This is a genomic window from Rhodanobacter sp. A1T4 (assembly GCF_014207185.1).
Lineage (GTDB): Bacteria > Pseudomonadota > Gammaproteobacteria > Xanthomonadales > Rhodanobacteraceae > Rhodanobacter.
Genome location: NZ_JACHCP010000006.1, coordinates 230079 through 286848, shown reverse-complemented (window position 1 = coordinate 286848; position 56770 = coordinate 230079). Strand labels below are relative to the sequence as shown.

The 56770-nt window shown below is 58.9% G+C and carries 53 protein-coding genes (2 of these 53 only partly in view); 26 read left to right on the top strand and 27 right to left on the bottom strand.

All coding sequences use genetic code 11. The annotated features are described in order from the left end of the window. The 3 genes in view from HDE80_RS14130 to HDE80_RS14120 are tightly spaced (at most 51 nt apart) and all read right to left on the bottom strand, a layout consistent with a single transcriptional unit that may run on beyond the window. A protein-coding gene (locus tag HDE80_RS14130; protein WP_255483760.1) for a DHA2 family efflux MFS transporter permease subunit crosses the window boundary here: on the bottom strand, positions 1-1366 show its 5' portion. Its footprint begins 116 nt before the window's first position; only the first 1366 of its 1482 coding nucleotides appear in the window; the start codon lies at positions 1364-1366; its stop codon lies off the left edge, out of view. 51 nt (positions 1367-1417) lie between these two features. Then, complete coding sequence (locus tag HDE80_RS14125; RefSeq protein WP_184671897.1) at positions 1418-1627, bottom strand: hypothetical protein; 210 nt, start codon at positions 1625-1627, stop codon at positions 1418-1420. A gap of 9 nt (positions 1628-1636) precedes the next feature. Next, positions 1637-2020: a YciI family protein gene (locus tag HDE80_RS14120; protein ID WP_184671895.1), complete on the bottom strand. Its 384-nt coding sequence runs from the start codon at positions 2018-2020 to the stop codon at positions 1637-1639. 368 nt (positions 2021-2388) lie between these two features. On the opposite strand from HDE80_RS14120, the gene HDE80_RS14115 reads away from it, so the two are divergent. From HDE80_RS14115 to HDE80_RS14100, 4 genes are all read left to right on the top strand, one after another. Continuing rightward, positions 2389-3222: an AraC family transcriptional regulator gene (locus HDE80_RS14115; protein WP_184671894.1), complete on the top strand. Its 834-nt coding sequence runs from the start codon at positions 2389-2391 to the stop codon at positions 3220-3222. A gap of 20 nt (positions 3223-3242) precedes the next feature. Continuing rightward, positions 3243-4316 (top strand): hypothetical protein, encoded by a 1074-nt coding sequence (locus HDE80_RS14110; RefSeq protein WP_184671892.1) that lies wholly within the window; start codon positions 3243-3245, stop codon positions 4314-4316. A gap of 251 nt (positions 4317-4567) precedes the next feature. Then, positions 4568-4918, top strand: coding sequence for a hypothetical protein (locus HDE80_RS14105; RefSeq protein ID WP_184671890.1), 351 nt, complete (start codon positions 4568-4570; stop codon positions 4916-4918). A 62-nt stretch (positions 4919-4980) separates the two neighbouring features. Next, a complete protein-coding gene (locus HDE80_RS14100; protein ID WP_184671888.1) occupies positions 4981-5520 on the top strand; it encodes a Spy/CpxP family protein refolding chaperone in 540 nt (179 codons plus the stop codon). A 99-nt stretch (positions 5521-5619) separates the two neighbouring features. Here the strand turns inward: HDE80_RS14100 and HDE80_RS14095 are convergent, their stop codons facing one another. Together HDE80_RS14095 and HDE80_RS14090 are read right to left on the bottom strand one after the other, a co-directional pair. Continuing rightward, positions 5620-7440, bottom strand: a complete 1821-nt coding sequence (locus tag HDE80_RS14095; protein WP_184671886.1) for a serine hydrolase — start codon at positions 7438-7440, stop codon at positions 5620-5622. A 372-nt stretch (positions 7441-7812) separates the two neighbouring features. Beyond that, positions 7813-9696, bottom strand: a complete 1884-nt coding sequence (locus HDE80_RS14090) for a M61 family peptidase (protein ID WP_345776453.1) — start codon at positions 9694-9696, stop codon at positions 7813-7815. 345 nt (positions 9697-10041) lie between these two features. Here HDE80_RS14090 and HDE80_RS14085 point away from each other — a divergent pair, with 345 nt between their 5' ends. Next, complete coding sequence (locus tag HDE80_RS14085) at positions 10042-10680, top strand: PAS domain-containing protein (RefSeq protein WP_184671882.1); 639 nt, start codon at positions 10042-10044, stop codon at positions 10678-10680. Between the two features lie 183 nt (positions 10681-10863). Here HDE80_RS14085 and HDE80_RS14080 read toward each other — a convergent pair whose 3' ends face one another. After that, complete coding sequence (locus HDE80_RS14080) at positions 10864-11697, bottom strand: oxidoreductase (protein WP_184671880.1); 834 nt, start codon at positions 11695-11697, stop codon at positions 10864-10866. Between the two features lie 110 nt (positions 11698-11807). On the opposite strand from HDE80_RS14080, the gene HDE80_RS14075 reads away from it, so the two are divergent. Next, a complete protein-coding gene (locus tag HDE80_RS14075) occupies positions 11808-12761 on the top strand; it encodes an AraC family transcriptional regulator (RefSeq protein WP_184671878.1) in 954 nt (317 codons plus the stop codon). Between the two features lie 230 nt (positions 12762-12991). Here the strand turns inward: HDE80_RS14075 and HDE80_RS14070 are convergent, their stop codons facing one another. Then, positions 12992-14056: an NAD(P)-dependent alcohol dehydrogenase gene (locus HDE80_RS14070; RefSeq protein WP_184671876.1), complete on the bottom strand. Its 1065-nt coding sequence runs from the start codon at positions 14054-14056 to the stop codon at positions 12992-12994. A gap of 101 nt (positions 14057-14157) precedes the next feature. Here HDE80_RS14070 and HDE80_RS14065 point away from each other — a divergent pair, with 101 nt between their 5' ends. Together HDE80_RS14065 and HDE80_RS14060 are read left to right on the top strand one after the other, a co-directional pair. Beyond that, positions 14158-15150, top strand: coding sequence for a LysR family transcriptional regulator (locus HDE80_RS14065; protein ID WP_184671874.1), 993 nt, complete (start codon positions 14158-14160; stop codon positions 15148-15150). A gap of 122 nt (positions 15151-15272) precedes the next feature. Next, positions 15273-16115, top strand: a complete 843-nt coding sequence (locus HDE80_RS14060; RefSeq protein WP_184671872.1) for an SAM-dependent methyltransferase — start codon at positions 15273-15275, stop codon at positions 16113-16115. Positions 16116-16136: 21 nt separating this feature from the next. Here the strand turns inward: HDE80_RS14060 and HDE80_RS14055 are convergent, their stop codons facing one another. Continuing rightward, a complete protein-coding gene (locus tag HDE80_RS14055; protein WP_184671870.1) occupies positions 16137-17051 on the bottom strand; it encodes a LysR family transcriptional regulator in 915 nt (304 codons plus the stop codon). A 106-nt stretch (positions 17052-17157) separates the two neighbouring features. Between HDE80_RS14055 and HDE80_RS14050 the strand changes: the two genes are divergently transcribed. After that, a complete protein-coding gene (locus HDE80_RS14050) occupies positions 17158-18039 on the top strand; it encodes an aldo/keto reductase family oxidoreductase (RefSeq protein WP_184671869.1) in 882 nt (293 codons plus the stop codon). Between the two features lie 97 nt (positions 18040-18136). Here HDE80_RS14050 and HDE80_RS14045 read toward each other — a convergent pair whose 3' ends face one another. The 3 genes from HDE80_RS14045 to HDE80_RS14035 form a co-directional block, all read right to left on the bottom strand. Continuing rightward, positions 18137-20086 (bottom strand): M61 family metallopeptidase, encoded by a 1950-nt coding sequence (locus HDE80_RS14045; protein WP_184671868.1) that lies wholly within the window; start codon positions 20084-20086, stop codon positions 18137-18139. A gap of 148 nt (positions 20087-20234) precedes the next feature. After that, a complete protein-coding gene (locus tag HDE80_RS14040) occupies positions 20235-21023 on the bottom strand; it encodes a LytTR family DNA-binding domain-containing protein (RefSeq protein WP_184671867.1) in 789 nt (262 codons plus the stop codon). Beyond that, on the bottom strand, positions 21020-22132 hold the full coding sequence (locus tag HDE80_RS14035; protein WP_184671866.1) for a histidine kinase: 1113 nt from the start codon (positions 22130-22132) through the stop codon (positions 21020-21022). Before HDE80_RS14035 ends, HDE80_RS14040 begins: the two co-directional genes overlap by 4 nt. A gap of 208 nt (positions 22133-22340) precedes the next feature. Here HDE80_RS14035 and HDE80_RS14030 point away from each other — a divergent pair, with 208 nt between their 5' ends. After that, positions 22341-22721 (top strand): hypothetical protein, encoded by a 381-nt coding sequence (locus HDE80_RS14030; protein ID WP_184671865.1) that lies wholly within the window; start codon positions 22341-22343, stop codon positions 22719-22721. A 150-nt stretch (positions 22722-22871) separates the two neighbouring features. On the opposite strand, the gene HDE80_RS14025 is transcribed toward HDE80_RS14030, so the two are convergent. Further along, complete coding sequence (locus tag HDE80_RS14025) at positions 22872-23330, bottom strand: MarR family transcriptional regulator (RefSeq protein ID WP_184671864.1); 459 nt, start codon at positions 23328-23330, stop codon at positions 22872-22874. A 62-nt stretch (positions 23331-23392) separates the two neighbouring features. Here HDE80_RS14025 and HDE80_RS14020 point away from each other — a divergent pair, with 62 nt between their 5' ends. Beyond that, the gene (locus HDE80_RS14020; protein WP_184671863.1) at positions 23393-23947 is read left to right on the top strand and encodes an NAD(P)H-dependent oxidoreductase; all 555 of its coding nucleotides are present in this window, start codon (positions 23393-23395) and stop codon (positions 23945-23947) included. Positions 23948-23983: 36 nt separating this feature from the next. Here the strand turns inward: HDE80_RS14020 and HDE80_RS14015 are convergent, their stop codons facing one another. Then, positions 23984-25117, bottom strand: a complete 1134-nt coding sequence (locus HDE80_RS14015; RefSeq protein WP_255483800.1) for an epoxide hydrolase family protein — start codon at positions 25115-25117, stop codon at positions 23984-23986. 267 nt (positions 25118-25384) lie between these two features. On the opposite strand from HDE80_RS14015, the gene HDE80_RS14010 reads away from it, so the two are divergent. Then, the gene (locus tag HDE80_RS14010) at positions 25385-25909 is read left to right on the top strand and encodes a CGNR zinc finger domain-containing protein (RefSeq protein ID WP_184601172.1); all 525 of its coding nucleotides are present in this window, start codon (positions 25385-25387) and stop codon (positions 25907-25909) included. 156 nt (positions 25910-26065) lie between these two features. Beyond that, on the top strand, positions 26066-26617 hold the full coding sequence (locus HDE80_RS14005; RefSeq protein WP_184672178.1) for a peroxiredoxin: 552 nt from the start codon (positions 26066-26068) through the stop codon (positions 26615-26617). Between the two features lie 141 nt (positions 26618-26758). Here HDE80_RS14005 and HDE80_RS14000 read toward each other — a convergent pair whose 3' ends face one another. Next, on the bottom strand, positions 26759-27670 hold the full coding sequence (locus HDE80_RS14000) for a type II CAAX endopeptidase family protein (protein WP_184671860.1): 912 nt from the start codon (positions 27668-27670) through the stop codon (positions 26759-26761). Between the two features lie 177 nt (positions 27671-27847). On the opposite strand from HDE80_RS14000, the gene HDE80_RS13995 reads away from it, so the two are divergent. Further along, entirely contained in the window at positions 27848-28153 is a 306-nt protein-coding gene (locus tag HDE80_RS13995; RefSeq protein ID WP_184671859.1) for a hypothetical protein, read from the top strand. Positions 28154-28163: 10 nt separating this feature from the next. Next, positions 28164-30257, top strand: coding sequence for an EAL domain-containing protein (locus tag HDE80_RS13990; RefSeq protein WP_184671857.1), 2094 nt, complete (start codon positions 28164-28166; stop codon positions 30255-30257). 275 nt (positions 30258-30532) lie between these two features. On the opposite strand, the gene HDE80_RS13985 is transcribed toward HDE80_RS13990, so the two are convergent. Then, positions 30533-30967 (bottom strand): hypothetical protein, encoded by a 435-nt coding sequence (locus tag HDE80_RS13985; protein WP_184671855.1) that lies wholly within the window; start codon positions 30965-30967, stop codon positions 30533-30535. Positions 30968-31145: 178 nt separating this feature from the next. Between HDE80_RS13985 and HDE80_RS13980 the strand changes: the two genes are divergently transcribed. Then, entirely contained in the window at positions 31146-31301 is a 156-nt protein-coding gene (locus tag HDE80_RS13980; protein WP_184671853.1) for a helix-turn-helix transcriptional regulator, read from the top strand. 201 nt (positions 31302-31502) lie between these two features. Here the strand turns inward: HDE80_RS13980 and HDE80_RS13975 are convergent, their stop codons facing one another. Beyond that, a complete protein-coding gene (locus HDE80_RS13975; RefSeq protein WP_184601177.1) occupies positions 31503-31877 on the bottom strand; it encodes a helix-turn-helix domain-containing protein in 375 nt (124 codons plus the stop codon). Between the two features lie 100 nt (positions 31878-31977). Between HDE80_RS13975 and HDE80_RS13970 the strand changes: the two genes are divergently transcribed. Further along, complete coding sequence (locus HDE80_RS13970) at positions 31978-33117, top strand: NADH:flavin oxidoreductase (RefSeq protein WP_184671851.1); 1140 nt, start codon at positions 31978-31980, stop codon at positions 33115-33117. A gap of 49 nt (positions 33118-33166) precedes the next feature. Here the strand turns inward: HDE80_RS13970 and HDE80_RS13965 are convergent, their stop codons facing one another. Further along, positions 33167-33316 (bottom strand): hypothetical protein, encoded by a 150-nt coding sequence (locus HDE80_RS13965; RefSeq protein WP_184601179.1) that lies wholly within the window; start codon positions 33314-33316, stop codon positions 33167-33169. Positions 33317-33598: 282 nt separating this feature from the next. Beyond that, a complete protein-coding gene (locus tag HDE80_RS13960; RefSeq protein ID WP_184671849.1) occupies positions 33599-34051 on the bottom strand; it encodes an Rrf2 family transcriptional regulator in 453 nt (150 codons plus the stop codon). A gap of 109 nt (positions 34052-34160) precedes the next feature. Here HDE80_RS13960 and HDE80_RS13955 point away from each other — a divergent pair, with 109 nt between their 5' ends. From HDE80_RS13955 to HDE80_RS13945, 3 genes are all read left to right on the top strand, one after another. Beyond that, positions 34161-35051, top strand: a complete 891-nt coding sequence (locus HDE80_RS13955; RefSeq protein WP_184671847.1) for an NAD(P)/FAD-dependent oxidoreductase — start codon at positions 34161-34163, stop codon at positions 35049-35051. A 66-nt stretch (positions 35052-35117) separates the two neighbouring features. Then, positions 35118-35324, top strand: a complete 207-nt coding sequence (locus tag HDE80_RS13950; protein ID WP_184671845.1) for a hypothetical protein — start codon at positions 35118-35120, stop codon at positions 35322-35324. A 130-nt stretch (positions 35325-35454) separates the two neighbouring features. Next, entirely contained in the window at positions 35455-35844 is a 390-nt protein-coding gene (locus tag HDE80_RS13945) for a ribonuclease domain-containing protein (protein ID WP_184671843.1), read from the top strand. Between the two features lie 182 nt (positions 35845-36026). On the opposite strand, the gene HDE80_RS13940 is transcribed toward HDE80_RS13945, so the two are convergent. Together HDE80_RS13940 and HDE80_RS13935 are read right to left on the bottom strand one after the other, a co-directional pair. Continuing rightward, the gene (locus HDE80_RS13940; protein ID WP_184671841.1) at positions 36027-36458 is read right to left on the bottom strand and encodes a hypothetical protein; all 432 of its coding nucleotides are present in this window, start codon (positions 36456-36458) and stop codon (positions 36027-36029) included. Between the two features lie 207 nt (positions 36459-36665). Beyond that, positions 36666-37643: a hypothetical protein gene (locus HDE80_RS13935; protein ID WP_184671840.1), complete on the bottom strand. Its 978-nt coding sequence runs from the start codon at positions 37641-37643 to the stop codon at positions 36666-36668. A gap of 168 nt (positions 37644-37811) precedes the next feature. Here HDE80_RS13935 and HDE80_RS13930 point away from each other — a divergent pair, with 168 nt between their 5' ends. Continuing rightward, a complete protein-coding gene (locus tag HDE80_RS13930; protein ID WP_184671838.1) occupies positions 37812-38348 on the top strand; it encodes an ECF-type sigma factor in 537 nt (178 codons plus the stop codon). Between the two features lie 68 nt (positions 38349-38416). Beyond that, positions 38417-41227, top strand: a complete 2811-nt coding sequence (locus tag HDE80_RS13925) for a serine/threonine-protein kinase (RefSeq protein ID WP_184671836.1) — start codon at positions 38417-38419, stop codon at positions 41225-41227. A gap of 131 nt (positions 41228-41358) precedes the next feature. Here HDE80_RS13925 and HDE80_RS13920 read toward each other — a convergent pair whose 3' ends face one another. The 4 genes from HDE80_RS13920 to HDE80_RS13905 form a co-directional block, all read right to left on the bottom strand. Further along, the gene (locus tag HDE80_RS13920; RefSeq protein ID WP_184671834.1) at positions 41359-44151 is read right to left on the bottom strand and encodes a TIM-barrel domain-containing protein; all 2793 of its coding nucleotides are present in this window, start codon (positions 44149-44151) and stop codon (positions 41359-41361) included. 978 nt (positions 44152-45129) lie between these two features. Then, positions 45130-45567, bottom strand: a complete 438-nt coding sequence (locus tag HDE80_RS13915) for a MarR family transcriptional regulator (protein ID WP_184601188.1) — start codon at positions 45565-45567, stop codon at positions 45130-45132. Beyond that, the gene (locus HDE80_RS13910; protein ID WP_184671833.1) at positions 45567-47009 is read right to left on the bottom strand and encodes an MFS transporter; all 1443 of its coding nucleotides are present in this window, start codon (positions 47007-47009) and stop codon (positions 45567-45569) included. Before HDE80_RS13910 ends, HDE80_RS13915 begins: the two co-directional genes overlap by 1 nt. A gap of 249 nt (positions 47010-47258) precedes the next feature. Next, positions 47259-47657, bottom strand: coding sequence for a VOC family protein (locus HDE80_RS13905; RefSeq protein WP_184671831.1), 399 nt, complete (start codon positions 47655-47657; stop codon positions 47259-47261). A 109-nt stretch (positions 47658-47766) separates the two neighbouring features. Here HDE80_RS13905 and HDE80_RS13900 point away from each other — a divergent pair, with 109 nt between their 5' ends. Further along, the gene (locus HDE80_RS13900; protein WP_184671829.1) at positions 47767-48378 is read left to right on the top strand and encodes a TetR/AcrR family transcriptional regulator; all 612 of its coding nucleotides are present in this window, start codon (positions 47767-47769) and stop codon (positions 48376-48378) included. A 488-nt stretch (positions 48379-48866) separates the two neighbouring features. On the opposite strand, the gene HDE80_RS13895 is transcribed toward HDE80_RS13900, so the two are convergent. Together HDE80_RS13895 and HDE80_RS13890 are read right to left on the bottom strand one after the other, a co-directional pair. After that, on the bottom strand, positions 48867-50897 hold the full coding sequence (locus HDE80_RS13895; protein WP_184671828.1) for an SPFH domain-containing protein: 2031 nt from the start codon (positions 50895-50897) through the stop codon (positions 48867-48869). Positions 50898-51673: 776 nt separating this feature from the next. Then, positions 51674-52492, bottom strand: coding sequence for an SDR family oxidoreductase (locus tag HDE80_RS13890; RefSeq protein ID WP_184671826.1), 819 nt, complete (start codon positions 52490-52492; stop codon positions 51674-51676). A 120-nt stretch (positions 52493-52612) separates the two neighbouring features. On the opposite strand from HDE80_RS13890, the gene HDE80_RS13885 reads away from it, so the two are divergent. The 3 genes from HDE80_RS13885 (at position 52613) to HDE80_RS13875 (ending at position 56321) form a co-directional block, all read left to right on the top strand. Further along, complete coding sequence (locus HDE80_RS13885) at positions 52613-53566, top strand: GlxA family transcriptional regulator (RefSeq protein WP_184671824.1); 954 nt, start codon at positions 52613-52615, stop codon at positions 53564-53566. Positions 53567-54327: 761 nt separating this feature from the next. Then, positions 54328-55428: a hypothetical protein gene (locus HDE80_RS13880; protein WP_221437574.1), complete on the top strand. Its 1101-nt coding sequence runs from the start codon at positions 54328-54330 to the stop codon at positions 55426-55428. 425 nt (positions 55429-55853) lie between these two features. After that, on the top strand, positions 55854-56321 hold the full coding sequence (locus HDE80_RS13875; RefSeq protein WP_184671822.1) for a hypothetical protein: 468 nt from the start codon (positions 55854-55856) through the stop codon (positions 56319-56321). Positions 56322-56441: 120 nt separating this feature from the next. On the opposite strand, the gene HDE80_RS13870 is transcribed toward HDE80_RS13875, so the two are convergent. Next, positions 56442-56770, bottom strand: partial view of an NAD(P)-binding domain-containing protein gene (locus tag HDE80_RS13870; RefSeq protein WP_184671820.1) — the 3' portion only. 298 nt of this gene lie beyond the right edge of the window; only the last 329 of its 627 coding nucleotides appear in the window; the start codon falls outside the window, past its right edge — the gene reads right to left on this strand; the stop codon is at positions 56442-56444.

Genomic DNA, 56770 nt, shown 5'->3' with positions numbered 1-56770 from the left:
GATAGCCGCCGTCCAGTGCGGCGAGCTGTTCGTGGCCACTCGCCAGCAAGCTCTCGCTACGTGAAGCCGCGAGGCTGGCAAGAATGGCCAGACCCAACGCGCCGCCCATCATGAAAGATGTGTTGACCACTCCCGAGGCAAGCCCGGATTCGGCCGGAGACACATCGCTCATGGCCGCCAGCAGCACGGGATTGAGCGCGATACCTGCACCCAGACCAAGCAGCACCATGCCGGGCAGAATATCGATCAGGAAATGGCCATCCACCGGCGCACGTGCGAACAGCAACAAGCCAGCCGCTGCCAGCAGCAGTCCAAACGCCAGCGGACGACGGATACCGAAGCGCATCACCAGCTTCGCCGAAACGCCCAGCGAGAACACAGCCATGATCAGGTTTGCCGGCAGAAAGGCCAACCCCACTTCCATCGGGTTATAGCCAAGCACCAGCTGCATATACAGCGCCGAGAGAAAGAACCAGGCAAACATGGCCGCCGCCCACAGCACACCAACAATATTGGACACCGCAATATTGCGCAGCTTGAACAATCGCAGTGGCAGTAGCGGTCTGCGCACACGCGTTTCGATCAACAGGAACAGCGCCAGCAAAACGATCGCCACAAGCAGTTGCCCGAGCGTGCGATGCGACAGCCACCCCAATTCGTTGCCATTGACGATCGCGTATACGGCAAGCATCAGTGCCGTGGTCACGATCACGGCGCCGAGCACATCCAGGTGTCGTGACGTCACCTCACTCAACCCAGCCGGCAACAAGCGAAGGGAGAGAACGATCACGCCGATACCGATCGGTAGATTGACCAGAAACACCCAATGCCAACTCAGGCTGCTGGTCAGCACACCGCCCAGCATCGCACCGAGACTGCCGCCACCCGCACAGACGAAGCCGTAGATGCCCATCGCCTTGGCGCGATCAGCCGCTTCAGTAAACAGATCCATGATCAGCGACAACGCCACCGCCGTCACCACGGCACCGCCGAGTCCTTGCACACAACGCGCCACAATCAAGGCAGTTTGCGTGCTGGATAGACCGCAGGCCAGCGATGCCAGCGTGAACGCCACAATGCCGATCAGGAACAGGCGCCGATGCCCGTAGAGATCACCCAGTCGACCGCCGAGCAGCAAAAAGCCGCCATAGGTCAACATGTACGCATTCACCACCCAGGCCAGCGACGTCGCGGAGTACTTCAAATCCGTCTTGATCGATGGCAATGCAACATTCACGATCGTCGTATCGAGCACGATCATCAATACGCCCAGGCACAGGACCATCAAGGCCAGCCAGCGCCGGTCATGATGCACCTGTTGGTCTGACGGCATTGCAGCCGGGCTGTCGATCGCTGTTGTACGCATGCATGGATCTCGCAAATGGTGGGTTTTCGAAGCCTGACGTGATTATCTTACCTATGCATCCGGCATCTTCATGCAGTTGACCATCCACGCCTTGCCGTAACGATCCGTCAACATGCCGAATCGATAGGACAGGACGGTTTCCTGGATGGGCATCTGCACCTCGCCATCTTCGGCCAGGGCATAGAAGATGCGTTTGGCTTCGGCAGGCGTATCGACCGGAAGATACACAAAGGCCCTTTTGGATGCGCTGTGGGGGGCCATCGGCACCCGTCAGGATGCTGCTGCTTCAGCTGTCACTCCGGGATCGCGATGCATTACAAGCTGCCGCACTTCGCAAGTGATGTCCCACTCGTCGCCATGGACCTTCAGGAATCGCGTGGCCCAATAGATGGCTTCTTCCATCGACTTCGTCTCCATCATCGCATAGCCGCCGATCACCTCCTTGGTCTCGGTGAAAGGACCGTCGACCATACTGATTTTCCCGTGGGAAAGTCGTACCCGTGTTCCTTCCGACGTCGGCCTGAGCCCCGCCGTGTCGAGCATGACCCCGGCCCGGGTCACTTCTTCCATGAGCTTGCCCATATCGCTCATCAACTGCTCGCTCGGCTGCAGTCCGTTGTTCTCGTTGATCCTGATCAATGAAAGGAATCGCATGGTCTTGCTCCTCTAGTGGCTGATTCGGGCCGGGCGCTGGACGATTGCGCATCCTGTAAACCCTCGCGGCTACCCATGCAACGAACGGGAGATGGCCAGATCGACATGTCCTGAAAACTTATCGCCGCTATTGTCGACGGCATGGCGTCTACCGAGCTGGATTAAGCGGGTCATTTCGCTCCAATTCCGCTAAAAGGCCGCTATCGAAGCGACCTTATTTTCTGCAGAACCGTGCTCTTTCATGTGACGCAAAAAATTCGCCACACAACCTGCGTGGCACATGGCACAGCACCCGCAAGAACGATCAAGCCGGCAACCACGGGGACGGTTACGCTGACACGGTCGAAACTTGCCTGTATGGATTCACTATGGTCGCCGCCGAAAAAGCGCTCTGGTATATCGAAAGTCACTTCAGCGAGGATCCCTCGCTAGGCGAGATCGCGAGTGTGGCAGGGGTGTCGCCATTTCATCTGGCGCGTTTGTTCCAGTCGATGACGGGCTGGTCGGTGGTGCGCTACATGCGTGCGCGGCGGCTGACGGAGGCAGCGCGACTTTTGGCGGCCGGTGCACCGGATATTCTCGATGTGGCTTTGGGCACTGGCTACAGCTCACATGAAGCGTTCACCCGCGCATTCGGCGAACAATTCAACCTGAGTCCGATGGAGTTGCGCGAACGCGGCACGGTGACAGGACTGGCACTGGTGGAACCATTGCGCACGGTCGATGGCCCGTTGATCGCGCTGGATGAGCCGCGCCTGATGAGTGATGGCACACGCTTTATCGCTGGCCTGGGCTGCCGTTACACAACGGATACCACGCAGGGCATTCCAGCGCAGTGGCAGCGGCTTTGGCTGAACCACGCAGCCAACTTGCCGACTATGCGTACGGCGTTCGGTGTGTTCTGCAACAGCGACGACGAGGGCAGCTACGAATACATCGCCGGCTTCGATGTACCCGGTTTCGCCGGGCTCGATCCTGCGCTCAGCACACTGCGTCTGCCGGCGCGCGATTACGTGGTAGCCACCCATCACGGCCATATCTCGGCGATCCGTCGCACCTGGCAGACCTTCGTCGGCCATTGGCTGCCGCGCTCCGGCCTGCAGGTGGCCGATGCGCCTGATTTTGAAAAGTACAGCCCTGATTTCGACAACACCACCGGCATCGGCGATGTCGAGATCTGGTTGCCACTGAACGTCAAATGATCCTGACGACGAGAAACATCATGACGGCACGTTCCTTCTTTTTGATCCTGACCGGTGCACTGTTGTGCGCGAGCGCCACGGTACGCGCCGCTACTGTCGGCGAGATGCACCGCATCGCTCACACACCCTCGGCAGCAATCCGCGATGCCAAGCACAGCGACGCCCTGCGGGTGACGGTGTGGTATCCCGCCATGGCGAACGCGGTCGAGATGCCGCTGACTGTGGGGTCTCCATCGCAGCCGTTGTTCGATGCTGGTACGGCCGCAACCGATGCGCCGTTCGCACCAGGGCGCCATTCGGTGATCCTGCTGTCACATGGCTTCGGCGGCAGCGCGCGCATGGTCGCTTGGCTCGGCACAGCGCTGGCGCGCACCGGCGACATGGTGATCGCGGTGGATCATCCGGGCAATAACGGTCGCGATCCGATGACCATGGCTGGCGGCGTGCTGGTCTGGGATCGCGCGGTAGATCTGCGCGCGGCGCTCATGGCCATGCAGAGCGACCCGGTCATCGGCCAGCATATGGATGTCCATCGGCTGGGCGTAGCCGGCTTTTCGATGGGTGGATTCACCGCGCTGCTGACCGCGGGCGGGCGAGCCGACATCCAGCATTTTCTGCAGTTCTGTCATACGCATCCGACCGATAACACCTGCGCACCGCAGGCCGAGGCACCCGACCAGACCATGGCCACACGCGAACACGCGCTGACCCTGGAACCGATGGCGTCACTGGTCAAACGCGACAGCGATGATTACGCGATACCAGGCATAAAAGCGGTATTCGTGATGGCACCTGGCGGTATCGAGGCGATCGACCCGGCCACCCTGCGCAATATGAAAGTACCCGTCAGCATCCTGCTCGGCGACGTTGACCCCGTGGCGCCGCCGGTCAGCAACGGCAACCTCGCCGCCACCCTGATTCCGCACGCGACCCTGAAGACCCTGCACGATGTCGGTCACTATGATTTTCTGGCCAACTGCACCGACACCGGCAGGCAACAGGTGCCATCTTGCACCCACCTGCGCGTACCGCAACAGACCACCCACGCCATGGCCATCATGCAAGCCGAGGCGTTCTTTGCGAAAAATCTGTGACATGGTGGCCCGGTTGCGAGTAATCCCCGGGCAATGAGGGTTTTGTGACCTTTCTCATGTGTTTCCAGTCAGTTGCACAGGTGAAGCGCTTGATCACATGCTTTGTCATAGAATCGGTGGGCGGTGATTCCAATGACATGCCAGACAGTGTTGTCATCGATCCTTGTCGCCGTGGCGATTCCTATCCGCGCACGCATCGGATGCTGGCCTGATGCCCGCGACACACGCAACATAGTGAGGAGCATACGTTCATGACTCACACCGTTCGAACCTCTTTATATCGTTATATCGCTGTCGCATTTGTTGCCGTGGCGATAACCGTATCGGCCGTACCCGCCCAAGCACAACGCTACGGGCATGGTGGCTATCACGGCCGACCGCAGTACAACAATCGCTACGACAATCGCGGCTATCGCGGTCGTGGCGGCGGCAATGGCGGCCTTATCGCCGGCGCCCTGTTGGGCGTAGTCGCTGGGGCAGTGATTGTGAATTCAGCGCAGCGGCCACCGCCGGATGTGGTGTATTCGTCACCACCGCCACCGCCACCGCCGGGCGTTGTCTATTACGACAACAACTACCCGCCACCACAGAACGGCTACTAATCAGCGCGACGCGCCCATCTCGGGCCGCTGTCGATCACGCCACGTGAATCGGAGCATCAACTATGAAACAAGCCATTCGTAACGTCGCCGTGCCTGCCCTGTTGTCGCTCGCCATCTTCACCGCATCCGCTTTTGCGCAACAGGCACCGGCATCGGCAAGCAGCTCGTCCATGTCAAGTTCCTCATCGATGACGAAAAGCCATGCGCAAAAGCGTGCCGACGTCGTTGAACAGCGCATCACCGATCTGCATGCAAAGTTGAATATCACCGATCAGCAGTCCAAGCAGTGGGACGCTTTCACGCAAACGATGCGTGACAACGCGAACAAGACCGATGGGGCCTTCCGCGATCGTGCGCAAAAGCTTTCATCGATGGACGCCGACGACGCCATGAAATCGTATGCCGCCCTGGCACAGCAACATGCAGAAAACATGCAGAAGCTGTCCTCGGCATTCAGCGATTTGTACGCTGTACTGTCGCCGGAACAAAAGCAGGTAGCCGATGCCATGTACCGCAATGAACAGGCCAAGAAGAAGGCCGCTCACGGACCGCACAAGCACAGCAAGTCCGGCGCACCGGCGAGTGCGTCTTCTGCAGGTTAAACCATCGTCGTAGCTACGTTGATCATAAGGCCGCTCTCGAAGCGGCCTTATTTTTGGAAGTGTGTTTCCGATTCATTGTTTGAGCGAGGGCACTGCTGGCTATCGCTTTCCTTGGCTTATCGCCGGGATGATGTGTTCAGGGATGTAGTTCGAAATGAATTTCCACCATGTCTTGCCGTTGTTGTAATTACTGCTGGCGAAACCGACAACAAGATCGAGATCCGGGATGACTGCCACGATCTGACCACCGTTCCCGGTGGCCACATACTCCCGATAGCGTTTTCCCTCGACGTTTGTCATCAATAGATGCCAGCCATAACCATAACCATGCACGTCCGTCGGTGCCGGATGTTCCGAGCCACGAAGCGGCGCTTCGCTACCGGTATCAAATACCGAATGCTCTTGGGTAGCTTCGTACACCCACTCCGGGCTGATCAGTTGCCGATCTCGCCATCTACCCTTCGAAAGGTACAGCTGGCCAATTTTCAGTAGATCGCGCGGACGTAGATATTGACCTCCCCCGCCATAACCTTGGTCTGTCGGCGTCAAATCCCAGTGGTATGTCAGAAAATCGAGCGGCTTTGCGAGGTATTCATCAAATAGCGCCGGTAGCCAGATGCCCGTTGCCCTGGATGCGGACGCACCGGCAAGATGGATATCCACCGAGCAGTAGACCGCACGGCGTCCGCCAGGAGTACTGATCATCGGAAGGCCAACGATATACCGCGTCCAGTCCGGCTGGGTTTTCTGAGCCGTGACAACATCTTCATTGCCTGGAGCCTTAGGGTTCTCGTCATCGCAGTTGTAACCGGATGTCATTGTGATGAGATTCTCGATCGTCATCATTTTTTTGCGAGGATCCGGATTCCGATCAGGGTCGTCGTTTGAAAAAATGTCATAGACCTTCGTGTTCGTTGTGAACGAGGGATCTATTCTTTGAGCAATACCTACCAATGTCGCGGTCAATGTCTTACCAGCTGAGCGAATGTCGTGCGTGTCTTCGCGGTTGTAACCGTAAAAATACTCATCCAGAACAAGCTTTCCATGCCGCGCCACGAGAACAGCTTGTATCGCTGGTGATGACGCACTGGTTGCGCGTTGGGCTGCGAGCGATCTCACGAAGGTTTCAAGAAGCGCGGCATCCAATCCAACGCTTGATGCGCTGCCTACCGTCCAGCCATCGCCATCGTCTATGGGCTGTCGGTAGCGATACAACGCCTCTGTGCGCGTTGGATAAAGATTCGATACTTGGCTCGCCGACGTGCGCACAAAGCGAAATAGGGTCCCGTAATCCGGGACTGCCATCGTAATGGCGTGATGAACTTCGTCCAGGCTGCCGGTGAGACGATAGCCCGAATCTCCCGCATCACTGAGTTCGACGCGTGCGCCTGATAAATCGACCTTGAAACGGCGCCCGATACCTATATTCCTCTGGTAATCACGAATGAAGGCCATGGACGAACCATCGGCCCCTTTATCGACCACGAGATACAAAGTGGTTCGTGGAATCAACGGCCTGACAATGCCGATCCATCGTCGGTGCCCGATTTGTCTGAAACGCACTGGCGTCGCCATTGCATAGCTCGCCAGACTGCTGGCCGGTTGAATCCAGAATCCGTTCAGTTTGTCGTCGACAAGAGCGCCGCGAAAACGCCCCGTACTCGAACCAAAGTCGAAGGTGATCGTGCTGCCTTCGATCTTCGCGATAGTTTGATGGCCATCAAGCTTCGCCTGGCCGGAAGCGTGACTTAGATCTACCGTGAGTTCGCCCTTCGCCACCTGACCGAGTGGTGCGGACGCCTCCCATATGCCCGTCAGTTCGTTTCCAGACGGTAGTTCTGCAGCCTGCACGTGGGGTAGCGCAAAGGCCAAACAGCAGCATGTAAGAGCTCGCCTGAGTGATGCAGTCACGTATTTCATGATGACCATCTCATTCGGTTGCCTTGCTGCTATAGAGACACCTTAGGATGCACTTGGCACATCCAAGGTTTAATAGCTTGTCCGTCGCGGCTTCGTGCGATGCCTCACCTGGACATGAACATCACGTCGATGCCCTCGATCCAGTACCGGAAACAGATTCGTCAGCAGGCGGCGCGTTCCCAGCCGGTATCCGCAGCGGCAGATGTCGCGCAAGCCGGTTTCAACGTTGGCAACGACGACCTTCCCAGTTCAGTCGCGACTATCGTCGGCTGTTTGGCCGTCCACCCGGTGAGGATGGAAGACTACTGCACAAGTCGAGCGAACGGGATAGCGCAACGCCATAAAAAGCGCGCGCAAGCTTCGGCGTATTCGCTAATGAATATTTACCGGTGCCAACAAACCACTCAAACGATCGACGCTCCCCGCAATGCGCTCAAGCTGGGGATAACGCAGTGTGCCGTGATAGGGAATCGTTGCGGCATGAGTCTGCCCATCGGCCTCGTATTGAATGTCGATCGATGCAGTGGTGGCCGATTTCACGGCAGCCTTCATCAGGTCGGACGTATACGGTTTGCCATTCACCGAAATGATATGTGCTCCAGGAGCCACACCAGCGGTGAACGCCGGACCCTGCCAGGAAGCAACCCGCACATCGCCCTTGCTCGATATCGACAAGCCGATCGAGTACGTGAGATCGATCACGCCGGAGTCGACCTCGTCCTGTGTAAAAGTCGCGGTAGGCGTATCGGTATAGACGAGCCGCCAGCCCATCCGCGCGAGGCCGTCGAGAACGCTCGAATCATGGGCATCCAGTCGTGACCTCAAGAAGCCACTCCAGTCGTACGGCACGATTCGATCAAGCGCGTCGCACACCTGCTCGAACGTGTAGGTTGAGGTGATGCGCGAACCGTTGCCCACGTCGAAGAACGCACGTGCGAAATCATTGAGACTTTTTTTATCGCTGCTGCGCTCGCGCACGATGGCGTCAACGTCCAGCCACAGCATCACGCCCTCCGGGTAATAATCTTCGCGACGTTGCCAATCGCGCCATGCCACCGAATGGCCCGCCATGTAGAGCGGATCGTTATTGCTGTCCTGTAGAGTCTTCCAGCTCCGCCCCACCCGCGCGTCAACCACGGCAGCATCAAGCGCCAGCTTGTCGAGTGTCTCTTGCCGCGTTCGTTGACCGCTGCGCGCGGCAAGAACCCGCCCCCAGAACTCCGTTTGTCCTTCATAAACCCAAAGCAGGCTATCCCGCATAGGTACATTCAACGTCGGGGTCCATAAGTCAGCCGGCTGACGAAATTTCCCGTTCCATGAATGCACGTACTCGTGGGCAATCAAGTCAAGATTGTTAAGTTGCTCGGCGTTGTCAGTGAAATAGTTGGCCGGCAGATTGTCTTCACCGGATTCCAGATGCTCGATGCCACCGGCGGGGAACGCATCGCTCAGCGTGACGATCGCATCGTAGTGAGCGTAATGCGGCGGCCCAAGCAGTTGCCGGGTCTGCACAAGAAGCTGGCGTAACTTGCTCAAGTCATCGCCAGTTTCCGCAAGGTCGCCGCGGTTATCGGCCAACAGATCCAGCCGGACCGTAGGCACGCCATCCGGCGTAAGTTTCACTTGCCGCCAGTACCGACCGGCATAGACCGGCGAATCGGTAAGCGCTTCCAGCGATACCGGCTTGTAAGCAACCATGTCGTCGGACGCACCATCCACGTCGAGCGAGGTGAAGGCTTTGAGCCCTGGAGGCAACTTCAAACTCGCAGCGACAGGAATGTTTCTGGCAAACCAGCCCGCCGGATAAAGAAGCAGTCGCTGCCATTGCACATCGACGAGGTTCGGCGTCATCAAAGCGTCAGATGCTCGCGTCAGATATTGAAACTCGACCTCGATCGCGCGCGCGCCAACGGGCACGTTGATATGGAACGCATGCATGTCGACTGCATCGCGCTGCCAATCGACACTCTTGCCGTCGATGCTGACGAAGAGACCCGCAAGATTGGCCACTGAAATCGTCTCGGCATGACTCGCGCTTTCCCAGGCCGGATAGAGCAAGGTAAGCGATCCCGAGGCCTGAACCGGCAAGATTTCTCGCACGGCAAATAATTTATGGGCGATATCGGTCGCGTCAACAACTAGCGATAGGGTGCCCTTGAACGGCACATCGCGAGGTGCCTCGATCGGTGCTGGATAAGGCAGCGGCTGGGGATTGATGCCCTTGCCCGTTGCGGCCAGCGAGAATGTAAACGCCACGCTCGCAACAGCGCACAATGCCATTGCTAGGCGATGGGTGACGCTAGGTGAAAAAGCGTTTGCCCTGTAGAACATGCGGCCGACACAACGCTTGCTCGCTCGCATAGACAGCAGAGCTTGTCCTGGCAATCGGAACGTAGCGTATTTGATAAGTTTCCTCACCGACCTGGCCTCAACGTCAATCATTGCAATGACGGCGACCAGCCTAACAAGGCTATTTACAAATAGTCAATCTTGGACTTATTGTCTATTTGATGCGAAAACGCTATTGCTATTCCGACACCGTGCAAGACCAACGAGTCGGTAAGCTCGCCACCACGTTTACGAGCCCGAGGACCAAGCGATATGCCGAAAAGGACGAAAAGTGCTCAAGCGAAATTCGCCGCGTACTTCCCCGTAGCCGATGCCATCGCGACACTTTTCCGGCCGCACGTGGAAGTGGTCATCCACGACTTGTCTTCCTTGAAAGTGGCATACATAGCCAACTCGATTTCCAGGCGACGCATTGGCGATTCATCGGTGGCTGACCAAGTCTCCGAGGAAAGCCTTGCCCAAGCCGTGATCGGTCCGTACCGCAAGGTGAACAAGGACGGTCGCAACCTGCGCTCCGTCACCGCGGTCATCCGAGATGCCGATCAGCAACCCGCTGCGATGATGTGCATCAACTTCGACGTCTCCACCCTTGAACGCATCAGGGATGAAGTATCCGCGCTGGCCTTCCTTCCGGAATCCCTGGAACCACACGCACCGTTCTTCCATGACAACTGGCGACAAGCCTTGGAACGCCTGGTGCAGGAAGTTGAGCGCGAGGAAGGCATACCGGTGAAGTCCTTCAACACCAGTCTGCGCTTTGCGCTGATCGAGAAAATCAGCGCCAGCGGTTTTCTAAGCATGCGCAATGCGCCTCCGGTCGTTGCAGAACGCGTCGGCATTTCACGGGCTGCTCTGTACAAATACCTCAAAGAGATTCGCTCACGCGCCTAGCGATTCAACTCAATTGCTAGCGTATCGGTCTGCGTGCGGATTCCGGTCGGCTTGAACACCGATTCCGCTTGACGCTGAACACCTCGCTGGTGCTGACCAGAGACTGTCGTTCTATTGCGGTTGAGGCCGCCACCCAGCGGCGGGTACTCCTCATGATGCTCGGTGGTGGCTCGCCCCACTTTCTCAACCATCCGTCGAACGCGTCGTTTTCTCCCAATGATTGATCTCGGCGGTCAAGTCAAACAACTTCTGACGCACCAAGTTGAGCGCGTCGCTTCCGAGCAGTAGATGCGCTGGTGGCGAGTCACTATCGATCAAACTCAGCATGGCTTGCGCTGCCTTTGCAGGATCGCCAAGCTGCTTTCCGTTCTTTTGCTGACGGGCCTCTCGGATCGGATCGAACAACCCGTCGTAATCAGGAATGGAGCGAGGTGTCCTGACCATCGAACGTCCTGCCCAGTCAGTGCGGAACGAGCCAGGGGCTACCGCCGTTACGGCGATACCGAGCGGCTTCACTTCTTTGCCGACTACTTCTGAAATGCCTTCCAATGCGAACTTGCTGCCGCAATAGTAGGAAATGCCAGGCAGAGTGATATAGCCGCCCATCGAAGTGACGTTGAGGATATGCCCCCTGCGTCGATGACGCATGTAGGGCAGTACGGCCTTCATCATGGCCACGGCGCCAAACACATTGACGTCGAACTGCCGCCGCATCTCTGCCAATGGCGACTCCTCCATAACGCCCTCGTGACCATATCCGGCGTTGTTGACGAGTACGTCCACCGGACCAACGGTCTCCTCGATGTCGGCAACTACCCCATCGATCGCATCATAGTCGGTGACATCGAGAATGCGGCCTATCGCGTTGCTGGCAGCAAGCGCCTCGAACTCACGCCGAGCTTGCTCATTTCGCACAGTTCCAACCACACGATGACCCATGGCGAGGGCCTCTTGGGCCAGCGCCCTGCCGAACCCGCTGCTAACCCCGGTAATAAGTAAAGTCTTGATTGCTGACATGCGACTACTCCTGAAGAACAACGGGAGGGTGCACAATAGGCTCTTATAGATAGGATTTTGACGCCTTATTATCCAACTTTCTTGCCTATTCCTATGAGAAATCATCTCCCATGAAGAAGGCCGAGCAACCTTTGGCAGACGAAAACCGGCGTCTGGCTGCCCTTACTCGCGGGCTAGCGCCCCAGGAGGGATACAACCTCACGGCACTGCCTGACGTGCGCATCCTGCGTTCTGATCGAACCCTGTCGCGAACGCCGGTTTTGTATGACCCCGGCATCGTGATCGTGTGCCAAGGGCGCAAGCGCGGCTATTTTGGCAACCAGATTTATCTTTACGACGAGCAGCATTACCTGGCCGTGGCTGTGCCCGTTCCGTTCACGATGGAATCGGATGGCACGCCCGAGCATCCATTGTTGGCCATCTATATGCATATGGATTTTCAGTTGGCCGCTGAGTTGATGATTCAAATCGACCGCCATCACTTGCCGGTTGATCGGGAGAGGCCGCTCAGCATGATGTCCAGCACCATGGACTCAGCTCTGCGGATGTCCGTGCTGCGCTTTCTGGAGGCCATGAGCCGACCATTGGAAGCGACGATTCTTGGACCAGGCCTGGTGCGTGAACTTTATTTTCGGGTACTCACTGGGCCCCAGGGCATGGCCATGCGCTCGGCCCTTGGAATGCATGGGCAATTCGGCAAGATAGGGAAAGCACTTCGCCATATTCACGTTGCATACGCCCAACCGATCAATCTGGCGCAATTGGCTAGAGAAGCGGATATGAGCGTACCCACGTTCCATAGCCATTTCAGGGCGGTAACGCAAACGTCGCCCATGCAGTACGTAAAGTCCACGCGACTACACCAAGCCCGTCTATTGATAGTGCGCCAAGGTATGACGGCGGAGGCCGCGGGCTACGCGGTGGGGTATGCAAGCGCGTCGCAATTCAATCGAGAGTTCAAGCGGCTTTTCGGCCTTCCGCCAGCTGCGGAAGTGAGGCGCATGAGGGAAAACTTTGCGATACCTCCCGCGCAAGCGGCGTCGAACTACGTCTCATCACACTGAATTGATACAACACAGCCCCTTCTGGGTGCTGGATGGTGTCCGCTTCCAACCGAAGCAGACCTGGCTTCGCATAGAAACCACTGAGCAACAGCGGCACGATGTTCAACGCCAGAGGGATGTTCAAACGTGGCCGGAACGGTGTTCAGTCGTCACCGGAATCCACGACAAAAAAGAAAAGGCCACCTCGCGGCGGCCTTCTCTCGCATAGCGCGTCAACCAACCTCGGTGAATCAGGCCGCGGCGCCCTCTTTTTTCAGGCTGGCCATGTCGATCACGAAGCGGTACTTCACGTCGCTCTTAAGCATGCGCTCGTAGGCTTCGTTGATGTCCTGGATGTTGATCTTCTCGATGTCCGAGGCGATACCGTGCTCGGCGCAGAAATCGAGCATCTCCTGCGTCTCGGCAATACCCCCGATCAGTGAGCCGGCCAGCGAACGACGCCCGAAAATCAGTGCGCCAGCGCCCAATTCAGCTGGCTTGTCAGGTACGCCAACCAGGGTCATGGTGCCGCCGCGCTTGAGCATCTGCAGATAGACGTCCAAATCGTGCTTGGCCGACACGGTATCCAGAATGAAATCGAAGGTGCCCGCATGGGCCTTCATCTGCTCGGGGTTGTTGGACAACACCACCTCGTCGGCGCCCAGGCGCAGCGCATCTTCGCGCTTGGACTCGGACGTGGTGAACTGCACCACCTTGGCACCAAAGGCATGCGCCAGCTTCAGCGCCATATGGCCCAGACCGCCCAGACCAACCACGCCGACCTTGCTGCCCTTACCTACTTTCCAATGCTTCAGCGGTGAGTAGGTGGTGATACCGGCACACAGCAGCGGGGCTGCAGCGGCCGGATCGAGCTTGTCGGAAATGCGCAGGGTAAACGCCTCGTCCACCACGATCTGGCTCGAGTAGCCGCCCTGAGTGACGCGACCGTCGTGACGATCCTTACCGGCGTAGGTAAGAGTGAAGCCGTTCTCGCAAAACTGCTCGAGGTCTTCCTTGCAGCTGGCGCATTCGCGGCACGAGTCGACCAAACAACCGACGCCGGCCATGTCGCCCACCTTGAACTTGGTCACGCCCTTACCAACAGCGGTGACGCGACCGATGATCTCGTGGCCCGGCACGATCGGGTACTCGCCCTTGCCCCACTCATCGCGCACGGTGTGCAGGTCCGAATGGCAGACGCCGCAGTAGAGGATGTCGATCACGACGTCGAGGTCACGTGGATCGCGGCGCTCGAAGCGGTATGGCGCCAACGGGGCTTTGGCCGATGCGGCGGCATAGCTGAGAGTGGGAAGCATGGGAGATCTCCGTAGGGGGATAGGAACCCGTTCAGAGTACGGCGTGTAAAGCAACCGTAGTAGTCTCAATAACGGCTTTCAAAAACAACCAGGAGTTTCCAATGGATCGACTCCGCGCGATCGAGACTTTTCTCAAGGCGATCGACCTGGGCAGCTTCAACCGCACCGCCTCGGCCCAGGGCACCACCCCGCAGGCCGTCAGCAAGGCCGTGCGCCAGCTCGAGCGCGAGCTGGGCGTGCAGCTATTCCGTCGCAGCACGCGCAAAAGCAGCCTCACCGAAGAGGGCCGCCGCTTCGCCGACAAGGTGCGGCCCGGCATCGAGACCGTCAACAGCGCATGGCAGCATGCGCGACAAGCGGTCACCGAGGAACAAGGCACTATCCGCCTCACCGCTTCGCCGAGTCTGGGTCGTCTCTTTCTGCTGCCGCTGATCGGGATGTTCCGCCGAATGTATCCGGGCGTGATGGTCGAGTTGTTGTCGGACGACCGCTATACCGATCTGATCGGTAGCGACATCGACATCGGCTTCCGTAGTGGTTTTTCGCCCGACGCCCAACTGGTGGTACGCGAACTATTCCGCATCCAGTTGATCATATGCGCCAGCCCAGCCTATCTGGCCGAACACGGTGTACCGTCGCAAAGAGAGCAACTGGAAGGACATCTGTTTACCGGTTCGCGTCACCCCAATACCGGGCGCATCTCACCCTGGGAGTTCCTGCATGAGGGGGAGTTGCGCTTCGGCGACCTGCCAGCCGGCTTCACCAGCAACGACCCCGAGGCCGAAACCCAGGCCGTGATAGCCGGGCTCGGCGTGGGCCAGATCGACAGCATCAGCGCCGCCCGCCATCTGCGCAGCGGAGCGCTGGTGCCCTTGATGCTCGATCAACTCAACGAGCGCTACGGCGTTTACATGTACTACGCCCAGCGTACGGAGATACCCAGTCGCGTGCGCAAATTCATCGACTTCGTGATGGCCCAGACCGGCGATGCGGCCGCCTGCCGCCTTACGGAGGAGGAATTGAAGACTCTGCATCGACGTGGGCTGCGTGCCGCCACGCCAAGCAAACCGGCTCGACGATCGAAGCACGCGTAACCTATAACTTTAGTCGGCCGCGACTCTGGCGTGCGCATTCCGCGGCGGCCACGTCAGTGGGTTACGATGCGGCGCCTTGATCGCGTTGCGGCAAGCTACCGCTGGTTTCAGGAGTACCCCACGTGTCGCATTGCTCCAGCCCCCTGCTTACGCGCCCCATCGTCGATGCCTTGCTCGCTGCACGCGATGCCGGCGCAGGCGAGTGGATCGGCTCGCTGGATCTGGGGATCTCGAACGCCAGTACGCCGCTGGAGATGGACGCCTGGCAGTGGCGTGGCCAGCATTATCCCTACCCGCCCAAGCTGAAAGACCGCACGATTTATTACTGGGACGGCGAGGAATTCGCGCCTGTGTCGCGCTTTGCTGGCTCGCTGATCAAGCTGGTACCCACCGAATGGGGCGCACCGACGTTCGAGATCGACGGCATCAAGATGCTGCCGACGTCGAAAGAGTCACCCTTCGAGGATGCGCGCCGCAAAGTGGCGCTGATCGAGCCGCGTGGCAAGGTGGTGCTCGATACCTGCGGCGGACTGGGCTACTTCGCAGCCTGCTGCCTGGAGGCGGGTGTGGCGCACATCCAGTCGCTCGAAAAGAACGCCGACGTGTTGTGGCTGCGCACGCTCAATCCATGGTCGCCCAATCCGGATGGGCTCGCCAGCGGCGGGCGCCTGCAGCTCAATCATGCCGATGTGTCGCAGGCAATCACGCAGGTTGCCGACGCGTCAGTCGACGCGCTGCTGCACGACCCGCCGCGCTTCGGCATCGCCGGCGAACTCTACTCGCAAGTGTTCTACGATCAGCTGGCACGTGTACTGCGCCGCGGCGGCCGGCTGTTCCACTACACCGGCAGCCCGAACAAACTCACCAGTGGCCGCGACGTTCCCAACGAGGTGGCCAAGCGGCTGGAGAAAGCCGGCTTCAAGGCGCAGCTGGCGCTGGATGGCGTACTGGCAACACGGCGTTAAAACCCTCCCGACAAAAGCCCGCTAGTCTCCCATCGAAGAACGCTGCGCCTGGATGAAATCGACAAACGCGCGCAGCGGCGCAGGAAGATGGTGGCGCCCCGGATAGTAGAGAAACGGCCCGGAGAACCGTTGCCACCAGGGCTCCAACACCGGTTCAAGTGCACCACTTTCGAGATGCGGGCGCAGCCAGCCCTCGAACAATTGGATGACACCGCAGCCGGCGACGGCGGCGTCTACGGCAAGATCGGTAGCCGCGCCGATGCGAACGACCAGCGGACCGGAAGGCTCCACCGTGACGATCTCGCCATCACGCTCGAACTCCCAAGCATGCATGGCACCGCTGGCAAACCGCCCGCGCAGGCAGGCATGGGCGAGCAGATCGCGCGGATGGTCGGGGCGACCGCAGCGGTCGAGATAGGCCGGCGACGCTGCCGTCGCATAGCACTGCACGCGCGGGCCGATCGGCAAGGCGATCATGTCCTGCTCCAGCCGTTCGTCATAGCGAATGCCGGCATCACAGCCCGCGGCGAGCATGTCGACGAAGCTGTCTTCGGCGATGATCTCCAGACGGATGTCGGGATAGGCCGCGAGAAACGGCGGCACGATGTACGGCAGGACCAGCCGCGCCGCACTCACCGGCACATTCAGCCGGAGCGTACCGGCTGGGCGGTCGCGAAAACCGTTGACCACATCCAGCGCGGCCTCGACTTCGCCCAGCGCAGGGCCAAGCCGATCGAGCAGTCGCGCGCCGGCTTCGGTGGGCATCACGCTGCGGGTGGTGCGGTTGAGCAGCCTCACGCCGAGCGCGCGCTCGAGCCGGCGCACCGCCTCGCTCAGACTGGACGCGCTGCCGTCCATCTTCCTGGCGGCATCGCGAAACCCGCCTGCCCGGGCCACAGCGACGAAGGCCGTGAGATCTGCAAGATTCGCCGGCATTGTTCGATTTTCCATACGGCCCGTGCCGATTTAGCCTGGTTATCATACAAGCGTCGAGTGTCTATATTTCAGGTCCCTTGATGAGAAAGACCCTGAGAGAAAGACCATGACAGACATCCGCAAAGCCGGAACTTTCAAGCTCGGCGATCGCATCGTAAAGCGCCTGGGCTACGGTGCCATGCAACTGGCCGGCAAAGGCGTGTTCGGGCCGCCGAAAGATCGTGACGGTGCGCTCGCCGTGCTGCGCGAGGCCGTGGCCAGCGGTATCGATCACATCGACACCAGCGACTTCTACGGCCCGCATGTCACCAATCAGATCATTCGCGAAGCGCTGCACCCGTACGCCGACGATCTGGTGATCGTCACCAAGATCGGGGCGCGCCGCGGCGAAGACAGTTCGTGGAATCCAGCCTTTTCAGCGGAAGAGCTGACCCGCGCCGTGCATGACAACCTGCGCAACCTCGGGTTGGACGTGCTCGATGTCGTCAACCTGCGCCTGATGTTCAGTATTCACGGCCCGGCCGAGGGCTCGCTCGAAGCGCCACTAACTGTGCTTGCGGAGCTCCAGCAGCAAGGTCTGGTTCGCCATATCGGCTTGAGCAACGTGACGCGCAAGCAGATCGCCGAGGGGCGCACCATCGCGGATATCGTCTGCGTGCAGAACCAGTACAACCTCGCGCACCGGAACGACGACGCCCTGATCGACGAACTCGCCGCCGCGGGTATCGCTTATGCACCGTTCTTCCCGCTCGGTGGTTTCACACCGTTGCAATCAACCGCACTCTCCGATGTTGCCGCGCAACTCGATGCCACGCCCATGCAGGTGGCACTCGCCTGGTTGCTGCAGCGCTCCCCGAACATCCTGCTGATTCCGGGCACCTCATCCGTAACGCATCTGCGCGAGAATCTGGCGGCGGTCGATATCGCCTTGCCAGACGACGCGCTGAAAACGCTGGATCACATCGCGGGTGATAACGCGCCGGGCTGAGGCTGGGCCGACGCAACACGTTTAGCAACGAGGGCAGCCCTCAGGAAGGAATGCCCTCGCCACCGTTCAGATCAGCACTAGCGCTACTGGTTCCGCCCTATTTGCGTGCCGCGATAATCTGGCTCAGGTAATCCGGCGTGCCCTCGACGCGGACCAGATGCGGGTACCGCAGGCCGCCGTGATAATCCACCGACACCGTGCGGAAACCGCCCTGGTAGTTCAGCAGCAGCTGGATTGGTGACTGGCTGTCTTTGGCCGCCGCAATCGCGCTCTTCAACACGTCGCTCGAATAGTCCTGGCCGTTCACCGCGACCAGGGTGGCTCCGCTGCTGACGCCGGCCTTGAACGCCGCGCCATTCCAGTTCACGTCGTTGATCAGTCCCTTGTCTGCCATCGTCAAACCGATCGACCAGGTGAAGTTGTACAGATGGCGCGGCGGTTCCGGCTGGCTGTTGTACTGCTTCTCGTAGTCGCTTTCCTTGTCGGTATAGACCAGCTTCCATCCGGAGCCATCGATGCCATTGAGCGGCGGATTAAGTGCATCAACGCGGGCGTGCAGGAAGCTGGCCCAGTCGTAAGGCGCCACGCCGTTCAATGCGGCCACGACGTCGTCGAAGGTGTAAGTCTTGGTCACGTAGCTGCCATTGTCGACACCGAAAAACGCATGGGCGAAATCGTCCAGCGACTTGCGGTCATTCGTCAGAGCGCGCAGCTTGCTATCCACCTCCAGCCACATCATCTGTCCGCCGCTGTAATAATCCTCGCTCATCTGCCAGCTGCGATACGGCAGGCCCGAGCGATGCGCAGCAGTGGGATCATTGGTCGTGTCCTCGAGCGTGCGCCACGCGAAACCGGCGCGGTTACGCTCGTAATTGGCCGCTGTCATCGCCAGCGCATCGCGAAACTGCTGTGGCGTCCACATGCCGGAACGCGCGGTCAGCACGAAACCCCAATACTGTGTCTGCCCCTCGTAGACCCATAGCAGGGAATCGCCCATCGGCACGTTGAAGTTGGGCGTCCACAGGTCAGCCGGACGTCGGAACTTGCCGTTCCACGAATGCGTGTACTCGTGCGCCAGCAGGTCCCGATCGGGCGCGTTCTCACTCCACGCCGTGAAGTAATCGGCACCGAGACCGTCCTCGCTGGACTGATGGTGCTCGGTGCCGTTGCCGCCCAACTGATCCGAAAGCGAAAAGAGAAAGTCGTAGTGGTCGTAGTGATGCGAGCCAAACAGCGTGATCGCCTGCGTCACCAATGCCCGATGCACCTTCAACTGCTCGGGCGTCATCTCCAGATACTTCGGTGCATCCGCCACGATGTCCAGATGTACCGGCGCGCCGCCGGCAGGCGTGAGATCGACGCGCTTGAAGTACTGGCCCGCGTAGATCGGCGAATCAACCAGATTGTTGAACGTCACCGGCTTGAAGGTGGTGGTGTCACCCGACTCAGACGTCGTCTCCAGCGCGGTGCCGAGCTGCCAGCCATGCGCCAGCGTCACGCTGGGCACAAAGGTGATACCACGCGAAAAATAGCCGGCCGGATACAGCGAAACCTTGCTCCATTCCATGTCCATCATGCGGTCGGTGATATCGAAATCGCCGCTGCGACCGGACAGATACTGAAAGTCCACGTCGATGCTCGACACGCCGGTCGGTACATCGAGATGGAACGCGAAGACGTTGTACTTGTCGCGCTTCCACATCAGCGGCTTGCCGTTGCCACTGAGCTTGAGCCCGGCAAGCATGGCAATCGGACCACTCGGCGAATGGTCGCCAGGAATCCACTGCGGATACAGCAATGTCAACGCACCCGACTTCACCGGAATGGTCTCGTGCACGCGAAAAATACCCTGTACCGTGTCGCTGGCATCGACATGAATCGCTATCGTGCCGGGATACGGCGTGTCCTGTGGTGGTGGTACCTGGTCGGTTCGCAGCTCCTGTGCGCATACGCTACCGATCGCGAGAGCCATCGATATGGCCACGACAAGACGTACAAGCATGCAGCGCGCGCCAGACGGCGACCGGGGGAAAGAGGCAACCAACATGATGAACTCCGACAGGCAAATCCAAGGAATTCGCACAACTTAACATCGCCGCACAAACTTATGTGCCCGATTTATTTCTCCCCCCAACATGGGGAGGGAATCCGAGCACGGCGAGTGATGCTGCACTTGGCTGTTTGCGCACGCGTCCCTATTCCACCCGTTTCCCGCCGCTGGCCGAGGCCAGGCGCAGAAAGGTCTCGTGCTGGTAGCGGCTCATGCGCAGCTTCTGGCCGGTATCCATCGTGACGACGTGGTAGCCGTTGAACCACGGATGGATAGCCTGGATCCGGCGCACGTTGATAATTGCCGAGCGGTGGACGCGCGCGAAATGCCGCGGATCAAGGCGCGCTGCGAGCGCGCTCATGGTCTCTCGCATCTCGTGGACGCCATCGGCCAGGTGGATCTGCACGGTGTTGCCGCTGGCCTTGATCCACACGATCTGGTCGACGTCGATAAAACTGATGTGCTCGTCGATGCGCACGGGAAGGCGCTGGATGTAGTCATCGCGCTGGCGCAAGGCGTCGAGCGCCTGCAGGATCTGCGCGGAGGCGACCCCGCCTACGCCCTCACCGGTCGACAGCCGCGCCTTCACGCGCCGCAGCGTGTTCGCGAAACGCTCCCGACTGAACGGCTTCACCAGGTAATCCACCGCATTCGCCTCAAATGCCCGCACCGCATATTGCTCGAAGGCGGTGACAAACACCGTCGCCGGCATGCGCTCTGCGCCAATGGTCGCCGCCACGTCCATGCCGCTCATGGCAGGCATCTGGATGTCGAGAAAAACCAGGTCCGGTGACTGACTGCGTATCGCCTCGACCGCCGACACGCCATCACCGCACTCGGCCAACAGCTCGATGTCGGGATCGTCACGCAGCAGCCGCACAATGGCATGACGTGCGATCGGCTCGTCGTCCACGACCAGGGTAGCGATGCTCATGCGGAGGCGACCTCGGGCGCATCGTCAGGCTCTTCGATCTCGCGAAACGGCAGCCGAAGACGGCAGATAACGCCCTGAGGCCAAATCATCCCCAAGTTAACCTGCGCAACACCGCCATATAGTTCGCGCAGGCGTAGCTCGGTGTTCGACAGCCCGATACCGTGTCCCGAGGTGGATGCTGCGCCAGCCTCCAGCGTGCTGTTGCGATTGCGCACGTCGATGCACAGAGTGTCCCCCTCACGCCGACTTTCTATTTCGATGCAGTCCACACCGACTCGCTTGCCGATCCCATGGGTGATGGCGTTCTCCACAATCGGCTGCAGGATCAGGCTGGGCACAGCGCAATCCAGCGTATCCGGAGCGACGTAGATCTGCGTGGTGAGGCGATCCTTGAAGCGTATGCGCTGGATGCCGAGATAGAGATCCAGCAGCACCAGCTCCCGCCGTAAACTGATTTCCTGCCCGTCGTAGTCCTCAAGGAATGCACGCAGCAGGTCGCTCAGGCGCAGCAGCATGTCTTCAGCCGACAACGTGTCCTCGTCCAGCAACGTCGCTATCGCGTGCAGCGTGTTGAACAGGAAATGCGGCTGCAGTTGCGACTTCAACGCACGCAGGCGCGACTGTGCAAGCTCCGTCGCCAGCTGGATCGCTTCGATCTCGCGGCGGGTCTTTTCCGCGTGGAACTGCATGGCCTGCTGAATCGCAAATAGCGACCAGTAGACCAACAAGCCGGTGGCGAAATGCTGGCCGAGAAACTGTCTGACCTGCTCACCGAACGAACTCGGTTCGAACGGCGTCGACACGAACGCTCCAATGAACATGGCCAGCAGAGTCACGCCCACGCTCACCGGCAATTGCATACCCAGCCCGCGCAGGCGCACCGGCGACTGGATCGGATACTTCGCTGCCAACCGGAACACCATCGGCGCCAATGCTGCCCACGTATACCACTGGATCATCGACCAGCGCAGGTCATCGAAGACCGACCAGGTATTTCCGTACAGCGCGTCTTGCATGGACCGCTGTATCGTAAACACCACCACTACCACCGCCCACAGGCCGAGATAGCGGAACAGGCCGATTTGCGTGTTGCCGAGGCGAACCATCATCGCGGGATATCCCGTGGATTGGAGTGGCCATCCTAGGTGCTGCGCACGGCGCTGCAAAGCAAGATCGCGACGCCACTACGATTCACCACCGCGTTACGACGATTCATCCCGAACCGCTTTCGCAGGACACCTCCATCCGGCCATATCAGGGTGCCGACCGTGTACACACGAGCCACCGGCGGCACCTCACCTCAGCCGGAGCACCTCCATGAATTCGACCAGCGCCACCTCTCTTGTAGCCATGTTTGCCTTCGCGCTTGGCAACCTGCTCGTCGTTCCATCGGCGGTCAGCGCCGATGCAGCGCGCAGACCCGCGCGGCACTTCGATCTGGTGAACGCCACATTTGACAGTGTCACCGCGCTCGCCATCGCGCCTGCCGATCGCGATGCCTTCCAGGACATCACCCTCGGCCAGCCGCTGCAAGGCGGCCTGACCTCAATGACCTTCGATGTCCCCGCTGGCGGATGCCTGCGCGACCTCCGTGTCACCTTCCACGGTGGACGTACCCAGCTCGTTCCGCGCATCGATGTCTGCCGAAGCAGTGGCCTGCGCCTGGCGTCACACGACGGCAGCCCAAAACCTTCCTGAGCATGATCAAACCAGAGTCAGAGTGCACTTCCCCTGCATGGCCTGACGGCCTGCTGTCATCGTTGGAATGACTGCATGCTCGACACTACCCCCTTGACCATCAGCCCTCGCCGTCATCAGCCGATGGGAAGTGTCTCCGGCTCCTTTGGTTCAAAGCTCTTGCTGTTTGTCCCGCATCGCGTTCGAAAATCTCCGAAGAAGCTTCGACAGCATGGTGCGCTCCTCCTTGGTCCAGTCATCCAGAAGCTGAGACAGTAGCGTTCGTCGCGCCAACTTGATCGCCTCGATGGTGCGAGATCCGGCCTTGGTGATGACGGCTTCCTTGACCCGCATGTCGTTTGCGCCGGGTTGGCGTTTGACGAGGCCTAGCTCTTCGAGCTTGGCTATCTGTCGACTGACAGTGGAAGGATCACGGCCCACTTGCTCGGCCAGCTCAGCGCCACCCATGGCTGGAGAAATGCTGAGGCGGACCAAGAGCGGGAAAAGCGCTCGATCGAGCGATACGCCGGCTTCCCGCAGCAAGACATCATCCTGACGCGGGCTATTCATGGCCCCGACCAAATCAATCAACGAGCCGGCGAGCTCATCCAAATTACTTGTATCACGCATGCTTTACTTGCCCCCCTCATCGGCCTACTATTGCTTGCATCATACAAGCAATAGTGATCATCATGAATCGCAAAAGTGTTCTTCTTATCATGGGCAGCACACGTGCTGGCCGGATCTGCCCGGTCATCACCGAATGGGTTGCTGGCATCGGGCGCTCCTGCACCGACTCTAGCTATGAGCTGGTGGACCTGTCGCAATGGCCACTGCCCATGGATGACGAACCGGGCATCCCCGCGGCCGGCGGATATATTCAGCCTCACACGCAAGCGTGGAGCGAAAAGGTGGCCAGTGCAGATGCCATCGTTTTCGTCACGCCGCAATACAACTGGGGTTATCCCGCAACGTTAAAAAACGCGATTGACCACCTCTACAAGGAATGGAACGGAAAGCCTGCGGCGATCATTACTTACGGAGGCCATGGCGGCGGAAAATGTGCCGAACAGCTGCGCCAGGTCGCCGGGGCCGTCAAGATGCAGCTGATATCAGCGACGCCTGCCATCACCCTTTCCAGCGACGTCATCAAGAACGGATCACCCATCAACCCCGACGTCGATTTCAAGACTTACCTTGAGTCCGTCGAGCAGGCGCTCCACCAGTTGGCGACCTTTATGGTTTGACCTATGCGAGCAAAGCCAGCTCACTGTTGCCGTTTGCTAAACGTGCTTGGCGAAACGCCTTAGGTCTTCAGCGTAAGCCACTGGCGCTTCCCAACCCGGGAAGTGACCGCCGTGCTTTTGCATGGAGTATTGCCTGACGTTATAAAAGCGCTCGGCCCAGACCTTGGGTGCAGTCACCAAATCCTTTGGCCACATGCAAATGGCCGTAGGTACGCTGACATGGTCGCCGAGCTGAATCTTTGGCCGAAAGTGGCGGTTGTCGTAGTAGTAACGCATCGATGACCCGATCGTCTGCGTGGACCAATAAACCATCAGATTGTCGATGAGCATGTCCGATGGAAAGGTCTGCAGAAGATCGCCGCCGTGATCGCTCCAACAGTAAAACTTCTCCGCAATCCAGCTAGCCAGACCAACAGGTGAATCCGCTAAAGCGAACGCCAGCGTTTGCGGTCGAGTGGATTGCAGATGGTTATAGGCGCCCTGCTCCGCCTCCCATTGCGCAACGCTTGCTTGATAGGCGCGCTCGACATCCGAAAGAGGTGGTGACTGTGCTGTGAGCGGCGGGTCCACCACCGCTGAAAGATGGATGCCCATGACGCTCTCGGGGTACTTCAATGCCAATCGCGTCGCTACGCCGGCGCCGATGTCGGTTCCCGACGCGAGATAACCCGGGTAACCGAGATGCTCGGTCATCAGCGAGTGGAACAATGCTTCGGTACTGACTGGATACGGACGCGTGGGTCGATCCGAAAAGCCAAACCCCGGCAGTGCCGGAATCACCACGTCGAAAGCGTCGTCTGCCGAACCACCAAAGGCGGCCGGATCAGCAAGCATCGGCGCCAGCTTTGCATACTCGACGAAGCTGGACGGCCAGCCGTTCATCAGGATCAGCGGCTTCGGCCGCGGGCCACGGCCTTTCAAATGGATATAGCTGACGCCCAAACCGCCGATATCCGCCCGGAACTGCGGCAACACGTTCAATCGTTTTTCGGCGGCGTCCATATCGTAATCCGCCGACCAATACTGCACGAGCGCCTTCAGGAAAGACTCGTTCATTCCATAGCGCCAATCTGTCGTTACCGCGTCGCTCCAACGCGTCTCGACAAGGCGACGTCGAAGATCTCCCCTCAGTGCGCTGTCGAATTTGATATGAAAGGGTTGACTAGGCATCACGTCACTTTCTCCTGTCGCTATTCGTTGCTCGGAGCGCTGGCCTTGCGCCAGCATGCGCGCCGCGATGGGTGCGGTAACGGTTAGTGCGAAAGCGCCGCCGACCTTTCTCAGAAACTGGCGTCGCTGCATGCATGAAATTCCTCAGAGAAAAATGGAGCGCCACAGCCAGCTATCGGCGCTGATCCAGCAAGGCAGTCAAGCCATTCCCGCAGTTACCGTATAAATAAATTAAATGGTAACATCGACATTCGCCAGAGAACTACCATGCCCGAACACCGCACCGGCACGCCCGCCAGACTGAGCCAGTTGGAATCGTTTCTCTGGCACGATTTCGACGCCGGCTTTGACGACTGGAACGTGTGGGTTCGCCGAAAAATGCCGCACAGCGCTGAAGCGACCACGACGAAGAGTGCGTTTCGCTACGGCATGCAAATCCATGCAGCATTGAGGTCGTTGCAAGCCGCCAACAGCGGCATGGCCACGAGCAACGAAGTCGCCGGTCGTGAAACATTCAACCGCCTCGCAGCCCACTACGGCATTCGCCCGCGCCTTGGCGAGGACGGACTTATCGTCCTCGCGTCAGACCGCCCGACGGACGGTGTGGTGTCGCTTATCCTCGCCGCCTTCGAGGCCATGCAGACCGGCGTCTGGAAACGATTCAAGCTGTGCCGTGAGCCAACCTGCCGCGCCTCCTATTACGATGCCTCCAAAGCAGCGGCGAAAACATGGTGTTCCATGGACACCTGCGGCAGCCGCAACAAGATGCGCCGCTACCGCGCTAAAACGTAAGAGCTAACCGAAGCAAGCATGCCAGACAGGTCGTTGAGGAGTTTTCGGATGTGAGACAAGCCGCAAGTGGAGCCACCCTCATCGTGGATAGCATCCACCGAAGCACTTATGGCGTATAAACCTTTTGACCCTTCAGCCAGAGCAGGAATCCCACCCATGAAGTCATTGTTGAAATTCGCCGCCCTCAGCCTCGTCGGCACCGCCATCCTCGCGTCGCCTGCGTTTGCTGCATTGAAGGAAGGCACCCAGGCACCGGAATTCACCGCGCCGGCCTATCTCGCCGGCCAGCCTTTCACATTCGATCTGGCCGATGCACTGAAGAAAGGGCCAGTGGTGGTCTACTTCTTCCCGGCCGCACACACCTCGGGCTGCAACATCGAGGCTCACCTGTTCTCGCAGGCTATCGACCAGTTCAAGGCGCTGCATGCCACCGTGATCGGCGTTACCGCCGGCCATACCTCAGAACTGGCGGATTTCTCCAAGGAAACCGAGCACTGTGGCGGCAAGTTTCCAGTCGCCGCGGATGAGGGCGCAAAGATTGCCAAGGAATACGACGCGACGCTGACGCTCAAGCCGGACTGGTCGGACCGCACCTCGTACGTGATCGCCCCGTCGGGAAAGATCACCCACGTTTATTCCAGCCTCAGCCCCACGAAGCATGTTCAAGAGACGCTCGACGCAGTGAAAGCGCTCGAGAAACAGGGCTAACTGCGCGACTGGTCCAAGGCTGCCGATAAACCATCGGCAGCCCTCTCGCGCTCGTCAATGAAAGGATGCACAGGCATCCACAGCTAACCAACCTGATGCAGTTTCCGCCAACGAGCATCGTCCGGAAACTTAGCCGCGCGCTCACAGGATGGAACGCGATCCAAATTCCCCGCCGCAGTTTCTCGCGATGGAAGGCAATGTCTTTCGCAGTAGTACAAAAGCCATCACAACGGCAAGAAAAGCGAAGAGACTTCCCTCAGGCCCCACCGCACCGCCGGTAAGCCAAACCGACCCATAGGGGAGAAAATCAAAGAGATGCCCTTGGTCGAGGTAGCCGCTCCCCGCCGCACCAAACAGTGGCGCGCTGGCCCAGTTCCAGCCAGCGTGATAGCCCACGGACCACCATAGCGATCCCGTGCGGTACACAGCATAGGCCAACAGCGCACCCTGAATGCCCAGCCTTACCAACCAGATCGCACTCGCGCCGGGATTTCCAAGGTGGATGACGACGAACATCAAGCCCGACACGAGAACAGCACCTTTCCAGCCTAAGAAACGCTCGGCGACCAGAAGTATCGCCGCCCTTCCATACAGCTCTTCACCCAGGGCGCCCACCACATCGGCAAGTAGCCAGCCACCGCCAAACTTGAGGGCGGTAGCAGCGGGTTGAGATACATGAGAAACGCGCGCATCTCCGACGAAGACAATGCACAGGATCGCCGCGGTCATCACCACCAAACCGATCAACAGACCGATGACGATGTGCCGGAATACGCGCCTGTCTTTTAACGGGAAGCCGTCGAACGGACGCCCCAGCACGGCCCAAATGGCGGCCACAAGCAAAGCATTCCAGCCAAGCCTCACGATCATGAGGGCCGCATAGGCCTCCAAGGACATGGCTCCATCCTTGATCATGTGCAGATCGGCGGCCTGTTTCAAAGGCGCAATGGCGAACGATTCAACCGGCGCCTGGAGAAAATACGCGCCAATCAGAATCGCGAGCGCACACCATGCGCGTAACGAGCGCCAGTCCAGAGAAACAGTTTCACGCATAACTAATCTTCCGAAACGATCCCATGCTGAGGAGGCCCATGATGTGCATGTATCGCAAAGACAATAAAGAGGCCTTATGGCACGCAGCATTACAACAACAACGTGTTCTGAGAACGCTCTAATTTTATTGCAAATCTCCGGCACCACAGATGTAGGACAAGCTGCCCACCCTCGTCGATGGCAAGATCCGACCCGAACAACGGCGTCGGCAATTTCTTCACCGTTGGTGGATATTACGTCGGCTGGCTCTTCACGCCGACCGACAAACAGATGCACGCAGCGATCAATGCGCTTGGCGATCGCGGCGATGAACCACAACGCGCGTTCCCGCAAGATGGCTTGGCATTAGCTTGCTCTTCATCCCTACCCAGAGTATTAGATAAAGACATTCACGTGGTTTGTCGATCAGCAACCGGGGACGTTGTCAGTGACGATGCGGCCGGAAGACTTGCCTATCCGACTATCAAGCACCCGATCAGGTGATGAGCAAAAGTTGCGCCTCGTGGTTGAGGCTGCACCGAACGCCATGCTCATGATCAACGCGAGCGGCGTTATTGTCCTGGTAAACACTCAAACTGAGCGACTGTTTGGGTACGAGCGTTCCGAGCTTCTCAATAGCCATATAGAGATGCTGCTTCCCGAGCGGTATCGAAGCCGTCATGTCGGCCTGAGGACAAATTTTTTCACGCAACCTGTCACAAGATTCATGGGTGAAGGTAAGGAACTCTTTGGATTACGTAAAGATGCAACCGAGGTGCCGGTAGAAATTGGCTTAAGTCCGGTTGAAAGTGATGGCGAGTGGCATGTTCTCGCATCGATCATAGATATTACCGAGCGGCTGCGCGTCGACAAGGTCCGACGCGCGACGCGGGATGATGCGTTCCGTCAATTGATCCTCGACAGCTTACCCTTCAGTACGATCGCGACCGATATCAACGGGCAAATTCTTACCGCGAATCCTGCGGCCGATCGTTTGCTTGGATACGATCGTCATGAGTTAGTGGGAAAGTCCGCCCTGGTTCTCCACGATACCAAGGAGCTGAAGTTGCGCGCGGCAGAGCTTACTGAGCCTGGCATGGAACCCATAGCCGCGAATTATCAGGTCATCGTGAAGTCTGGCAGTCAGGGCATGGCCGACGAACGCGAGTGGACCTACGTAAGGAAGGACGGCACGGGCGTGCCGGTGAACATCGCCATTACATCCCTTCGAGACGATGCGGGCAATGTTACGGGCTTCCTCAAGGTTGCCTATGACATTACGGCTCGCAAACGCGCCGAGAATTACATCCGCCATATGGCACACCACGACGCACTTACAGGGCTGCCAAATAGAGCGCTTCTCATGGATCGACTGGAAATGGCCATCCATCAGGGGCAGCGCCATGCCAGGCAAGCAGCGGTATTGATGATTGATCTGGATCACTTTAAGCGAGTTAACGACTCGCTGGGTCATCAGATTGGCGATCAGCTGTTGCTAACGGTGGCCAAGCGGTTACAGGGGCGTATTCGCGATATTGATACCGTCGCCCGGTTGGGCGGTGATGAGTTTGTTGTGGTGTTGAACGAAGTTTCCGGTCGAGAGACGTTGACTACTCTTATCGATGGTCTGGCCGCTGTGATATCGGACAAGATGTTAATCGAAGGACATGAGCTCGCAGTCACACCAAGCATCGGCGGTTGTCTGTTTCCCGATGATGGCGTGGACGCAAGCACATTGCTCAAGCACGCGGATGCGGCCATGTACCAAGCCAAGGCGATCGGTCGGAGCAACTTCCAATGGTTCGATAACGCGATGCTCCAGGCCACTGAGGAAAAATTGGCCCTGGGGCTTGCCCTGGGGCACGCCATCGAGCGCAACGAGTTGACTGTGCATTACCAGCCCGAAGTCTCGATCTCAGATCGACATGTCGTAGGTATGGAGGCTCTCGTGCGCTGGAGTAACTCGATGCGGGGTGAGATCGAACCCGATCGATTCGTACCCATCGCGGAAGAATCCGGTCTCATCCTCACGCTCGGAGAGTGGGTGCTGCGTAAAGCCTGCCGCGAATGCGTCGAAATTCAGCGCGAGCTCAAGCGGATGGTGTCGGTTGCCGTCAACGTCTCGCCGAGACAATTCCAGCAGAAGGAATGGATGGCGACCCTGGTCAACGCCATCAACGAAAGTCGCATCACGCCTTCCTGCCTCGAGCTTGAAATCACCGAGGGAATGCTCATGGAAAATCCGGAGGAGAGTGCGCGAAAGCTGCACCAAATCCGAAAGCTCGGCGTGAAGATCGTCGTCGACGATTTTGGTACCGGCTACTCTAGCCTCTCCTACCTTACGCGCTTCCCGATCGACAAGATCAAGATCGACCGTTCCTTCGTGCGGGATCTCGCGACCGATGCCGCCGATGCCGCCGTGATCAATGCAATTATCGCACTGGCCAAAAGCCTCAATATTCGCGTCATCGCTGAGGGGGTCGAGACCGAGCAGCAACATCGCTATATGTTTGAGCGAGGCTGTGACGAAGCACAAGGCTTCCTATACGGCGCTGCCGTTTCCAGCACGGCTTTCGCTGAAGCCGTCTCTTGCATTGAAAGCAACTGAAGATCAGCCCAGAGACAGCCCATTTAAGCATCCTGGAAAGTTGAGAATCAGCTGTGCTACGCAGTGATCCGGTACTTGCCTTGCAAAAGTTTTTCGCCCCCCCCTATCGTAGGCACCATGGTTATGCTTGTTCTGAGCGGTAGCTTTTTTGCTGTGACTTCAATGGCAAGCCTACTAGCGATGTACGTGCGCAAACGGCTGCAGCGCAAATTGAGGGGGAGTTCTATATAGGATTTCTCCTTCCCCAGCCGCGGAAGTAGCGGCAACGCTGCCGCTTAATGGACATCGTCCTCCTTGTCCGCATAGTGCCCTGCCAGATCACGAGCAATGAGTGGCTCATTGAGAAGATAGGCGGCATGGTCCGCCAGTGTGTTCCAGCACTCCAGCGCCTGGGTTTGCCCCTGTAGATGTGCAGAGATGTCCTGCACCACGTGCACCGGCACTTCCTTGCCGAGATGCCGCGTAGTGAACGTCAACACCTGCAATATCGCGGCGAGGCCCCGCAAGCATTCATTCACTTGTGTCTCGGCACCTTCGTAGATAGCCGCCAGATGGTCGGGACCGAGTTGTGCCAGTCCTGCGCCTACGATACGGTCTTCTCCGCCACCCTGCAGGTGATCTAGCAAAGTGTGGAGGCTGTAGGCCCCGTCAGCTGCTCCGATCGAGTGATCTAACGCTCTACCCGTTTCATTGTTCGCATTTTTTTCCATGGCATACGATCCTTTTAGCTGTGCCCTCCTGGCTCGGAATGTCAAAGCGCGCGAACGCTATCGAGCCAAAACTATCGAATCGTTACCTTCTGTTTTGTGTCGCACTCATCAAACAGCTTGATTGTAATTTGACTTATAGTCCGTAGATCAATAGTCCACCAGATACGACTGTTCGCCGGTGGATATCACCCCTTACGTCGGCCCAGCCTTTCGACTCCTGCGCGAACGTCATTCGCTCAGTCAGGAGGAACTGGCACTACGCGCCGGATTGGACCGCACCTATGTGAGTGGTATCGAGCGCGGCCGCCGCAACCCCTCACTGAAATCCAAGTAACGTATCTCCGCGGAGCTGTATACCTCGCTGGATCAGGTGTTCGCCCTGGCATGCGAACTAGCGGATGAGAGCGAAAAGATTCCGGCACAGAAGCATAGTGCGTGCCAAACACTGAGTAGCCAAATCCGTCAGCACCAGCATCGTGCTTGATCAGCGGAAGTTGGTGGCAAACGATTCACCGCTGGACTACTCGGCATTGAGCTATCGCGTCAACTTCGTGTCGAACAACTGACGCGCGGCTTCCACGTCGGGCAAGTTGACGACGGTCCAGTCGTACAACGCCTTGAACGGCTTTTTCAGACTTTTACCCAACGCCGTCACGCTGTACTCGACAGCGATGGGTGACGCCTCGACGACACGCCTGGCCACAATGCCGTTGCGCTCCAGGCGGCGAAGAGTCTGCGTCAGCGCCTTTTGCGTAATGCCTTCCAGCGTGCGTTTGATTTCGTTGAAGCGCAGCGGCCCGTCTTTCAGCGCGGCAAGGATCAGCACCGACCATTTGTCAGCCAGCTCGTCCAGCAATAACCGGCTGGGGCAATCGGCGGCCTGAAGTACGCGGTGTTTGAGTGAGGCCATGGTGGTTTCCTTATGGCTACTTGGTTGCAGAATTGTGCCTCATTGACACTAAGTATACAAACTATACCATCGACCCATTCCCTTCGATGGAGCTTCCTGTATGACTTCCACAAACACCACCTCTTCAAGTGCCGACGTTCTGTTTCAGCCGTTTCAGATAAAGAGCCTCGCATTGAAGAATCGCGTCGTGATGGCGCCGATGACACGCTCGTTTTCACCCGATGGCGTACCCGGCGAGAATGTTGCCGCTTACTACCGTCGGCGTGCCGAGGGCGAGGTCGGGCTGATCCTGTCCGAAGGCACGGTGATCGACCGGCCGTCTGCCCGAAACGAGGGCAAGATCCCGTTTTTCCACGGCGATGCCCCACTGGCCGGCTGGAAACCGGTGATCGACGGCGTACATGCCGCTGGCGGCAAGATGGGTCCGCAGATTTGGCACGTCGGTGCCGTGGCGCATCCGTTTGCTGACTGGACGCCGCCGGCACCGCCCGAGAGCCCTTCCGGTCTCGTGGCACCCGGCAACGCCCGTGGTCAGGCGATGAGCGAGGAAGATATTGCCGATGCTGTGGCTGCCTTTGCCCGCGCTGCCGCCGATGCCAAACGCCTTGGCTTCGACACGCTGGAGATTCACGGCGCACATGGTTATCTGATCGACCAATTCTTCTGGTCGGGCACCAACGAGCGCACCGATCGTTACGGCGGCGCCACGATCGCCCAACGTTCGCGCTTTGCCGGCGAAGTCGTCAAGGCGATACGCCAAGCCGTGGGTCCGGACTTTCCGATCATCTTGCGGGTGAGCCAGTGGAAGCAGCAGGACTACGCGGCACGCCTGGCGCCCACGCCGGACGCCATGACGGACTGGTTGCTGCCGCTAGTGGAGGCTGGCATCGACATTCTGCATTGCTCGCAGCGGCGCTTCTGGGAACCGGAGTTCGCGGAGATCGACGGCGCCAATGGACTGAACTTCGCTGGCTGGGCAAAGAAGCTCACCGGCGCCACCACGATCAGCGTCGGCTCAGTGGGTCTGTCGGGTGACTTCATGGCGGCCTTTGCTGGCGAAACCTCCACGCCAGTCGGTTTGGACAACCTCGTCGAACGCATGCAGCGTGGCGAGTTCGATTTGATCGCCGTGGGCCGCGCACTGCTCAGCGATCCCCTGTGGCTGACGAAAGTCCGCATGGGCCACCGCGAGCACTTGAAAGAATTCACAGCGGCGGCAATGGCTGAGCTGGTGATGTAAACAGAGCGCCTACTCAACAACTGCGTGAATCGTTACATCAAAGATGCCCTCAGCGAGCCGTGACGCTGGCGGTGCTGGTGGAGACAGAACCCGTGTGAATACCGGACTGCATGACGCCAATGGCAATCGTAAACACCAGGGCGACGACCGTGGCGAGATGGGGAATGCGGCTAGCGCTCGCGGTTTGAGACTTGAACATGATGGCAACTCCTGAGGAAGACATTGGCGTCGCGAAGACGGCGCCTATGGCTTCGCATCATCCGCAGTCAGCGCCATAGAGACCAATCGTTTGTTTTCATCGTGCCCATTTACCGTGGCTATCGTTGGTGCGGAGAGGCATTGTCAAAACGAACGCAGCGCCGAGGTACGGATAGCTTCCACTCTGAAGCGCCGCACGTCGGACATTCAAGATCGCGCAGAAAGCAACCGCAGTCCAACCAGCCGGGAAAAGTGCAACCTGCCCCGAGGTTTCCCTGCCTAACTATGCAGCGGACCGGCGATGCCGTGATAGCCGCTTTGATCGCCGCTCGAAATCATGCGCGACGTCGGCCAGGTTCACCGCCTTCAAACCCGTCATCAATGCATCCGCAGCCTTACCAAGCGCGTCGCCCACCGCCGCATTTACCGCCTGTTCAACAAGGCATTCAGGCTGGTCGTCAGCCAGTCCCAGCGCGAACACCGGCGGGGCACCCAATGCGATGTACACATCAAACAGAGTGATCTCGGCCAGCGGACACAGCAGCGTCCAGCCGCCGCCGGGCCCTTTGTCCGAACATACATAGCCCGCGTCACGCAGGCCAGCCATGGTGCGCCGTACCACCACCGCATTCGTGCCGAGCATGTGCCCGATAGTTTCAGACGTGGCGCGCCCTTCATGCCCATCCATATGAATGAGTGCGTGAAGTACGCGAGACAAGCGGCTGTCATGACGCATGGCAAGGAGCTCCGGATCAACAGATGGCGTTATTGTAACTCCGATAGTTACTTTTTTCAGAAGTCAGCTTAATATGTAACTTCAATTGATTCGATATGGAATTGACGTAATGACTGATGTCCTTATTCTCGGCGGCAGTTTCGCCGGCCTGTCCGCCGCGTTACAGCTCGCACGTGCTCGCCGCCCGGTGGTGGTGATCGACCATGGCCTGCCACGCAATCGCTTCGCCGATGCCTCCCATGGCTTTCTCGGACACGATGGCAAAGCACCGCGAGCCATCCTTGAGGAGGCCATGGCACAAATGCGCGCCTACCCCGCCTTCCGCCGTGTCGAGGGCGAGGCCATGTCGGCGAGGGCCGACGGTAGCGGCTTCGTGGTCTCGCTTACCGACAGTCGCGAATTTGCGGGAGCGCGACTCATCCTCGCCACCGGTGTCCGCGACACGCTGCCACTGCCAGGTATGGACGAGCGCTGGGGACAAAGCGTGCTGCCGTGCCCTTACTGCCATGGCTACGAAGTGGCCGACCAACCACTGGGCGTACTCGCGGTAAGCCCGACGTCGATCCACCAGGCCGCCATGCTGCCCGACTGGGGACCGACCACCTATTTCACCCAGGATGAGTACCTTCCGGATGCCGACGAGTCCGCGTTGCTCAAGCGCCGCGGCGTCACCATCGAGCACACTCCCGTCGTCGAACTGCTCGGCGCCGCACCGGGACTCGAGGCGGTGCGGCTCGCCGACGGCCGCACACTTCCGCTGCATGCGCTGTTCACCGGTTCTCGCACGACATTCACCCATCCGATCGCAGGCCAACTCGGCTGCGCCATGGAGCAAGGCCCATCGGGTCCTTACCTGCGCGTAGACGCAATGAAGCAAACCAGCGTCGCGGGCGTGTTCGCCGCCGGCGATGCGGCAACGGCGATGTACAACGCCTCAATGGCCGCTGCCGCAGGCGTCATGGCTGGCGTGAGCGCCCATCGCTCGTTGGTGATGGAATGATGGAGATACACAGATATAGCTGAACCACTTGCCCGGCGAACTGGAGCCGGGGCTGCGCATCTGTTGATGACGCTGACGGCTAGCGAACAGATCATCCGCGTCACGCAATTGCTGGGGCAACTGACGTCCGCCCTGAATAGCGCACTCTGCCCTGTTTTTTTGCTGCACGGTATCGACGCAGGTCATCGCCAGCGCCTCAAAATCCCGCATTTTATCAATTCATCGACATCCCCCGATAACGGCGACACCGCTTCGGATAGAGGCAAAAGATAAGCATTTTTCTGAGTGGAAATCAGTCTTTCGCTGATGGGACTTATGCAGGGAATGATCAAAAGTGGTTCTGCCTGGTTTTTCCTTGTGACGGGAACCGGCATCCATCCCAATCTCTTCAGAGGAAATGCAAATGCATCCATTCATCAGATCCGCTGCGATCGTCGCCTTCGCGCTTTCAGCAGCTCAGGCCATGGCGAAAGAACCCGCCGCGTGCGGCACGCTCCCCGACTATGTTCGCGAAGCGACGCGTGACATGGCCTATTGCGTCACCATGCCGGCTCCCATCGCGGCCTGCGGCCCTGCGGCGGTTGATGTCCAGGTTTTTGGCAACGCCGAGGGTCGACTGCCGCAGGCAGGTCGCGGGCAGACCTACTACGAGGGCAAAGCCCGACAGAATCCCGGTGGCGCGGCGGGAGCGTATCGGCTCGTGTTTCTCGTGACCGACGGCAAAACCAAGTCGGTTATCGACAATCGATATTACTCTGCCGATCACTACGAGTCGTTCTGCAGCATTCGTTGAGAGCTGAGAAAAACGAACGGGGCCAGCTTGACTTGGCCCCGTTTTGTTCCCTGTGATTCACGCAAACTATTGGAACCTGACACCGTTAACCTTTGATGCCAAGCGTTTCCCCGAGTACCACGCCAAATCGTTCACTCGAGGAGTGGCAAAGGCTCCGCATCCATGCGAAACCTTTGTTTTCATCATTTCCGGTGCTGCGTTCCCACGGGGGTCGCGATGAATCCATGCTGCTTACCGGCGGCGTCGAAATATTCGCCCGACATATCGTCCGGATCGAGCGGCTCGAACTGGCCGTGGTGATAGACCATGGCGTGTGATGTACCGCCATCGATACTGTATTGACCGCCCAAGTCGCCGAAATCGCTGATCCCCCAGAAGATCGTCAGCCAAGCCGGGATAGCCGAGCGTCTGATAGGTATAGGACCCGGATGGTGCCGTGGCCGCTGCCGAGGGCGTCCCATCGCTTCCAAAGTCCGCAACGGCGACACTGGTGAAATCGGACAAGACGAAGGCAGTTGCTCTTGTGAGCAGCCATACGAAGAGCGCTGATTTGACACGATTTCAATCCCTATTTGGATGAGATGGGTGATGGCATGGCGAAGGCTTGAAGCCATCTCAAGCGTTGCCATCCCCCTTTACAGCGAAAAAGGATCGTCTGCACCGACACGGCCGGGACGACCGCCTTCGCCACGGTGCTGGTCGCAAACTATTGGAACCTGGCACCGTTAAGCGTTGATCCCCGCGTTCTCGGGAACACCACACCGAATCGTTGAGTTGAGGATCGACAAAGGCTCCACGTCCATGCGGAGCCTTTATTTTCATCAGTTCCGGTGCTGCGTCCCCACGGGGCTCGCGATGAATCCGTGCTGCTTGCCGGCGGCGTCGAAATATTCGCCAGCGACCACTCCGAAATTGTTGATCGCGGTAGCAACCGTCCCCGCTGCTCCAGGCACGTCGACATTCACGAATTTACCCTGTGTATCGACGAAGCCGTGGATGAGCCCGGACGCGTCTTCGTAATTGCCTGCAATTTGACCGCGGTTATTGATCTCAAGTGTGACTGTGCTAAGTGCACCTGGCACGTCGATCGTTGACAACTGCGCGCTCATGCTGCGGTAGAAGCCATGTCGTTGTACCGAATTGCCATCCCAATAGCCGACGATCTCGCCGTTGTCGTTGATACCGAGCGGATAGGTATCGCGCGCGCCAGCCACGTTGATCGGCGTATCGAACCCTTTGCCACGGCGCAATACCCCGTGATAGATCCCGTCGGCATCCCAGTACACGCCGGCTATCGCGCCGAACAGGTTCATCTGGTCCACGTTCGAGTTGAGATGGCCCGGAAAGTCGATCGTTTCGAGATGGCGCCCCTGAATCAGAAAGCCGTGCTGCAGCTCCGATGCGTCGGCATAGCCGCCATACGTTGCGCCGAGATCGTTGGAGCCGCCGGCGGCGCTGAAATACTTGCCCAGCACACCTTTCGGATCGAGCGGCTCGAACTGGCCGTGGTGATAAACCATGGCGTGTGATGTACCGCCATCGATACTGTATTGACCGCCGAGGTCGCCGAAATCGTTGATCCCCCACAAAATCGTCAGTGACGAGCCGGGATAGTCGAGCGTCTGATAGGTATAGGTTCCCGTGCTGCCAGCGGACTCGGATGGTGCCGTGGCAGCTGCCGAGAGCGTCGCACCACTTCCAGAGCCCGCGACGGCCACGCTGGTGAAACCGGTGAAGACAAGGGCGAAGAAAACGGCGGCCCTTGTGAGCCTGCCGTGCGAAGAGCGATGATTTGACATGATTTCAATCCCTATTTGGATGAGACGGGCGATGACATTGCGAAGGCTTGCGGCCGTATCAAGCGTTGCCATCCCCCTTTGCAGCGCAAAAGGACCGTCTGCACCGACACAGCCGGGACGACAGCCTTCGCAACGACGCTGGTCGCGATTGTCAGACCATCCACACGCATGAACGCCGAACCCCAAATCACGGAGACCCTCGCACGCGGTGACCCTGCGGCGATGGATGCGTTGATTCCGAAGATTTACGCAACGCTGCGCCATCTGGCGCGCCGCCAGCGGGCGCATGAAGCGGCGCATACGCTTGAAACGACGGCACTGGTCCACGAGGCCTATCTGAAGCTGGCCAATCAGAGTGACGTCAGGTTTGCCGATCGCGCACACTTGTATGCGTACATGAGCCGGGTGATGCGGCATATCCTGATCGACCATGCGCGACGAAAGAAGGCACAGAAACGTCAAGCACCGGAGATGATGGCGGGAGAGGCGCGATCGGAAATCATCGATGTGCTGGCGATCGACGAGGCGTTGAGTCGGCTTGCGGCGCTCGATCAGCGCCTTGCGCAGGTCGCCGAGCTCCGCTTGTTCGCCGACCTTTCGAGCCCGGATATCGCCGCAGTTCTAGGTGTCAATGCACGCACGGTCGAGCGCGACTGGCTGAAAGCGCGCACGTTTCTGTCCGCCTGCCTGATGCCGGGTGCGTGAGGCACTGTCGGTAGCTCGGGCGTGATTGCGCTTATAGAGACATGCCAGAACGGGAATACGCGCGACCGATGATTTTCGACTTTGACCAACGATGGCACGAAATCGAACAGCTGATCGATCAGCTGTTCGAGGTGCCTGCCGCCGAACGGGCCGATTGGCTGCGCACGCACTGCGAAGACGCGACGCTGCGTACGCTCGTTGCACAGGCGCTCGACGATGCGCCTGGTATTGAGGCGCTCGAGCGCGGCATGGCGCAATGGTTGCCAGCGCTCGCCGACAACCTGCCCGATACGCTGCCGACCATTTCGGGCTATCGCGTCCTTCGTTTCGTCGGCGCGGGCGGCATGGCCAGCGTCTTCGAGGCCGAGCGCGAACTGCCTGGCGGTCCGCAGACGGTCGCCCTCAAGCTGTTGCGCATCGACGTTCACGACGCCGATGAGCGCCGACGCTTTCTGCGCGAGCAACGCATCCTCGCGCGGCTGCAGCATCCGCACATCGCGCAACTGCTCGATGCGGGATTCTCACCGACGGGCACACCGTTTCTCGCACTCGAATTCGTGGCCGGCGATGACCTCGTCACGCATTGCGAACGGCACGGGCTGACCATGCGTGAACGCCTCGCGCTGTTCGTCGACGTATCCGCGGCAGTCGAACATGCGCACCGCAGTCTGATCGTGCACCGCGACCTGAAGCCGAGCAATGTGCTCGTCGGCGCGGATGGTTGCGTCAAGCTGGTCGATTTCGGCATCGCCAAACTTCTAACTGGCGAAGGCGAGCAGACGCGCACTGAGGTGCGGCGCCTGACTCGTTCGTACGCGGCTCCCGAACAGTTCGCCGGCGACGTCGCGACGACCGCGATTGACGTGTACGCACTCGGCGTGTTGCTGGCCGAGCTGCTCGGCGGTCTGCAGCCACGTCGCATCGACAAATACGCGGATGCGAACGTGTCAGTGTTCGACGACGAGGCGTTGCGACGAAAACTCGGCGTCGATCTCCATGCGATCGTGCAGAAAGCAACACGACTCGACCCGATCCGTCGCTATGCGAGTGTTGCGGCGCTGCGCGACGACATCGAGCGCTACCTCGACAGCAGGCCATTGCGCGCCCGAGCGGATACGTTCGCCTATCGCGTTTTCACGCTCGCAAAACGGCATGCGTTGGCTGTCTCGATCGGCACCCTAATCGCTATGATCCTCGCCGGTGCGACGGCAGTCGGCCTGTACGAGGCGCGTCTTGCGCGTCGTGCGGCCCAGGAGGCGCATGCGCAGGCGCTGTCGGCCGAAGGCGAAGCAAGGCGCGCGGATGCGCTCAAATCGTTCCTCGAAGGCCTGTTCGATAGCCCGTCTCATGGAACGGAGACCAATGAAACTGCCGAGGATCTGCTCGCGCACGGACGCGAGCGAGCCGATCGCGATTTCGCGATGCAGCCTGCGCTGCGCGTCGAGACTCTCGCGCTGATCGGCGATCTCGAGCGTCGCAGCGGCCATCCGGATCGCGCGCGGCAGCCGCTCGAAGAAGCCGCGACACTGGCGAAAGTGCAGTTCGGCGCGACTGACAGGCGGACGCTCCACGTCGAATACCTGTTGGCAAAGGAAGCCGATGAACTGGGCCGCTTTCGTGAGGCAGGGTTGCGGCTTCAGAACGCGACCGACGCGTTCGAGGCAGGTCCGAACCGCGATTCGCCGGAAGAAGTGCAGGCACTCGCGTGGATCGCTGGCCTCGACGAGCGTATCGGCAAATCGGCGAAGGCGATCGACATCGGCAAGAATGCGCTCGCGCTCGCGCGTCGCGTGCTTCCGGACGACAGCGATGCGCTAACCGAAGCGGTGACGAACCTTGGCTGGATCCTGATGGATGCCGGCCATCCTGACGAAGCAGAACCGCTGTTGCGCGAAGCGCTGGCGCGCAAACGCAACCAACTTGGTAATCGACACGCCGAAGTCGCCGACGTGATGGCATACCTGACCTCGACTTTGTCCCAACTCGGTCGGTATGGCGAAGGCGAGCAGCTCATGCGCGACGCACTCGACATCGACGCCAGCGCGTACGCGCGACCCAATGCTCACGTGGCCTGGCATCTCAATGATCTTGCCGTCGTGCTCGCACTCGAAGGCAAGTTCGACGAAGCCAGTTCGTTCTACGCGAAGTCGATTGCGATCGATCAGGCGCTTGCGCCGGCGGCGGCACTCAACGAAGCGGTGAGCCTGGGTAATCTGGCGCGGATCCGTTTCAGACAGGGTGCTTATGCCGAATCCGAGGCGAGCTTTCGCGATGTGATCGACCGCAAACAGCGCCTGCTCGGCGCGGACTATGGCGACAACGGCCGCAACTATGACTGTGCAATTCTGGCGGAAATCCTCATCGCGCGTGGTCGTTTAGACGAAGCTCGAATGATTGCCGATAGCGCACTGGTGGAGGCGCGAAAACAGCATCTTGATGCGCATCCGGATATTGCTTTCGCGCTCACCGTCGAAGCCGAGCTCATGGTTGCAAGCGGCGCTCACGAGCACGCCGCTGCATTTGCCGGAAAGGCCGTCGCGATGTACGTCGCGCTAGCGGACCAAGGCTCGGAAAAGGCGATCAGGGCGCGTCTTCTGTTCGGCGAAATTCTGCAAACCCTCGGCCGCAACGGCGAAGCAAAGCAGCAACTTGAAAGCGCCCTCGCGGCGGCCAAGACAACCACGCCGAATACGGCTGCACTCGTTGCACATGCAGAGGCCGACCTTGCGCGCGTCGACGCGACGCTCGGCGACCGCGCCGCTGCGGATCAGCTTCGCGCAGAGGCCGAGGCATCGCTCGCCGAAATCAAAGCGGGACCGAACACCGAGCGCGATGAAACGATACGCCTACTCGCCAACTTCAAGGTCAGAGCGAGTTGATTCGAGATTGCCCATTGATCAGTGCCCAACCAAAAACGATGTCAGGTTGATCCTGTTTGCTGCATCGTCATGGATCCCGAAGAGCCGCGCGAAATGCGGCCGACGATGAGCCTGAAACGCTTAGAGCCTGTTTATGATCTCCACGCGACTTTCACTACCACGCGCACGTTGCGCTCGGACAGCCTGAGCGTTGCGATCGCGCGACCGGCATCCCACGACCAGTGGTCGAAGGGCTGGCCGTCCACGGTCACGCCCTGCGGCTTGCCCGTCGCGTGGATATGCAGTTCGTATGATCGCCGCTGCACCTGCCCCTCGAACGTTCCGCTGGTCGGCGCGATGACCAGTTGCTGCACTCCGTCGGCTCCGGTGCTGTAGTCGATCGAGGTCAGCGCGTAGGCGTGGTCGGTATAGGCCAGCGAAGTGCCATCGTCCTCGTAAAGATCGAAATGGCCCTTGCCGCGTCCGTAGAGATCGAGAATTAGCGTATCCAGCGGCCGGGCATCGGAATATGCACTGGCCGGTTGTTGCGGAACGATCGCGCCGTCGCGCACGAACACCGGCGTGGCATCGGTCGCGTAGCGCGCGCTGAAGCTCTTGCCGCCTTCGTAGCGCTTGCCGGTAAAGAAATCGAACCAGTCGCCGGGCGGCAGGTAGATGCTGACATCGCCAGTCGGATCGAGCACGGGCGCCACCAGTATCTGGTCGCCGAAAAAGTATTCGTGCGGATGCTCGTACACCTCGTCGAGATCCGGATAGACCAGGTAAAGCGGCCGCATGATCGGCATCGACGCTGTGTGCGCCTGCCAGGCGTAGCTGTAGACGTAGGGAATCAACTGGGTATGCAGATTGAAGTATTTCTTCATCAGCGCAATGCCCTGCGGACCGTACAGCCAAGGCATGCGCATGTTGCCTTCGAGCGGATTGGCATGCGCGCTGTGCATGCGCAGGATCGGACTGAACGCGCCGAACTCGATCCAACGGGCGTAGAGGTTGAAGTCGATCTTCGCACCGTGGAAACCGCCAATGTCGTGACTCACATACGGCACCAGCATATTGCCGGCTCGCGTGCTGTACGCGACCTCGTAGGCCAACACCGGCCATTCTGAATAGGTATCACCGGTGAAGTACCCCGGATAGCGCTCGCTGCCCCAGCCGCCGTAGCGACCGAGAATGAAACCGCGCTTGCCGGTAGCCTGTTCAGTCGCGTCGTAGAACACCTTGTTGGTCCACAGTTGCTTGTCGAGGCCTGGCATGTTCACCGCACCGCTGCCGCCATCGATCCACCAGAACGCCACACCCTGATCCAGCAGCGGCTTGTGCAGCGTCTGCATGGAAATATCGGCCTGCCGCTGGTTGGACAGGTCGAAAAAGATGCGCGGCGGCGGCTTGACATCGCGCAACGCGATGCGGCTGCCAAGCAGCCCGCTGCCCCACTTACCCGCGACCACGCGCAACACGATGCTATTGACCTCGCCAGCCCGTACATGCGCGGCGACATCGGCATAGGTGACTCGCTGCGGCCACTGGATCTGGCTGTGTGGAATCTCCTGTCCGTTGACGAATAGCCGATAAGACGACGTCACTTCGCCGAACACCAGATACAACGATGCGGGCAGTTGCGCGGGTAACCTGATCGAGGTGCGATACCAGGCTATGTCGACACCGTTGCCATGTCCCTGTTGTTCCCACGACAGGCCAGCTTTGATCGATGACCAGTGCGCGCCGGTATCCGCAGCAAACCATGCCTGCGACATACCCTGGTCTTTCGGATCGGCGGCGAACTGCCAGTGGTCCGATAACGCCTTTTCGAACGACGGCTTTGGCGGCAACGGCTGACCGAGCGCAGCGAGCGCGGCCGGTGCATGGCTGTCGTCGTAGGAGACCACGCTTTCCTCAGTGTTGGCGTAACCCGGGTGATCGTTGAGGCTCACCTTGATGCCCTGCCCATGCAGCCAGTCGAGCAGTTGCTTCGGATGAGGCACCAGCGGACTCCAGTCGAATCCGCCATCCCAGCCGTAGTTGTGCCAGGCAAAATCCAGCACCAAACCATCGAAAGGAATGCCTTCCTCGCGCAGCCTTGTCACTTCGTCCTTCAGATGTTGCGCGTTGTAGCGCTGGAACGCCGCCTGCTTCGCCTCCGCGGAATCAGGGAAATACTCGAAATTGAAGTCGGTGATCCACGCGCCGAGCGTATAGCGCGGAATCATCGGCACCGGACCGCACAACTCCGCATAGGTCCGCAGCACACTCTGATAATCGTTGCCATAGGTGAACAGGTACCAGTCCTGCCCACCGGGCTGTGGACGCGGTTCGATCCACGCCTTCTGCGCGTTCCACAGCGGCGTGGTGCTGTCGTCGATGAACGCGTAGCCGCTGCGACTCAGCAAACCCGGCTTGGCCTGCGGCAGCAACACCTCGATACCCGGGATCATGTCGTTGACCGGGCTTTGCAGATCCTTGCCATCCTTGGGCAGGTTGGGCGCACTGATGTTGTCCAGCGAATAGGTCAGCCCGCCGAGGTTGCGCACGTCCACGTCGCCCGGGCGCCAATCGTGCGCAGCACCGCTGCCGGGCGCGTTCCAGCTGACAAGGAGGTTGCTTGCCGTGAATGGCCCGGAGTGCAGTCGATAGCGCAACGTCATCGCCGATGTTTTCTCCACCAGCCAGCCATCGGACTGTGTAGTCGTCACGTTGACAGCGGGCCAGTGACGCTTCTGCACCACGGCCGTAGGCACATCGACGAAACGGCCATTCGGCGAATATTCCATGCGCACCAGCGACGGCGTGAGGAATTCGAATCGTGCCTCGGTCGAAACCACAGTGGGCTTCGTCTGCGTGTTGGCGCAGGAAGCGAGTAACGAAACCAGGCCGGCTGTCAGCAGCCACGGGAAAGCTTGGCGGAACATGCGGATCGGGAAAGTCATGCGGATCGTTACTCCAATACGCGACGTGTTCGACTCGGATGTATTCGAACACGTCGCAGTCGAACCACGTTACTTCGAGGGTGACCAAAAAGCGATTGTGTCAGTTCTGCTTCCGACCGATTCTGTTGAAAAACTCCGACTTAACAAATAGACGTCCAAATTTTGAATCGCGACGGCAACGACAAATCGATTCTGTACAAATTTACACATTCAGGCCGACAGAAAGCGATTGTCGCGGCCGAATTTTTTCGCTTTAAGCGATCTCGAGTTTTCGAAGCGCGTTTTTCAACACTATCGACCCGAAGCGGACTTCCCCGAGGTCGCCCTTTTTTCAAGCAACGGGCATGGCTGTTAGCTGGCATTAGCACCGATATGCTTCTGCCTGATGAATAAATTGGGCAGCGTTCTTGAGCGCCGCAGGGGATATCATCGAACCAGGGGAGCCGTCTGATCGGCGGTCAGATGCGTATGACTGATGAGTTCATTGAGCCAACGCCTCAGGGGCGACGTAATCTGGTCGCGCTCTGGGTGATAGGCGTTGTCATCGTTTTCTCGTACCGGCTTTGGCTAGGACCAGCGCTCCTTGGTTATATCCATTCGCTCCCCCTTTGCGATCAACTTCCCTGGTGGCGTGGTCTGCTAGTCAGCGTATGGGCGTTGTTCTTTTTAGTCGCGCTTCTCTGCACATGGAACGCTATCAAGCTTCTACGGCAAGGCCAATTTTCTCTGCGCGGCACTTGGGTGTTTCAACGCATTAAGATCCAACGCGGAGTTGCAGTACGCAGAAGGGCTTACTTGCTTTTCTCTGCTTCTGCGCTTGCTGTTTTCCTTGCCTGGTACTGCTGGGAGAGCCTTTCCAACACGCCCATATTCCATCCGATAGGCAAATGCGCATCCCATCGCGCATTTTCATTGCCGGAAACTGGGTCTGCTCGCGGCAAGGAAGCCAACGAGTGAAACGCCTTAACTGCCAAGTTCCTAGCGCTCGTCGCCTTCTATCCGTTTGAGAATGCGGCGAAGGTGAGCAAGGTCGGTCTTGGAGAGATGTTGGACGGCTGGTGGTGCATCGTCGTGCACGTTGCGTTGTACCAATTCGACGAGCTGTTGACCCGCGGGCGTGAGCGACACCAGTTTCGCGCGTCGGTTTTCAGGGTGAGGATTGCGTTCGACAAGGCCGCGATCTTCAAGATCATTCACGGCGACCGTGGTGGCGGGTGCATCGCTGCTGGTCATATCGGCTAACTGCTTCAAGGTCTTCGGCGCATCGAACAGTCGCCACAGTATGCGTACACGGCTGAAGGGCAAACCGGTGGCATCGCTGACTTTTCGGCGCCATTCGCCGCGGGTTTCCCATACCAAATCGACCATCATCTGCCAGATTTGATCGGCTTCGCTGCCGCTGTTGGCGTGACCCATTATGCCGTCGCTCCGGTAGGTGCTTCCTCCAGCAAGTGCGCCGCGTGGCGGGTAGTGTCACGCGCCCATTGCGTGTTGGACAACCACGCCAGCAACAACACGGTAACGCCGCCGCCCGTGATCAACCACCAGAACGGATGCGAGGCCTCGGCGAAAGCGTCATGTACATGCGCACCCAAGATAGTACCCGCCAAAGCTACGCCAAGCGACGCGCCAATCTGTCTGCTGGTGGAGGCGACCGCCGCGGCGAGACCCGCCTGCGCCTTGGGCATGCCAGATACGGCTGTGTTGGTAATGGGCGCATTCACCATGCCGAACCCGATCCCGAAGATCATGTACGTCAGCAACAAAAACGGCAGCGGCGTTGTCGCCGTCAGCTGCGTCATCATCAGTGCGCTGATGACCGTGGCGCTGCCCGAGGCCAGCAACGAGGGGCGTGTGCCATAGGTGCCGACCAGTCGGCCGGAGAACGGTGAACAAAGAATCGTCGCCAGTGCGAGCGGCAAGGTACACAAACCGGTATGGAAGGCCGAGAGACCGCGCACTTCCTGCAAGTACAGCGCATTGAGGAACAGAAAGCCGGAGAACGCCGAGAAGCTGCAAACGGCGATCAAGGTCGCGCTGCTGAAGGGCGCACTGCGAAAGAACCGCACGTCGATCAACGGTTCGTGACGCCGAGGTTCGTAGATAAGCAACGCGATCAGCGCAAGCACCGCGGCGGCGAACAAGCCAATGATTGTCGTCGAGTCCCAGCCATCGTGGGGACCTTCGATCACCGCATAAGTCACCGTGGCCAGAATGACGAACACCAACAGTTGTCCGATCGGATCCACGCGCCGTGGATGCGGTGCCTTGGACTCGGGAATGTAGCGCGCGGCGAGCAGCATCGCCGCGGCACCGATGGGCAAGTTCACCCAGAAGATGGAGCGCCAGCCGATGCTCTCGGTGAGCGCGCCACCGATCACCGGACCCAGCGCCATTGCTACGCCGGCGACTGCACCCCAGACACCGATGGCGCGTGCGCGTGCTTTTGGTTCGTGGAAAGTGTTGGCGATGATCGACATGGCGACCGGATTGAGCATCGTCGCCCCCAGCGCCTGCAAAATGCGAAACGTGATCAGGCTATGAATGTCTGGGGCAACGCTGCACAACAGCGAGCCCAGCATGAATAGGGCCATGCCCAACTGAAACACGCGACGGCGCCCGAAGCGGTCGGCCATCGACCCGGCCAACATCAGCAGGCTCGCCACCACCATGGTGTAGGCATCGATCACCCACTGCAGCCCTGATATCGACGCAGTGAGATCGTGCCGGATCGAGGGTAGCGCGACGTTGACGATGGTGGCGTCCATCGCGACCATCAGCAGGCTGAGGCAGCAAATGCCGAGAATAAGGTTCGGATGGGTCGCAGCCCGTCGGGTATCGCCAATAGTTGTATTCATACAACCATTGTTGATTAACAACTATCGTCTGTCAATCAGTCTCTGCCTTGCCGATCGCCTGACGTGCTGCTCTAGGACTTAACGGACGAACGCGGCAGCAGTGCGCTCAGTTCAATGGCTCACCGAGACGACATGCAGCTCCCAGTGGAACCAGCAGATCGGGCAACATGTTCAGCAACCACGCAAGATGCAAATAAATATTTACGGCGAAACTAGAAACCAACGCCCAGTGTTGCTTCGCGGTGCAGCCTATCGCGAACCAAAGCGTTTTTTCGCCTCATCGGTGGCCGGCATGTACAGCGAGACGGCGGTACCTTCAGGGTCGCGAAACTGGAACGTCTTATTGCCCCAGGGCATCGTCTTGAGCTCGTGAACAAGTGGGACCTTATCCTTCAAACGCTCATAGTCGGCGTCTATATCCTCGACCTGAAACTCGATGTAAGCGGTGCGATTGGAACCGGGTTGAGCGCTGCCTTCCTTCCACAGCGCAACTGTTTCGGCGCTGCCGATGGCAAGCGTGGCTGCCGGCGTGACGATCTCTGCGAAAACGGGAGCCAGCCATTCGGCGGGCAGGCCCGTTACCATTTCGTAGAAGGAAACCATGGCCTTGATGTCGGCGGCGATTAGGCGGGTGGAAGCGAACTTCATGACTATCTCCTTGGGATGCGGCGGGATAAATTCCGGACCAAAACGATTTTCCCGTACTTATGATACGATACCGTATCGTATCTAACAATGTCCACCTTAGTATTGCCCCATGCGAAAAAAACTCACAGTGAACAAACTAGATCCCCCAGCTCTTGCGTTGCATGAAGCTGAGGTGTTGGACGAAAGAGTCCGTCGCTCACGGACAACCGTGCTCGCCGCGACGGCAGAGCTGCTCTTCGACAGGGGCTTTGCCGGCGCTAGCGTCGATGAAATCTCACGTCGCTCGGGCGTGGCGAAGACTACGATCTATCGGCATTGGCCAACCCGAGTCGACCTTCTGCGTGATGCTTGCTCGACAATAAGCACGCCCCAAGGCGTGCCGGATACCGGAAGCTTCGAGACAGACGTGACCGCGTTGATGGCAGACCTCGTCGGTTTGCTGCGAACGGCCAAATGGACCTCCGTGCTGCCCTCAATCATCGATGCTGCTGAGCGAGACCCCGACATCGCCGACATGTACAGCAAACTGCAACGCGGCTATTCGGCGCCTTTTGAGACAGTCATCCTACGTGCGGTGGATAGGGGCGAACTGCCCGGGGACACCGACGCAGCCATGTTGATCGCGGCGCTCACTGGTCCACTTTTTTATCGTCGCTGGTTCTCCCGCGATCCTTTGACGGACGACTTCGCGATACAGATAGTCCAGCGCGTAATCCGTTAGGGGATCAGGCACTCACCGAGGCTTGATCGCACTAAAAAAATACACCGGATGATTTCCGCTCAATCACTCAGCCAGCTAGTTTCATTCTTCTCAGCCGATCGCGGAATCAGGCGTTTCCGCGACGCTCGAAACCCCGGACTCACGCGACAATTGGGCTGACCAGAACTTATGAAGAGTCGATTGAACTCAATCCAGACAACGAAAACGGCAAGGTGCCGCTGAAAAAACTGCGCAGGCAGCAACTACAGCTCGCGCCTTGATAGTTTGTCTTTATCCCTGATGGATTTTTCGCTGCAGATGCCCCAAAGGGCCGTCTCGCGATGTCTGCTTCCGATAGCGGTCTCAACCGGTCGATGCAACACTCCTACTGTCTACGCAGCCTTCAGTGTGTTGCATCGACCGGTTGAGCCCGCCACCCGAAGCGAACATTGCTTATTTAGCCGCTCTAGAACCACGGACCACACGATCGATGCGTGAGCGGATCATTATTACGGGCTATGCATCTGACCCGTCGCAGCATTTGGTCCGGCAAGATCCGCCCTGCCCTCGCCCAGCAAATTGCCACCGAGCTTGTCCGCCATAAAGGCGTTAGCCAACTGCGCCAGCGTCGATAAGGCGTTACCGCCATCTCCACCGAGCGCGATCTTCGGCACGATGGCGATCTGGCCTTCGCGCAGAGCGTCGGCGAACTGCCGACCGAGGTCATTGATCAACTGCATGCGGGCACCTTCGCCGGTGAGCGCATCGGCTTTCGCCCTGATGGCATTGGCTTCGGCCTTGCCTACCGACTCGGTCGCAGCGGCCTTGCCTTCGCCGACAGCGATCTGGCGTTTGCGTTCCGCCTCGGCATTGATGTTGATGACTTGCGCTTCTTTGCCGGCTGCCGCGATCGACGCATCGCCTTCGTTGGTCCTGATCTTGACGCTGATTTCGGACTTGGTCAGTTCTGTCTGGATTTGCGTTCTCGCCTGCGCCTCGCGCAAAGTGCGCTCCTTGTCGGCGGCCTGTTGCTGCTGGTCGTAGGTTTCCATTTGCTCCTTGGCTACTTGGCGATCGCGCAACTGATTCAAAATCGTGTCGATACGTTGACCCGATGTGTCGCCGGGGTTGCCGTGTGGTGTGCCGATCAGCACTTCCTGCAGTTCGAGGTTGTAGGCTTCGAAGCGCCCTTTCATATCGATGCTCGCCTTTTCCTGGATGGCTGAGCGCTCCTGCAGCAGTTCGATCAGGGTTTTGGTCTGTCCGGTGTTTTTGAAGTATGCCGACACCATCGGGTCGAGCGTCTGGTCGACCAGACGTTTGATATCGCCAAAACGCTGCACCACCAGCGGCGCCTTGCGGTAGTCGATATGTACCACGACCGACAGCGGCATCAACGGTTCAAAAGCGTCCTTGGTGATGAGTGCCACTTCGGAGAGATTTTCGTCGTACTTATGCGCGTTGGTCACTTCCTTCGACCACTTCAGAATGAAGTTGGTGGTCGGTACCAGCTGGATCTTTCCGGCATAGGTATTGAACGCGTATTTGCCTGGCAAAAGCGGCTCTTTCCATACGCCGCGGCAACCGTTGTCGACCAACTCGCCGTGCGAATAACCATCGCCCGAGCGATCGGCACCGGTTTTGCCGAAGTAGGAAACGACCACGCCCACGCTGCCCACGGGCACCACCGTCTTCTTGATGAACTCGACGGTAGCGAACAGCCGGTTGAGGTAGTACGTACCTTCAATCAACACTTGATGCTGACGACCACGATTGCCGCCCGCGCGCAGGAATGCGTTGATGTTCTGGAAGTTGTTGTGGAACGTACTTTTGTTGCTCGGGTCCTCGCCAACGCGTGGCGCAACGATTTCATCGGGTGGCAGAACCGGGCCGTCCTGGATGGTCACGACACCAAGGACATCGCTGGCATCGTCATTGCCGCCATCGGTCTTCTCACCTTGCACGACCTTCGAGGCGATACCGCCAATCACCACGGGAGTAAAGCCCTTACGCTCGCTCAATACCTGCCCCATGTGATCGATGGTATCCCGCTCTTCATTCGACAATAGCAAGCCATGCACGCGCGAGGCCGTGATGATGACGAACTGGGCGACGTTGATCGCATGCGTGCCTTCACGAATGATCGCGCGCTGCGGGCCTTTCTGGCCACCCGCCTTGAGAAACGCAGCGGCATCCTCAATTCCTGCGTCAACGATCTCGCCCAAGGCTTGACCTTCCACCAGCTCACGACCGTCACGCGTGAAGATGTAGCCGATTTCCCCCTGCGGAATCGTCACCAGATCAGCGCGGTGTACCCGAAATTGAAACGGGAAAAAGTAATGAATGCCGCCGCGGAGCACCTGCGGCTGATAACCCACCTCGCCCTTCAGGGCGATGAGCCCACGCGTTAGCGATGGCGCACCCCAGAGCCTCTCCACGATTCCCACGCGATCGTTGGGGATATAGACGAACGCATTGGAGAGGTAGATCAACAAGATCAACACAACTACGACAACGGCTACGGCAATGAGCGCAATCATTTCTATCTGTCCTTGGGTTGAAAAAAGTGAACTGACCTGTGGTCAGGGCTGACGCTTAGAGAAAGGAGCTAACTCATGGCAATTCATTTCGCCTCGTATTTCAGTTGCTGTCAGGCACAACCCTCCGATCCAACCGGGAGTTGCAGTGAATGGATGGTGTGGCGCCAAGTGCTTATCGCGGGCTAGTCGCCCGCAAGCGTCGCTATGACTTGCCGCAACGCGATACCCCAGGCAACGTGCGATGCGCATGGTCGGCATTCCACGCACTGGAGCAGCACGAGTTCAAACGAAGACGAAAAACGTCGCTGAATGACATATGCAATGAGTTGGACATAGTCGTGACCAGGAGCAACCAAGCTCGCTGAGCCTTTCACGGTTCAGACGTGGAAATTAAAGAGGGAAAGTTGGGGAGACCGGTCCGCTAAACGGGACGGATCTGCGTAACTGTCTTTCGCGGCGCGCCTAACTTAGTAAGACACTGAAAGATGCAAGTCATTTTGGCTGGTCGGTTGACCTTGGATGCGCGCATTGTACGCCGAATTTTTTGATGTGCACGCGGCTGGAATAGTTATTTCGTCAAGGATTTCCAGCACAGAATTTCATCGATTCTTAATCTTCAAAGCCATGGTCAGAATGCGCTTTCTCACACGCGCGTCAGGTGATGTCAGCTCGCTCCAAATACCAGGCAGATGGTGAGGCACATCGCGGCAAACGATGGACACAAAAAAGGTGAAGGCCAACGACCTTCACCCTTCCCTCGTATCGAACTGACTCGCTCACGCAGCCAGACCAAACCGCTTCGCCGGCAACGCATGCGACAGATTCGGCGCCAACGCCTTGCGCGCGTTATCGGCAGCGGCCCAGTCGGCGGCATCGGGCAGCGACGGCAAGGTGACCAGTTCGCCCTGGTCGTAACCGGCGAGTGCGGCGTCGACGAGATGCTCGGCGCTCATCACCATTTTCGATGGCAGGTTGCTTACCGGCAAACCCGCAATATCCCAGAACTCGGTGGCAATGGCACCAGGTAGTACGGCCTGCACCTTGATGCCTTTATCGGCCAGCTCGTGGTACAGCGATTGGGTGAAGGCCAACACATAGGCCTTGCTGCCACCATAGACGCCGTTCAACAGCTCCGGCGCCACGGCGACGATGGAGGAGATGTTGATGATGCCACCGCGACGACGCGCAATAAGGCCCGGCGCCACCGCCTTGGTGAGCCGAGTAAGGCTGGTGATGTTGAGCGCGATCATCGCGTCCATTTTGTCGGCGTCCGAATCGATCAGCGGTGCGGTGGCACCCACGCCAGCATTATTGACCAGCAAACTGATGCTGGCGTCGTTGCGCAGCACCTGCTCGACCGCACGCAGCTCAGCGGTGTTGCCCAGATCGGCAGCGATCACTTCGACATTGCGACCGGTATCGGTGGTGATGCGCTCAGCCAGCACGTTGAGGCGTTGGCGATTGCGGGCGATCAGGATCAGGTCGTAGCCGCGGCGGGCCAGACGGTCGGCGTAGACGGCGCCGATGCCGGTGGAAGCGCCGGTGATGACGGCGGTACCCAGGGCTGAATTCTGATTGTGCGATGTGTGGCTCATGGCGCTAACTCCGAAGTGGTCGGCGGAATGCCGGCGTTGACGGAAGAGAGATTAGGCGCGCATGATTATGTCATCAATGTCATATATCCAACCTTTTAGGACATTACAGGAAATACCCTTATGCAACGCATCGGCATCGTGCTTTTCCCTGGTTTTCAGGTGATGGGACTGGCTATGAGTTCAGTGTTCGAGTTCGCCAACCTCACGGCTGGCGAAAACCGCTATGACATCCACGTACTGTCGGAGCACGGCGGCCCGGTGCCCGGCTCGCTGGGTTTTGCGGTGACTACCGAGGCGTTCGCCAACCTACGGTTCGACACCTTGCTGGTCGGCGGTGACAACGAACCGACACCCGCCACGCCTGGCCTGCTCAACTTTCTGCGCAAGGCGGCCAAGGTATCGCGCCGCGTGGGTGCAACCTGCACCGGCGCCTTTGTGTTGGCCGCTGCCGGATTGCTGGACGGACGTCGCGCCACCACACACTGGGCCTACGCACGCACCCTGCAGCGCGAGTACCCCAATGTGATCATGGAAGAGGATCGCATCTTTATCGCCGACGGCCCGATCTGGACCTCGGCCGGCATGAGCGCAGGCATCGACCTGGCGTTGGCGATGGTGGAGAAAGACCTCGGTGCGGACATCGCGCGACTGGTAGCGCAGAAGCTGGTGATCTATCACCGCCGCGCGGGTGGGCAATCGCAACACTCAGCCCTGCTGAAGCTGGAACCGAAATCCGACCGCATCCAGACCGCGCTGGATTTTGCGCGCCAGCATCTGCGCAGCGAACTCTCGGTGGAACAACTCGCCGAAGCTGCCAGCCTGAGCCCGCGCCAGTTCAGCCGCGCGTTTCGCGCTGAAACCGGGCAATCACCTGCCAAGGCCGTGGAACATCTGCGCGTGGAAGCCGCCCGCCTGATGATGGAATCGGGCCGTCACTCGATGGACACCGTCGCCCGTGACACCGGCTTTGGCGACAGCGAACGCATGCGCCGCGCTTTTCTACGCGCCTTCGGCCAACCTCCGCAAGTAATACGGCGTGTGACGCGGGAGCATGCCGCCGCGGTTATGGGGTGAACGAATGGGATGTTCCCGCCATGGTTCGCCGATTGATCAATCGCTACTTTCTTGACTCAGACCGTTTCGTCGTCATGTGGTAAGTCTCGGTTTTCTTCAGCCACTGGAGTGGCGACCCGGAACTCGGCTCAAAGCCGCCAAGCCAAACGAGCGAGCCTATAGCATGTAAAAAATGTCTGGCTGCCTCTCTGATGTGGCCCGATGAAATACATCGGTTACGACTCTATCAAACCCATTGATAACCGACGCATACGGGTGTTTGATTTGCTTCTTGCTATCCACGTTATTCGAAATCTTTAAATGCAACGATCGCAATGTTCGTTGTCTGGATACGGATCGTGGCCGAGGCATCTAGATATCCCATGATCCGTGAATTACCGCTCGCCTATACGAATTTTTCCAGTTATCGACAGCGAATTTAATGGGTACTCTCAGAGACTGATGGTCAACGAGCATCCCGCATCACGTTCAATCAGGAATGCGACTTCGCGCACCATGACGATTTCAAGCGTGTGCTCTGATGATTAAGTTGTACGTATTTAATCCTGGTTGGTGAATAAACTTTTATTCGCATTATTTTTCGCTGTTTGAACCGCAATAATTTACTGCTGCTAAAAATCGGCTAGATAGTTAGGAACCGTCGTAATGACGGGGCACAGGGAGGCGGAATCCAAAGCTGTGTTTTGTTTCGGGAGTAACGGGGAGTCTGGATCGTCCAGGCTCAACGACCACAACACTTTCGCTACCACTGGGGAACATCTATGCAATCCAAGAAGATTTCTGGCGCACGTCAACTGCTCAAGATCGCGATTGTTGCAAGTCTCGTTAGTGTGGCCTGGATTCCCGCGGCGTTTGCCGCGCCAGCCGTCGCTGACGGCGTTGATCAAGCACAAGTCCCTTCGATGGTGCAGGCACAGGCCATTCAGAGCTGGCACGAAGACATCGTGCGCTCTTCGGCACCTGCGGAAGGCTGTTTTCAGGCCTCGTTCCCCAGCATTCTCTGGAAACAGGTGTCCTGCAGTCAGGTACAGTCATTTTCCCACCCACTGCCGCGGCATACGGATGCCCTGACGAGGCTTTCGGAAACCGCAGCGTCTGGTGGTACGCAGACCACCGGCAATGGTGATGACTATGCCATTGAGGTTTCTGGTCTGATCAGCAGTGCCACCGGAACCTTTCCGTCGGTCACCGGCGTAACTTCTGAAAAGAGCGTCGGCGTCGCTGCGTTCGGCGGTGGCGGCATCCTGGGAGCGAACGAATACACGCTCCAGGTGAATTCGAATTACAACAAAACCACCAGCGTTTGCAAAAGTCATTCGGGGTGCACGGTCTGGCAGCAATTCATCTATTCCCCGGATTACAGCACCAAGGGTAAGGCGGCCGTTTTCATCCAGTACTGGCTGATCGGCTACGGCGGTACCACCTGTCCGAGTGGATTCGGCAGCGACGGCTCCGGTGATTGCTACAAGAACAGCGCCGCCGTCACAGCACCGGATGTGCCCGCCACCCAACTGGCTAACCTCAAGATCTCCGGCAGTGCCACCACCGGCGGCAATGACACGGTGGTGTTCACCAATGGCACCACGGCCTATACCCTCAGCGCGAAAGACAGCGTGCTGGATATCGCGAGTGTCTGGGACCAGACGGAGTTCAACGTTGTCGGCAACGCCGGCGGATCGGAAGCGGAGTTCAACTCGGGCTCATCGATCACGGTGAAGCTTGCAGTGAGCGACGGCAGCACTGCCACCCCGACGTGTGCGGCGAACGCCGGCTCAACCGGCGAGAGCAACAACCTGACCCTGGGCAGCTGCACCGCTACCGGTGGAACGACACCGTCGATCGAGTTCACCGAATCGAACTAAGCATCGCGCTCGACGTAAGCTGATGTAGAACAGGCGCCGAAAGGATCATCCCTTCGGCGCCTGTTTTATATTCGACAATATCGTTCGGCAGTTCAGACGGCTAAACTTGGTGACTGCAGGCGATACAGCACTGTCAACCTGACGATTGCAATCCCGAATCGACCTCACATATTCCCACCGATGCTCGCCCCCACCTCGTACAGCGCGCGGCTGATCTGGCCAAGCGAGTTGTGCTTCACCGCTTCCACCAATTGTTCGAACATGTTGCGGTGACCGCGACCGGTGTGCCACGCGGACGCTGGCGCAACGGTTTGGCAGAGTGCCTTTCAACACCCTGCTAGACTCTGGCGAACGACTTTCGACCCGGTTGCGTCGGGGTACGGATGGCGCGGGATTTTCCACAGTCTTGCTGGGGGTTGGGTGTCATGGCCATGCCGTTGCCGTGGAAAATCGGTGCCGTCTTAGCGAGCTTGATCGTTGCCGTGCTTGCCTGGGATGGACTTTCCCAGTATCTCGCAGCGCGCCATGCCGATGAGATCATGCGCGACTCCGCTCGCATCGCCGCACTGGACGCACAACAAGCCAAAGATCGTGCCCAGCAATACCAGGCACAGCTGGCAGCCGATCTGAAGCAGCAGCGTGAGGACATGTCCAACATGCATCAGGAAGTGATTGAGCAGGCTCAGCAGTATCAGGCACAGCAGGCCATACGCCTGAACCAGCAGCGGCAAGAAGAACTTCGCGTGCAGGCAACTTACCGGTTGGACCGAAACCAGCATTGCGATGGTGGCATCGTCATCAACCACAACGGCTCGAGCTTTACGCAAGCTGTCGGCAAGGATGGCCAGCCAATCCCATGCAAAGGTGACACGGCGGCAGAACCGCTGCGCTAATCGTGCATCGCGATCACTGCGGCTGCATCAGGAATTGTCCCCGCCCTGTTTTGCGCCGACCTTATCATCGAGCCAAGGTAAGAGAGGCTTGCTGACGGCTCTATGAGCATCCCTCAACCCTCAGTCGCGAGCTTGGTGATAAACGAAGCCGGCGTTGGTTCCGCCACCGTGAACCACCGCGATCTGAATATTGAGATGTGCCATGGCTTCGAGGTAACGCGCATTGCCCAAGTGGCCTGTGATCAATGGCGCAAATCCAGCACTCGCGGCGATATGCGCCACGACCGCATTGGCGGCAACGTCGTCGCCCGCAATGAATGCCGTGACAGGATGCCCCGCTCGATCGATCCGATCCTCGACCATGATGTCGGCGAAGATCGTATTGAACGCCTTCACGAGGCGCGACGATGGCAGCAAACGAGCCAGTACTTCGGCAGCCGAATCGGACT

Excerpts from the sequence above, each read along its gene's own strand:
- HDE80_RS13970 (WP_184671851.1), top strand. The coding sequence starts at position 31,978 with ATGACTTCCACAAACACCACCTCTTCAAGTGCCGACGTTCTGTTTCAG.
- HDE80_RS14025 (WP_184671864.1), bottom strand. The coding sequence starts at position 23,330 with ATGCGTGATACAAGTAATTTGGATGAGCTCGCCGGCTCGTTGATTGAT.
- HDE80_RS13910 (WP_184671833.1), bottom strand. The coding sequence starts at position 47,009 with ATGAATACAACTATTGGCGATACCCGACGGGCTGCGACCCATCCGAAC.
- HDE80_RS14115 (WP_184671894.1), top strand. The coding sequence starts at position 2,389 with ATGGTCGCCGCCGAAAAAGCGCTCTGGTATATCGAAAGTCACTTCAGC.
- HDE80_RS14085 (WP_184671882.1), top strand. The coding sequence starts at position 10,042 with ATGCCGAAAAGGACGAAAAGTGCTCAAGCGAAATTCGCCGCGTACTTC.
- HDE80_RS13905 (WP_184671831.1), bottom strand. The coding sequence starts at position 47,657 with ATGAAGTTCGCTTCCACCCGCCTAATCGCCGCCGACATCAAGGCCATG.
- HDE80_RS13930 (WP_184671838.1), top strand. The coding sequence starts at position 37,812 with ATGAACGCCGAACCCCAAATCACGGAGACCCTCGCACGCGGTGACCCT.
- HDE80_RS14110 (WP_184671892.1), top strand. The coding sequence starts at position 3,243 with ATGACGGCACGTTCCTTCTTTTTGATCCTGACCGGTGCACTGTTGTGC.
- HDE80_RS13955 (WP_184671847.1), top strand. The coding sequence starts at position 34,161 with ATGACTGATGTCCTTATTCTCGGCGGCAGTTTCGCCGGCCTGTCCGCC.
- HDE80_RS13960 (WP_184671849.1), bottom strand. The coding sequence starts at position 34,051 with ATGCGTCATGACAGCCGCTTGTCTCGCGTACTTCACGCACTCATTCAT.
- HDE80_RS13995 (WP_184671859.1), top strand. The coding sequence starts at position 27,848 with ATGGCAAGATCCGACCCGAACAACGGCGTCGGCAATTTCTTCACCGTT.
- HDE80_RS14055 (WP_184671870.1), bottom strand. The coding sequence starts at position 17,051 with ATGCCGGCGAATCTTGCAGATCTCACGGCCTTCGTCGCTGTGGCCCGG.
- HDE80_RS13925 (WP_184671836.1), top strand. The coding sequence starts at position 38,417 with ATGATTTTCGACTTTGACCAACGATGGCACGAAATCGAACAGCTGATC.
- HDE80_RS13885 (WP_184671824.1), top strand. The coding sequence starts at position 52,613 with ATGCAACGCATCGGCATCGTGCTTTTCCCTGGTTTTCAGGTGATGGGA.
- HDE80_RS14020 (WP_184671863.1), top strand. The coding sequence starts at position 23,393 with ATGAATCGCAAAAGTGTTCTTCTTATCATGGGCAGCACACGTGCTGGC.
- HDE80_RS14035 (WP_184671866.1), bottom strand. The coding sequence starts at position 22,132 with ATGATGGTTCGCCTCGGCAACACGCAAATCGGCCTGTTCCGCTATCTC.
- HDE80_RS14045 (WP_184671868.1), bottom strand. The coding sequence starts at position 20,086 with ATGTTGGTTGCCTCTTTCCCCCGGTCGCCGTCTGGCGCGCGCTGCATG.
- HDE80_RS14040 (WP_184671867.1), bottom strand. The coding sequence starts at position 21,023 with ATGAGCATCGCTACCCTGGTCGTGGACGACGAGCCGATCGCACGTCAT.
- HDE80_RS13895 (WP_184671828.1), bottom strand. The coding sequence starts at position 50,897 with ATGATTGCGCTCATTGCCGTAGCCGTTGTCGTAGTTGTGTTGATCTTG.
- HDE80_RS13920 (WP_184671834.1), bottom strand. The coding sequence starts at position 44,151 with ATGACTTTCCCGATCCGCATGTTCCGCCAAGCTTTCCCGTGGCTGCTG.
- HDE80_RS13900 (WP_184671829.1), top strand. The coding sequence starts at position 47,767 with ATGCGAAAAAAACTCACAGTGAACAAACTAGATCCCCCAGCTCTTGCG.
- HDE80_RS14100 (WP_184671888.1), top strand. The coding sequence starts at position 4,981 with ATGAAACAAGCCATTCGTAACGTCGCCGTGCCTGCCCTGTTGTCGCTC.
- HDE80_RS14030 (WP_184671865.1), top strand. The coding sequence starts at position 22,341 with ATGAATTCGACCAGCGCCACCTCTCTTGTAGCCATGTTTGCCTTCGCG.
- HDE80_RS13880 (WP_221437574.1), top strand. The coding sequence starts at position 54,328 with ATGCAATCCAAGAAGATTTCTGGCGCACGTCAACTGCTCAAGATCGCG.
- HDE80_RS14105 (WP_184671890.1), top strand. The coding sequence starts at position 4,568 with ATGACTCACACCGTTCGAACCTCTTTATATCGTTATATCGCTGTCGCA.
- HDE80_RS14125 (WP_184671897.1), bottom strand. The coding sequence starts at position 1,627 with ATGGCCCCCCACAGCGCATCCAAAAGGGCCTTTGTGTATCTTCCGGTC.
- HDE80_RS14010 (WP_184601172.1), top strand. The coding sequence starts at position 25,385 with ATGCCCGAACACCGCACCGGCACGCCCGCCAGACTGAGCCAGTTGGAA.
- HDE80_RS13950 (WP_184671845.1), top strand. The coding sequence starts at position 35,118 with ATGACGCTGACGGCTAGCGAACAGATCATCCGCGTCACGCAATTGCTG.
- HDE80_RS13940 (WP_184671841.1), bottom strand. The coding sequence starts at position 36,458 with ATGGCTTCAAGCCTTCGCCATGCCATCACCCATCTCATCCAAATAGGG.
- HDE80_RS14070 (WP_184671876.1), bottom strand. The coding sequence starts at position 14,056 with ATGCTTCCCACTCTCAGCTATGCCGCCGCATCGGCCAAAGCCCCGTTG.
- HDE80_RS14050 (WP_184671869.1), top strand. The coding sequence starts at position 17,158 with ATGACAGACATCCGCAAAGCCGGAACTTTCAAGCTCGGCGATCGCATC.
- HDE80_RS13890 (WP_184671826.1), bottom strand. The coding sequence starts at position 52,492 with ATGAGCCACACATCGCACAATCAGAATTCAGCCCTGGGTACCGCCGTC.
- HDE80_RS14005 (WP_184672178.1), top strand. The coding sequence starts at position 26,066 with ATGAAGTCATTGTTGAAATTCGCCGCCCTCAGCCTCGTCGGCACCGCC.
- HDE80_RS14075 (WP_184671878.1), top strand. The coding sequence starts at position 11,808 with ATGAAGAAGGCCGAGCAACCTTTGGCAGACGAAAACCGGCGTCTGGCT.
- HDE80_RS13915 (WP_184601188.1), bottom strand. The coding sequence starts at position 45,567 with ATGGGTCACGCCAACAGCGGCAGCGAAGCCGATCAAATCTGGCAGATG.
- HDE80_RS14080 (WP_184671880.1), bottom strand. The coding sequence starts at position 11,697 with ATGTCAGCAATCAAGACTTTACTTATTACCGGGGTTAGCAGCGGGTTC.
- HDE80_RS14000 (WP_184671860.1), bottom strand. The coding sequence starts at position 27,670 with ATGCGTGAAACTGTTTCTCTGGACTGGCGCTCGTTACGCGCATGGTGT.
- HDE80_RS13985 (WP_184671855.1), bottom strand. The coding sequence starts at position 30,967 with ATGGAAAAAAATGCGAACAATGAAACGGGTAGAGCGTTAGATCACTCG.
- HDE80_RS14065 (WP_184671874.1), top strand. The coding sequence starts at position 14,158 with ATGGATCGACTCCGCGCGATCGAGACTTTTCTCAAGGCGATCGACCTG.
- HDE80_RS14015 (WP_255483800.1), bottom strand. The coding sequence starts at position 25,117 with ATGCCTAGTCAACCCTTTCATATCAAATTCGACAGCGCACTGAGGGGA.
- HDE80_RS13965 (WP_184601179.1), bottom strand. The coding sequence starts at position 33,316 with ATGTTCAAGTCTCAAACCGCGAGCGCTAGCCGCATTCCCCATCTCGCC.
- HDE80_RS14120 (WP_184671895.1), bottom strand. The coding sequence starts at position 2,020 with ATGCGATTCCTTTCATTGATCAGGATCAACGAGAACAACGGACTGCAG.
- HDE80_RS13975 (WP_184601177.1), bottom strand. The coding sequence starts at position 31,877 with ATGGCCTCACTCAAACACCGCGTACTTCAGGCCGCCGATTGCCCCAGC.
- HDE80_RS14095 (WP_184671886.1), bottom strand. The coding sequence starts at position 7,440 with ATGAAATACGTGACTGCATCACTCAGGCGAGCTCTTACATGCTGCTGT.
- HDE80_RS13945 (WP_184671843.1), top strand. The coding sequence starts at position 35,455 with ATGCATCCATTCATCAGATCCGCTGCGATCGTCGCCTTCGCGCTTTCA.
- HDE80_RS13935 (WP_184671840.1), bottom strand. The coding sequence starts at position 37,643 with ATGTCAAATCATCGCTCTTCGCACGGCAGGCTCACAAGGGCCGCCGTT.
- HDE80_RS13875 (WP_184671822.1), top strand. The coding sequence starts at position 55,854 with ATGGCCATGCCGTTGCCGTGGAAAATCGGTGCCGTCTTAGCGAGCTTG.